This is a genomic window from Flammeovirga aprica JL-4 (genome assembly GCF_012844305.1).
GTDB lineage: Bacteria > Bacteroidota > Bacteroidia > Cytophagales > Flammeovirgaceae > Flammeovirga > Flammeovirga aprica.
In genome coordinates this window covers 1-57,671 of the sequence record NZ_JABANE010000054.1, presented here as the reverse complement: position 1 = coordinate 57,671, position 57,671 = coordinate 1, and the positions used below count along the sequence as shown (strand labels likewise).

Here is a 57,671-nt window from a genome sequence, read left to right as displayed (position 1 = left end):
TTATAAGGAGTCTGTGGACCTTTTTTCTTATTATAATGTCTCAAGAGATCATATTTGTCGTAGGCTTTTTGTGCAGAACCTTTGTATTGAGGCATCATTTCCTCCAATTCTTTTGAAACATAGATTTTGTCGCCATTATCATCCACAAAGAACTCTAAGTTTTTAATAGGCTTTTCTAATTTTTCTCCTTCAATATTATTCGCCCATGATTTACCATAGTCTGTAAAGCCATCCTTATGCAGTTGTTTGAAGTCGATGTCCGTATCATAGATTTTATGGCCTTTTGTCTTGCCATTCTTCATCAATTCCTTAATTCTAACTCCAAGTTTACCGATATGTACCGTTTGATACCCTAAAGCTTTCATCTGCTCCGGCAAAGTAGGTTTAAAATGTTCCAATGAATTATTATAGTATTCAAATTCATAAACCCCCGTACGGAAAGGATACCTTCCCAAGTGCATTGAGGTTCTAGAAGGAGCACAGCCCGCCGCCTGACAGTACGTATTAATAAAGGTAGTACCCGTAGAGGCTAAACGGTCCACATTTGGAGATTCCACATAACCTAATTTACTGTTTTTCTTCCCAGTCAGCATCTTATTAAATGCCTGTACGGAATCATGTCTCTGATCATCCGTTAAAAGCCAAAGGACGTTTGGCTTGCTTTGCGCGATAGCCCATTGGCTAAAACACATCATAAAAATCACGCAAGAGTAAAAAGTTGTCTTTTTCATTTCATGTAAAATTTAAAAAGTTTGTCGAGCACCTTTTTTTGAGGGAAGAGTTATGAGTTAAGAATTAAGAGGGTAGAAAAGTAAGGCCATATCCTGTACCTTCCTTTTAGAGCAGTTCACTAAGGTATTGTAATATAATGCACCTACGAACCACCTTAACTCTTAACTCTCCCTAAATCGGTGCTTTCAAATTAGTAGTCATAATTTGTGGCGGTAAGTTATACTTCTTCTCCAAAATGCTTAGCTAAAAATAAGGCCTAAGTAGTGGGGGATTTCAAAAGTGTTAATAATAATGTTACAGAATCTTAAAAAAATCACACCAAATAAATGTTTTTTTTACAAATAAAGCCTTAGATTTGATAAAGATAATGGGGGTGCTCCTTTTTCAATTTACCATTTTTTAAGTTAACAATATCTCCCCCCTATTTTTTAAACGTAAAATCGTCACTTTTATATGAAAATGATTACTATCTATCTAAAATTAAAGAGTACTACCATCCGTCAGCCTTTGTTTAATAAGTTATTCTCAAAAGGGTGTTTTTTGTTATAATACTCCCCTCATTGCTATTCGACCTCTTTAAAGCAGTTTTATTTATCCCCCTATTTATGAACAATTTGTTTTAAAGAATTTTAAAAGTCGAAACTAATTTTGGGATATGAAATGAATGTTCAACTTATTCACAAATGCAGACTATGTGGAAATGTGTTAAACTGTCGTTTAGTCTCCATAAGATATTAATATTGTTTCTTATGGTTGGTACTATGCTTTCAGTAGAGGCTTATGGCCAGAAAAAACAAAATGTTATTACAGGTAAAGTTGTCGATGAGAACGGTTATCCTTTGCCTGGAGTAAATGTCGTAATTGAGGGAACTACTAAAGGAAGCGTAACGGACTTTGAAGGAGTTTATAAACTAATGGTCCCAAATAAACAGACTATTTTAAAATACTCTTCAATTGGTTACCGTGACCAATCTATTAAAGTTGGTGAGCGCATTGTAATTAATGTAAACATGGAATTGGATGTGAAAGCATTGGATGAAATTGTTGTAATTGGTTATGGTGAGCAGAAAAAGAAAGAAGTAACTGGAGCCGTAGGTAGAATGGACGGTGAAGAACTTCTTAAAAATGCCACTTCTGATATGGCAAGCGCACTGCAAGGTCAGATTGCAGGTGTAAACGTTCAGGCTTCATCAGGTCAGCCAGGTGCGGCGGCCAACATTATGATTCGTGGTCTGAGTTCAGTAACAGGGTCTAGTACTCCTTTATATGTTGTGGATGGTGTTCCGTTTGACGGCGATCCGGGATTATCACCCAATGAAATTGCAACAATTGACGTATTGAAGGATGCGGCATCAGCAGCTATTTATGGTACAAGAGGTGCTGCAGGTGTAATCTTAATCACTACAAAACAAGGTGATGAGGGTGAAATGAAAATCAACTTCGATGGTTACTATGGTATTCAGAAAATTACTTCAGGTGTAAATACAATGAACTTTGAAGAGTACATGTATGCTGAAAACGTGAGAGCTCGTCACCTAGATGCGAATGCAAGTAAAGAGAACTTCTGGACACCAATCCAAGAGAATCCTGCTGGTTTTACACGTAATACCAACATGACAGATGTAATCATGATTGATAATGCTCCTGTTCAAAACTACTCATTAACTGCTTCAGGTGGTAAAAATGGTTTGAGATACAGTCTTACAGGTAACTACTTCTCTCAAGATGGTTCAGTAATCAACTCAGGTTTTGAACGTTTGAGTGTTCGTTCTAACTCAATGTACAGAAAGAAGAAATTTACTTTCTCTACAAACTTTGCTTTAAAAAGAGAGCAAAGACAATACACTCCTGTTACATTGTTGACGGATGCTTACAGATATAAGCCTTACCAACAAGAGATTGATCCGAATGCAACGGAGACAGCAACAGATGATGAAAATACTAATAACGTACAAAATTTAGCGTATATACAAACAAAATTACAACGTAACGATCAAAGTGTTACTAATCAAGCGAACTACAACTTCAAGCTAGATTATGATGTAGTAAAAGGACTAAAGTTATCCACTCGTTTTGGTGGTAGTGTTACTGAAGATACTCGTACGCTTATCGAGCCAATCATTCAGACGTACAATGGTGCTGGTGAATTAGTTTCAGTAAACGGTTACAGATCTGGTGTGAGACAAACTAGTGGCAGCAGAGATAACTGGTCTTGGGAAAGTACAGCAAATTTCACTAAGAAAATCAAAGGTCACTCAATTAAATTATTAGGTGTATTCTCTTTAGAGAGCTATCATTATAATTCATTCTTCGGTCAGAGAAAAGACCTGATCAGTAATGATATCACAGTAATTAATGGTGCTACTTCTGATAACTTAGCGGGTAACCAAACAGGTTATCTACAAAATAGAACGAACAACTTAGTAGGTATGTTGGGTAGATTGCAATATAACTACAAAGGTCGTTACTTATTGAGTGCCAGTGTAAGAAGAGATGGATCTTCTAGATTTGCAGAGGATTACCGTTGGGGACTTTTCCCTTCAGTATCGGTAGGTTGGAACGTTGCAGAAGAAACTTTCTGGAAAAACAACTTAGGAGAAAAAGTAAATACATTCAAGTTTAGAGGTAGTTACGGTACTACTGGTAACCAAAACTTTTTGGATTACAGTAATGTAGCGAATATTGCTTTATACAAAGATTATGCATTTGGTACAGGTGGATCTGAAGCTTTAAGTTCTGGTGCAGCTCAAGGAAGTTATGCAAACGCTAATGTACAATGGGAAACTACAATCCAAACTAACTTAGGTGTTGATTTAGGGTTCTTTGATAATAAATTAACAGTGACTGCAGATGTTTACAATACTGTGAAACAAGACATGTTATTCCCTGTATTGATTCCTTCTTCTACAGGTGGAGGTATGACACCACAAGTAATCTTGAACGTGGGTAATATGGATAACAGAGGTATGGAATTCTCGGCTAACTACAAGCATGTAGGAAAGGGTGATTTCAGCTGGAATGTTGGTGCTACTTATTCAAGAAACGAGAATAAGATTACTAAAATGGCTGGTACAAACAAAGAGTCTTACATGAAAGGTTCTGAGGCTGTAACAATCGGCGGTAATGCTCAAGATAAGTTGTCAGTATTGAAAGAAGGTTATGAAGCAGGTGCTTTCTTCTTGATCAAGTCAGACGGTATCTTAAGAACACAGCAAGAAGTGGATGAATACAATGAGATTTTTAACGTTGGTGCTAAATTGGGTGATTTAAGATTAGTAGATCAGCCAACTGTTGACACTACTGGCGATGGTATTCCTGATTCTGGTGATGGTGTGATTGACGACCAAGATAGAGTATATATGGGTAGTGGTATGCCTGACTATGAATTAGGTTTGAACTTAGGAGCTTCTTATAAAGGATTTGACTTATCAGTTCAATTCTATGCGGCTATCGGTGGTGAAGTGATCAACGGTAACAAGGCTTATGCATACCAGCAAGGTGTTCACAAAGACATGGTTTACCAGTGGTCAGATGCAAATGTTAATTCTAATATCCCTGCAAACAGAGGTGGTGGACATGAGAATTATAGAGGTCGTAATGACATCTATATCGAAGACGGATCTTTTGCTCGTTTACGTAACGTGACTTTAGGTTATGCGCTTCCAAGCAACGTGACAAAGAAGATGGGAATCAGTAAATTAAGATTCTATGCAACAGCAATTAACCCATTGACATTTACAAACTATACAGGTTATGACCCAGAAGTAGGTAACAATGGATTGAGTACTAGAGGTATTGACAAAGGTACTTACCCTGTAACAGCTTCTTACCGTTTTGGTTTACAATTTGGCTTCTAATCAGTATTAAGACAATGAAAAATAAATTATATAAAATTATCTTAGGTGGCTTATTGGCAACTTCGGTTTTGTCATGTAATAGCTTCTTGGAAGAAAAAAATCCTAACTCACTCAATTCAGATGACTTCGGCAGCACGCCTGAGCAATTGAATTCAAGCTTAACGGCGGTTTACAGTACATTCAAAGAAAAGTCTCTTTTGAATATTGTAAACGAGTCAAGACGTGATGACATGTGTTTTCCAGGAACACAACAATTCCCTTTGATTAACGATCAATTTTACCATAAAACATTTAACTCAGCAACTTCAACAATTGCTGACAAGTGGTCTCGTTTGTATAAAGGTATCTTCAGAGCAAATCAAGCAATTATCAACTATTATAAGGTGTATCCTGAAGAGGAAGAGTTAGATCTTTTAGGAGAAGAAGTAGTTTTAGAAGAAGATGATACGCATCGTGCGATCTTAGCACAAGCACGTTTCTTCAGAGGATTATTCCACTTCTATGCTTACAATACTTTCAACGAAGGAAAAGTAGTGAAATTTGATTTTGTTCCTACAGCAGAGCAAGATTTCTATCAGCCACCAACTGATCCAGCTGAAATGAGAGAGTTCTTCAGAGCAGATTTTGAGTTCGCGAAGAAAAACTTACCAATTGAATGGGAATCAAAAGACGTTGGTAGAGTGACAGCAGGTGCGGCAGCAGCAGTTTTAGGAAAAAGTTACTTGTATGAAGGTGATTACATCACTGCAGGAGAGTATTTTAAAGATGTAATTGAAAACTACGGTTATGATTTAACTTCTGATTTCCTTGATAACTTTAGAGAGGATACTGAATTCAACTCAGAAACAATTCTTGAGATCAATTACTCAAGTAATTTCAACACAGAGTTTAATGTAAATGATGATGCTTCTACTTCAAATGATATTGTAAGAGGTTTCGTTACTCAAAACTTTGGTGGATGGGGCACTATTCAACCTGCATTCTGGTTAACAATGGCATATAGAAATGACCCATTGGACCCTACAGACAACAGAAACTATTATATCGATGAGGATGGTAATTCTCAATTAAGACCTTTCTCTTTGAGAACTTCAAATTCGATTGTGATGATTGATAATGATATTGATGATTACTATCAAAATGCTCCTTGGTCTTATGGAAATAAACTTTTCAACCAGAAACAAGCTTATTTCAAAAAGTATTCTAGATTCGAAACACGTACTACTGAACTTGGTGATGATAACATTGCTCGTTCAGGATTAAATGTTACAGTGATTCGTTTAGCAGATGTTTACTTAATGTATGCTGAAACGTTGATCAAAGGTGGCGCTGATGAGGCTGGCGTAAATGAAGCATTAAAGTATATCAACAAAGTACGTTACCGTTCGGCATTAGAACTTATTGGTCCTTCTTCTACAAGTGAATACGCGGCATCTCAACACAATGAGAAATCTTACACAGCAAGAGAATTAATGGATCATTTAATGTACATCGAACGTCCATTAGAACTATCAGTGGAAGGACACTCAATCCGTTGGATGGATTTAAGAAGATGGGGTATTATTGGAGACCGTTTCAAAGAACTTGCTGACCGTATGTATCACGTAGACAAGTTTGTAACACCTGAGAACAAAACAGTTTGGGCTTCGGTATTGTATAATGGTGATATTGGAGATGACAGAGTTCATTTGAATAGAAGCGAATTTGAAACTTCAGTTCAGAACTACGTTCCAAGCTTGCATGACTATATGCCAATTCCAAGTGTGGAAACTGCAGCAAACCCATATTTTAATTAATAGAAATAAGTACACAGATATTGCTTCCGGGCGGTCTGTGTACTCATTCACTATCAACTTTTGAAATAAATGAAAACATTACAATATATATTTAGTGCGCTTACTTTATTGCTCTGCTTAAATGCATGTAACAATAAAGAGTATGAAGTACCAAATGAGTTCTCGGATGCAATGTGGTATACGAGTAAGTCAAACACAAACTTCAATTATGGTGATACAATGAAAGTAGGTTTAAATACTTTTGTTGCATTTTCAGATTTATCACAAGGAACTGTGGATCATGGCTGGACGATTCCAACAAATGCCAATTTCTTAGGAGGAACGATTGAGAATACTGTAAAAGATTATGCTCCATTTATTATTAATGAAGGAGAGACATTTTCTGCAGATAAAACGGTAAAAGTTCTATTCAATGAAGCATCAGGATTAACTGAAGCAGGTGAAGATTCTATTTTTATTGTAAACCTTTACAACACATTTAGAGATTCTGTATCTTTTGCAGGTCTTGATACAATGGAATCAGTATACGAAAATGGTTTATGGGTGATGGATAGAGATTTCTACATTAAAGTATATGATACGATTACCGTAGAAATGGAAATCTATAGAGAGAATGGTGAAAAGTTAGAGAACATATTGGACTCTACAGTGACTCATGAAATTGAATTTGGTGAGAAATTGAGATTCGTTGATATCACAACAAAAGGTGAGCCTGATGCTCGTTTATGGAAAATCGGAGGTGAAGAATACATCGACCAAGAAGTATTATACACTACAAGCAAGTTGGGTAACTTGACGGTGAACCTTACTTCTAAGAGAGAGGATCCAAACTTGCCTCAAACTTCTAAGTTCTTCAATTTACCTTCAAAAATTGTTGTAACTCCTTCCACAAAACCATTTGAGATATCAGGTGATGTAGAGGAATTAGAAGATCAAACGATCAAGTTAGCGTTTAACGGATTCTTTAATTCATTTACAGCAGCAGCTGGTAAAGATGCCTTCACTGTAACATTAAACGGTTCTCCAGCAACAATTTCATCTGTCTTAAGAAATGCAGATAACTTTGCTGAAATCGATATCAAATTAGCTGAAACTATTTACAGTAACGACGAAGTTATTGTGACATACGCAGGAGGTTTAGAAGCAACAGACGGAAGAGCAAGTGCAGGTTTTACAAAAACAGTAAAAATGCATACTAAAGTACTTTTAGAAGCACACGTACCTTCAGTTGAAACAGGTGGCGGATATGTGATTGATCAAAATACTTTGAATAACAACTCAGAAAATATCACTGTAGAGTTAAGAGCAAACCCTGACGGTTCAAGTGACCAAGTAATTTATTTGAAGAAAACAGAGGGACCGCTTCAATTGAATGGTATCGACAGCCGATTTGCAACAGCAAAAGGTAAAAAGTATAAAGTTAAGTTTAAGCTTTGGTCAGAAGAAGCAACAGCAGGTTTTAAACTAATTGCTTTTGAACCACAATGGTGGAATATCCCAGAAACTACTTTCTATAGTGCTGGTGTATCAGGGAAAGTAATAAATCAATGGGAGAGTTATGAATTTGTCTATGACAAAACAACAGACGATAACCTTGTTTCTTATTTCATTATTCAATTAGGTGCAGTGGGATCACATTACCTGAAGGACTTAAGTATTGAAGAGTATGATGACAGACCTGAATAAGGTTTAGATATAAGTAGAGGAAAGTTAAGAAGGGTGCAGTAATCGACTGTCTATCCTCTGAAAATTGGAAGATAGCCTTCTTAGCCTTTAAATCCATAAAAGTGAACAGCTGATTTGTATTGGTTGTTCACTTTTTTTTTTTCAATAATTTTTGGGAATGATGAATTAAGAGTGATGAAAGACAAAAAGTTCGTGTTGTGGTTCATGTGCACATTTTAAAATGGTATCAATACAAAAGATAGGCTTAGAAAGTTTTTTACCCAAAACTTTGAAGGTGCGTAATATTGCAACATACAAGCAACTACCATAAAACCACTTTATTGAGTACAGTGTGAATTATTTTTCTTATCAAAATAAAAATATAGAACTTTAGAAGTGTTATTCTACCGTCCATTGTGGATTGACTAAATAAACGAAGTCTCCAATTCTTAATTCTTTATGATGATTAAATCGTTGTAAAGTTTCAAGTTCGATTTCATAATTTTTCGATAAACTGAAGTAAGTGTCACCTTTCTGAATAATGTGAAATCTTGAAGGTAATTTGATGCCTTTACCAAGTTTAACTTCTTTTACTTTGTCATAAATGGCATCATCACTGCTGATGTCATAGTTTGCTATTTTAATTTTATTCTTTCCAATAGAAAGAAGGAAAGGATCATCAACAGGGATTCCTTCAGCTTTGTCGGGGTGGGAATAAAAATTAAATAAGGGATGTATTCTAAAAGAATAAAGCTCTTCCCATCTACCATTTTTGTAGGAAATGACATAATATCTGTTGATAACAGAAGCTTGAAACCAATCAATCACATAACCTACTTCATCACCTCCATCACCATCAAGATCTCCTAGATTTCGAAAATGAAAAAGACCATTTTGACGTTCCCCTCTTTTTAACTCAGCTTGTCCAATATTTTCATTTGAGCCATATATATAGAGTAATACATCTTTATGATCGATACGTAATGTATCATTACCCTTTATTGCTAGATCTTTGAATTGCTGTTGCTTATCTAGATCATATACCTCATAAGTTAAAGAGTCTTTCTGTTGATTTCCGTCAAAATCACCTGTGATAGTATATTTTAAAGTAGAGATTTCTTCATAATCTTGAGGTACATCAAAAGAAGAAATAAAAGTAACTCCAAAACCTATATCATATCTACCCCCACTTTTATCATCATTAACAGAATTCTTTTTTGGAGTAGTTTTAATTTCTGAGTTGTTTTTTGTTTTTAATGTTGAGAAAACAAACTCACCTTGTAAGTTATGGTTTCCAAAGTAACTGTAATAAGGGTTGAGTTGTTTGTCCGATTTTCCAATAGCACTGAACAAATCTTTACTACTAATCCAAGGATCTTTTTTGGTAGAAAAGTCAATCAATGTTTTGATAAAAGCTTTTGCAAAAGGTGAATGTTGTCCTGCTACACCATCGCTAACTTCTTCCATACGACCTGAAGTGATTACTACTCTTGAAACATATTGTTTTTGTTTAGCTAGAAAGTACTTTGCATCTAAGTTGTGCTCACTAATTTTACCTTTAAGCTTAGGCAGTTTTTGATCAAATGAACCACCAAAACAAACATCTAGAATTACCATAATTTGTTTGGTAGGTAAAGTATTGATATTTCTACTTAGTGTTGCATAGGGAATGTAATTATTTCTATTGGGATCTAATGCTTTTGGTTTAGAGTCTGTTGTAACTAAAAAGCCATCATCAAATTCATTAGGATCATAATCTCCATGCCCGGCTATATAAATTAATAATCGACTTAAAGAATCAGAATCTGAAAATGTTTTTCTGTATTTCCTGATCTCATTTAAGATATCATCCTTTGAAGGGTTTTTTAATATATTGGTTTGATAATCATACTTATCTTTTAGAATTTTTCCAATTTCGTTGACATCATTTATTGGGTTATTTAGGTTAATCCATTCATTTCCTCCATTTGGGTATTTATCAGTACCAATTAGAAGTGCATACTTTTTACTTTTCAAAGAATGAGATTTTACATTTAATGCTCTAGATAATGTGTTTTCGTTGCTTGAAGGTTTTTCTCCACCACAACTACTTAAAAAAGAAATGCTTAATATTATCAGATGGATAAGGGTAAACTGTAATTTACTCATGTTATATATTATAGTTTTTCGATGCAACAAAGTTGGACAATTTTCAATTTGAAACAATAATTAATAATCTATTTTAAACTATGTTATCAAAAACAGAACGATTTTAAATAAAAAATATGTAACACAAATATTGAATATGATATTCGTAAAATCACTTTTTAATAGTTACACGTAACCTTTTTATGTTCACCTTTCAATTTTGATAGAATCCGATTTACCTATAGTTGTAGGGATGTTGCATTGCAACGTCCGCTGAACCACAACACACAACCACATACTTTTTAGAATAACAATGCAACATTTCCCATTTGTTGCATTGATTTTTTTACTCGAAGCCTCAAAATAGAAAAACAGCTCCTTTTTATTTGTGCAATGCAATAAGTTAAATTGAAATAATTAAGGTTTAAAATAAAGTAAATCAGTATTTTATGTATTTTGTTTGTATAGTGAAACACTGCTTTAGTAACTAAAAAATACCTAATCCCTAGTTTTCAATAATCTATTTCCTTACTAAAATAACCACTTACTCTTATTGCATTTCTGAAAATTATTAATGCAAACGCTTGCATAATTAAAATGTACCTTCTACATTTACTTCAACTTCAGTAAATAAATATTAAATATTCTCTATTCAAATGAACAAAAAGCTATACTCAGTATATAGCGGAAAATGGAATGAAACAAGAAAAGACGTACTCACTTCAACTTGTGCATTTTTATTTTTGCTGCTATATCTTCCTGCGCAATCTTTTGCGCAAAACAGAATCATTTCAGGAAAAGTAACAGATCAACAAACTAAAGCCCCTCTTCCTGGCGTCAATGTGGTTATTGACGGCACCAGAAATGGTACAATCACAAACATCGACGGCGTTTTTAAAATTGAAATTGCCGGAGAAAACACTAACCTTAAGTTTACTTATGTAGGTTATGAGGAGGTTGTAATTCCCGTGGGTAGCTCAAATACCCTGGATGTCACTTTGCAAGAAGACTTAGAACAACTAGACGAAGTGGTTGTGATTGGTTACGGTTACCAGAAGAAAACCGATGTAACAGGTGCTGTTTCTACAGTAGAAGCGGACGAACTAGTGAAAAGAGATGTGGCCACAGTGGGGCAGGCATTGCAAGGACAGATGGCTGGTGTCACTGTTACGCAAGGGTCCGGTACTCCAGGTTCTTCTCCCAATATCTCCATCCGAGGTTTAGGCTCTCTCAACAATACCTCTCCTTTGTATGTGGTGGACGGAATGATGCTGGATGATATTTCACATATTAACTCAAAGGATATTGAGTCCCTTCAAGTATTAAAAGATGCCTCAGCTTCTGCTATTTATGGTTCGAGAGGTGCCAATGGTGTTGTTATTATTACTACCAAAAAAGGCGAAGACGGACACAAAAGCATCAATTTTGGGGTGTATACAGGTTTTCAGAATTTTGGTAACACGCCTCGCCTGACGAATGCTAGTGAGTGGGCCATGCTGAATAATGAAGCTATGCTGGCATCGGGAAAAGCGCCTCTTTATCCTAATCCGGAAGCTTTGGGAGAAGGAACAGATTGGTTGAGTGAAATCTCTAGGACAAATGCTCCTATTCAGAATTATGACCTTTCTTTTACCAGTGGCAACGATGTCAGTACTTTCTTTATCAGTGGTCAGTACTTCTCTCAAGAAGGGGTCATCAAGAAAACCAATTATGACAGACTTTCATTGAGAGTAAACTCTGAACACAAAATGACCAAGTTCTTGAAAGTAGGAGAAAACATCACACTTACCCGCTCTAATCAGTCTACTATATTGGAAGGAGATGAGTGGAACAACTTACTGATCACACCGTTGAATATGGAACCTACAACACCTGTTTATAATGAAGATGGAACATACGCCGCTTCAAATAATCAAGTGAGAAACCCGGTGGCAGCTGTGGATAATACTTTTGATACAGGCGAGTCTTTCAGAGTTTTAGCCAATGTGTATGCAGATCTTTCGTTACTGAAAGGATTAACTTTCAAAACGAACTTGGGAACGAATTTCTCATTTGATGAAGACCAGGATTACAATCCTATTTATTTTGTTTCCAACACCGATAGAAATGACATCAATAGTTTATTCAAAGGGAATAACCGAGCACAAACGGTGGTTTGGTCCAATACATTGAACTATAATCACAAAATCGGAAATCATAGTTTTGATGCATTGGCAGGTACTGAATATTATGATGAGAAACAAGAATGGTACGGTTTGACAACTTCTGATTTTCCTTCAGACAATGAAGACAACAGAGTGGTGGACAATTCAAGAAATAGTCACCAAGCACAAACGTACGGTTCTTTCTTTGAAAATAGACAGATTTCTTATTTAGGTAGATTGAATTATTCTTATGGAGAGAAATACCTTCTGACTGCAAACTTCAGAGCAGACGGTTCTTCTAAATTCGGTTCGAAACACAAATGGGGATATTTCCCTTCGTTCTCCGCAGGTTGGAGATTGAATGAAGAGAACTTCTTGAAGTCGACTGATTGGCTAAGTCATTTAAAGTTGAGAGCTGGTTGGGGACAAATTGGTAATCAAGCAGCGATCCCTGCTTACACTCAGTCCACAGTGGCAACAGCAGGTTTGAATTATGTATTGGGTTACCCGAGTTCTGTAGTCAGTGGTTCAGCATTCCAAGGCTTAGGCAATGATGAGGTGAAATGGGAAACAGTAGAATCAACAAACGTTGGTGTGGAGTTCGGAATTTTGGAAGGAAGATTATCAGGTAGTGCTGAATACTACATCAAGAATACAACGGATATGTTGCTGACTCCTCCGGTTCCAGGGCAGACAGGACTTGAAAATGCACCTTGGCAAAATACTGGTGAGATGGAAAACAAAGGTATTGAGATTGTATTGAAATGGGAAGACTATATAAACGACAATCTTAAATATTCAATTGGCGGTAACTTCACTACAATCCAAAACAGAGTGGTGAGTTTAGGTTCAGCTTCTCAGATTGATGATGGTGAGTTTAGAAGTTCAGGATTTGTGAATAGAACTGTGGTAGGCAGACCGATCTCTAACTTCTACGGTTTGGTAGCAGAAGGTTTATTCCAAAATCAAGCAGAAATTGATGCTTATTATGCCAACTTCGAAAGTGTGCCGGCCAATGTGAAGCCAGGGGATATTCGCTATAGAGATGCAGATGGCAATGGAGAGTATGATTATGACTTTATAGGAAGCCCAATACCTGAAATCACTTACGCAATCCATGGTGGTGTTTCTTATAAAGGGATTGATTTCAGCTTCTTGCTTAATGGTGTATATGGTATTGAGGTCTACAATGGTCCTGGCTATTACCAATTAAGTTCAAGAGCATACTGGAACACGGCCAAAGAAAGACTAAACCGTTGGACAGGTGAAGGATCTACAAATGACCCAAGAAATGCAAGAATGGTAGATGATGATTCACAGAATACTCGTATTTCAAGCCGATATGTAGAGGATGCCTCTTTCTTGAGAATTTCAAATGTACAAATTGGTTACAGCTTCCCTCAAAGTATTTTGGAGCGTGCAAAAATCAACTCATTGAGAGTTTATGCAAGTGGTCAGAACCTTTACACTTTCACAAAATACACAGGCTATGATCCTGAAGTGGGTGGATACGGTACTTCAATCGGTCTGGACAGAGCCACTTACCCTGTTCCAAGAACCATTACATTCGGTTTAAACTTAGGCTTCTAATTCAAGATCTATACATACAATGAAAAATATAAATAGAATAGTTGTAGCAATTGTTTCCTTGTTTTTGGGAGCATGTTCCAACAGTTTACTCGAAACACCTGCACCTAATATTTCAGATAAATCATTTTTTACTTCAGATCAGGCGGCGTATGATATTTTAGTAGGTGCATACGAACCCCTCACACGATACAATTACACACAGATTCATGAATGGATGATTGGTGATATTGTTTCTGATGATGCTGAAAAAGGTGGAGAAGGCCATGGTGACTGGGCAGAATGTCAAGACTTAAAGAACTTCAGAGCCAATCCTGAAAATTCAATTTTAGTGAGCAGATGGAGAGAACCTTATGTGGGGATCAACAGAGCGAATAAATTGATAGAGGGCATTCAAGATAATGAGAATATTTCTGCAGAGGTACAGACACGCTACATCGCGGAAGCAAAGTTCTTAAGAGCTTGGTATCACTTCCATTTATTAAAAGTATTTGGTGGGATTCCGATTGTCAACAAAGTATTGCAACCGTCAGAATTTTTCGGAGGACGTAATACAGAGCAAGAAGTATATGCACAAATCGAGCAGGACTTAAAAGATGCAGCAAGCGGTTTGCCTTCTAAAGAGGAACTTGCCGATAGTGAAATGGGCAGAGCTACAAAAGGAGCAGCTGAAGCGTTTTTGGTAAAAATGTATGTGTTCCAAGAAAAATGGTCTGAAGCAGCGTCATTATCACAAAACTTCATCGACAATTATAAATGGTATGACCTGGAAGCCAATTATGAGGATGTATTTACATCAAAAGCAGAAAATGGTGTAGAGTCGATTTTCGAAATCCAACATTTGGGAATTACTGGCGATACCAACTGGGGAGATGACAACAGTGGTTCAGTGACAGCCATTTACCAAGGAAGCCGTCAGCTGTACAATGCTAAAGGTGAAATTGAGAATGGATGGGGATGGGGTTTCAATTTGCCCACTCAAAACCTTTATGATGAATACGAAGACGGTGATGTAAGAAGAGGAGCAACGCTGATTGATGATGGAGATGTACTTTGGGCAGGTACTGCTGATGAGGAAACAATTTGTACTCAGCATGTCAATAGCATTGGTTATGCTCAAAAAGTATATCACAATAAGAAATACTATATTCCAGCAAGTGAGAGAATTGATATGTCAAACTCATCGAACAACTGGAGAGCAATCCGTTTTGCAGATCTATTATTATGGAATGCTGAAGCCAATGCGCATCTAGGCGGAGATTGGAAATACGGGGTCAACAGAGTAAGACAAAGAGCGGGTTTGACAGCGACAACTACAAGTGATGCACTGACGGCTGTATATCATGAGCGAAGAGTGGAATTAGCCATGGAAGGGCACAGATACTGGGACCTTGTGCGTACTGGAAGAGGTAACTTGATGGAAGGCTACTCAGAAAGCAAACGCTACCTCCCTATTCCACAATCTGAAATGGGTTTGAACCCGAGCTTAGAACAAAACCCTTATTGATTTAAACCACAAACGCAATGAAAAATATAGTATATATATACACACTATTGATGGGCTGTTTCATGCTGTCATGTTCCCCAGAAGTAGAGTTAAGAGAACAGCCGAGTCAGTTGCCTTCACTATCGTATTCTATTGATGCCACTGATCCCAATCAACCTATTTTATCCATTGATGATCCATCCGTTTTTAATGCCAATTGGTATTTTGAAGATGGAACAATGCTGCAAGGTAAAAGTGTACAATGCTTTTATCCTCTAGAAGGAAACTACAAGTTTACAATGACGGCCGCCAATGGTTTAGGGATGGCCAATGGAGAAGGTGAGGTGACAGTTGCAGAGAGTAATCCAGGCATGGTTTACGGTATTCCGGAGTATATTGCACTTTGTGGAAAAGAAGGAGAAGGCGGTAAGTATTGGGTATGGGATCAGGATGCACCGGGTGGAAATGTGTCTTATATGACGGCAGATTACAACTGGGAAGAATTCTGGTGGAACCCATATGCAGGTGATGCAGGAGCAACTTTATCCGATTTGTTGAATGAAATCAAGTTCGATTTAGAAGGCGGTTTTAACTTCACAAGGTTTGAATCAAAAGGAGTTGAGCTTGAAAAAGGAAGTTTCTCATTGAACATTGATGAGATGACGATTCAGATCAACAATGCAAGTATTCCAAATCAATACGATGGGAATTTAGACGAAAACGTGGCGGCAACAGGAAAATACCACATCAAAGTAATCAGTGATTATGAATTGTTATTATGGCAAGACCAAGGACCCAATGGAGGCGGATCAAATGATTATGGTTGGGCATGGAAGTTCAAAGCAAGAGACTTAGTGCCAACAGATGATCCGGTTTATAAACTGTGTTTTGATGGAAATGGAGCACCGAAACAATGGAAGTTTGACTTGGAGGCATCAAGTGGAGGAAGTTATATGACAGATCCTGGTAATTATGATGTTTTTTGGTGGAACCCTTATGCCGGTGATGCTTCAACATTACAGGATTATGACAATACCATCCAATTCCATAAGGATGGAACATATCAAAGATTTGCAAGCGATGGTAGTGAGATCGAAGCAGGGTCCTACACTTATGACAGAAGTGTTGATGCCATTACTTTCGAAGGTGCAACGATACCAAATTACAATGAACCTAATTTGGACCCTGATGTAGCAGCTACTCAAATTTATGAGGTGAAGGTAGTTGACACAGACGAGTTATTACTATGGCAAGATGGAAGTGCTTTGAATCCAAATGATTACGATTACGGATGGGCATGGAAATTTGTTCCTAGTGAATAACATTCTTGATGATGGACTGGCCTTAGGTCAGTCCTTTTAAAAAATGTAGTTGTAGTTCGCATTTTTATGTTTATTTTTCTGAAAATTTTGGTTTGAAAAAGATGACAAATAAACAGAAGAAGGAATCGGTAACGATTAGCGACATAGCGAAAAAATTAAATATAGCTACATCTACAGTTTCTAGAGCATTAAATAATAATGAAAAAATTAGTGAAGCTACTAAGAAAAAAGTACAGGACGTAGCACTTGAATTAGGTTATGAAATCAGTTTAGCCGCTTCTAGTTTAGTAAAAAAGTCGACAAATTTAATCGGTGTAATTGTACCAAAAGTAGGCTCCGAATTTTATGCAGATGTGATCAATGGTATTCAGGAGAAAGCACAGGAAAAAGGATACAAAGTAATCATATGTCAATCTGATGAAAATGTAAAGCAGGAGATTGAAATGACGAAAGTATTAAATGCAACAAGAGTGGACGGCGTGATAGCATGCTTGTCTATGGAAACAAAATCTGTGGAGCATTTCAAGGCTTTTGAAAAGAACAATATTCCCATCGTCATGTTTGATAGAGTGAGTTATGATATCAACGGACCAAAAGTAGTGATTGATGACTATGAGGCAGGGTATGTTGCCGCCAATCATTTAATAAAAATTGGACGTGAAAACATAGCACATTTGTCGGGGAATACTCAGGTGAAAGCTTTTGAAGATAGAACACACGGTTTTAAAGATGCATTGAAAGAGCATAAACTGCCTTTGCATCCTCAATTTTTATTGTCATGTGATTTATCCGAAAAGGACATCAGAACAGCCTTGAAAATGTGGATGAACGGTGCTCAAAAGCCCGATGCAATCATCACTTCTTCTGCTCAGTCAGGTTTGATTTTAACGACAGTATTGAAATCAATGGGCTATAATATACCAGAAGATTTGTCCATTATTACATTAGGCAATACAGCATCAAATGAGTTTATTACGCCAACATTATCGGCCATTAATATCCCAGGAAAAGAAATAGGGAGAGCCTCTTTTGATGAAATTTTTACTTGTATCAAAGAAGGAAAAAGCAGTAATAACATTTCAGTAAAACCTATTCAGCTATTAATTAGAAATTCTTCTTTTAAAGCATAGAGAAATGAAGAATTAAGAATGTAGAATGAAGAAAAATGGACCGTGTTGTGGTCTGTACAGTGGTTGTTTAGCGTTTGTGATAACGTAATATTTATCACCAACCACCTTCATTCTTAATTCTACATTCTTCATCCAAAAAGTAGCATCACTGCTTTCATTTATTATTTTGAAAAAGGTAATGTATGAAAACAGAGAAAGAAATAATTGGTGTAGACCTCGGTGGCACCAATATGAGGGCAGGACTGGTAAAAAATGGGGAGATTATCGATTTAGCCAACGGGCTGGTGCCAAAAGTAGAAGACCCTCAAATTGTAATTGATATTCTGATGGACACGATCAGAAAAGTGATGACCCCACAAGTGGAAGGGATTGGAATTGGTGTGCCAGGATTGGTAGAAAGTCAGACGGGTGTAGTCTATGACATTCAGAATATTCCGTCATGGAAAGAGGTGCCTTTAAAAGCAATTCTTACCGAAGAATTTCAAGTGCCTGTCTTTGTTCATAATGATGCGAGCTGTTTTGCAAGCGGAGAAAGGTATTTTGGAGAAGGACAGCATTACGATGATTTTGTTGGTTTGATTACCGGTACAGGCTGTGGGTCTGGAATTATTAAAAATGGTCATTTAATGCAGGATCAAAATTGTGGAGCAGGAGAGTTTGGAATGATTCCTTATCTCCATCACAATTACGAATATTATTGCAGCGGTCAGTTTTTTAGAAGAGAATACAATATCTCAGGCCAAAAACTAGCAGCGCTCGCCATGGAAAAAGATCAGAAAGCATTAGAAATATTTGAAGAATACGGAAAGCATTTAGCCAAAGTGATCATGGCAATTCTGTTTTCGGTAGACCCCAAAGCAATAATCATTGGAGGGTCTGTAGCACATTCGTATGAATACTATCAAAAAGCTATGCATGATGAAATAAAAACCTTTCCTTATCAATTTGTATTAAAAAAACTCGTCATAAAGCCTTCAAGAATGAAAGAAATTGCTATACTTGGAGCTGCAGCGTTATATTTTAATGCATTAAATGAAAATACTCAAGTATCAGAATTGAACTATTAAGCAAATGATTCAAGATTTAACATCACAAAATAAAAGTGCCATCGGAGTTTACTTAGGTGGTAAAGTACTGAAAGTAGGTAGAGTAAAAAAGAACGTAGTGGAAGCTTCTCTGACACTTCGCATTGATAATAATGCGGAAGAAGAAGTAGTACTGAAACAAATTTTTGATGCTATCGACCAAGTATTTACAAGTGATGTTGGAGGTATAGGAATCGGCGTGCCAAGTCTTGTGGATGTTGACAGAGGTGTAGTATATGATGTGGAGTATATTCCCTCATGGAAGGAAGTTCACCTGAAAGATCTGCTTTTTGAGAAATACAAAGTCAATATTTATGTCAATAACGATGCAAATTGTTTTGTGATCGGTGAAAAGTACTTCGGTAAAGCAACCAACTATAGAAACGTGGTAGGTGTCATTGCAGGCGTAGGATTAGGGTGTGGTGTAGTTACCAATAACAATCTCTACTCTGGTGCCAATTGCGGTGCTGGTGAAATTGGTTGTATCTCTTACCGTGATCATAACTATGAATATTATTGTACAACAAAATATTTCCAAACTAAATATGGTCTAAAGGCAGACGCTTTACTTACTAGGGCAAAGAAAAAAGATAAAATTGCCCTGGCTATATTAGAGCAATTTGGTTTAGACTTCGCACAAGCCGTAAAAACAATCCTATACGTTTATGATCCTGAATGTATTGTGGTAGGAGGAGACCTTACGGATTTCTTCCCCTATTTTGAGAAATTTGTATGGAAATCATTACGTAAATTTCCATACTCCAAAACCATAGATAAACTTAAACTAGAGGTAAGTGAAGAACCTAATATTGCAGTTCTCGGTGCCGCCGCACTTTATTATGATGACTTGCAATAACAGTTTTTGAGTTAAGAATTAAGAGTTAAGAATGAAGAAAAACAATAAAACTACTACCTAGCGCAAGTGTTCAGGGAAGCGTCACTTGTGCTTGCAATTGTTATAAGTCTGAAGACTTATAGCAAAACAAAACAGAGCTAAAAGTCTTCAGACTTTTTTCAAGTAAAGGTCCAAGTCACGCTTTCAGCTTAAGACTTGAACCAGTTAAAGTTTTATGAAAACATTTGTAATGAAGAAGGACAGTGGAATTAATTTCCAAACTACGAACCATCTTCACTCTTAATTCTTAATTCTTCATTCTTAACTCTTAACTCACCGCCTTTAGTGATAACGCAATAAAATAATGAGAAACTATCAACTAATTTTCGGAGCATTCCTATCATTATTATTTTTTAGTAATACAATAATAGGAGCGGAGAAATCCATTTTCTTGATTAATCATTTAGGCTATCAGCAAAACGAATATAAGTCGGCCGTTTTACAAACCTCATCGAGTAGCATTCCAATAGAATTTTTCATCAAAGATACCAAAGGGAATGTAGTATTTAAGGGAGCGTTGAAAGAAGGCGGTCAAGTGGACAATTGGCACACAGGCAAAGCGTATAAAGCCGATTTTACCTCATTTAATGAAGTGGGTAAATTCATCTTAAATGCAACAATTGGAGAAGAGAAAGTGCAGTCTTATTCATTCTCCATCTATGAAAATTCAATTGCTTCAGATGTTTTGCCACTTTTAGTAAAAGCTTTCAAGCATGAACGTTCTGATACTGTTTATGAAGAAAAAGACAGTAAGATGTCTTTCTTTGGAGACAGAGATGATATAGTTGATGCAAGTGGTGGGTGGTACGATGCCTCTGGCGAAAAAGGAAAGTATCTAAGTCATTTAAGTTTTTCCAATTACATGACCCCGCAACAACTTCCAATGAACATCTGGAATATGCTGGAATCTGCTTCAAAATTGGAAGAGGTAAAGATGGATAACCAGAAGGATATCATTAAAAGCTTAAAAGAAGAAGCCGCTTTCGGAGCTGATTATCTAGTGAGAATTCAAGATGCAGAAGGCTATTTTTACGCCACTATTTTTGCAGGTTGGACCAAAGATCCTAACCAACGTGAAATCTGTGCTTATTCTGGTCAAGATGGAAAAAGAAATACGAACTATCAGGCCGCATTCCGTGAAGGAGGAGGAGTTGCTATTGCCGATTTGGCACGTTGTGCATCAATGAAAGTAGAAGGGAAATATTCGTCAGAAAAGTACCTTGAAGTAGCAGAAAAAGGGTATACTCACTTAAAAGAGCATAATACCGAGTATTGTGATGATGGTAAAGAAAACATTATCGATGATTATACGGCATTATTAGCAACAATAGAGCTGTATAAAGCAACGGCAAAAGAAACTTACCTAGCAGATGCTAGACAAAGAGCAACTTCATTGCAAAACAGAATGATGTCCTCAGCATATGGGATGTTCAATTGGTTAAGAGCGGACGAGAAGGGAGAAAGACCTTTCTTCCATGGTGCCGAAGCAGGATTGCCGATTATTGCCATGACGCATTACCTTTCGATAGAAAAGAAAGCTTCAGCAAAAAAGAAAGCACTGGCATTTATTAATAAATCTGTCAACTTTGAATTGGCAATTACAGCACAGACTACCAATCCATTCGGGTTGTCCCGTCAGTTTGTGAAAGCGACCAATGAAGATAAACCAAGAGCAGCCTTTTTCATCCCACATCAAAACGAAACAAAATATTGGTGGCAGGGTGAAAACGCAAGATTGGCTTCTTTAGCAACTGCTATGTATAAAGCCATACCCTATTTGTCAGACAAAAAAGTAAAACAGTCGGCCAAGCAATTTGCATCAAACCAAACCAACTGGATTTTGGGGCTTAACCCTTACAATGTTTGCATGTTGCAAGGTGTAGGTTTCAATAATCCTGATTATATAGAACAAGGCGTTTCTTATAATTATGACGGAGGCGTTTGTAACGGTATCACAGCAGGTTTTAAAGATGAATCAGACATTGCATTCAGACCTATGCCTTACGAAAATGACCCCGCTCAACGTTGGAGATGGTCAGAACAATGGTTACAGCATGGCGGATGGATGATTCCTGCAGTAGCTTATGCAGCATATATACAGACCTTACAATTGAACTAATTATAATGGGGTGGTTGTATTGTGACCACCCTATTCAATTCTTTATCTTATGATAAAGTAAGGTTTTTTTTATGGTGGTCCTCAAGGGCGTTGTATTGCAACGTCCACTCGATCCACAACAAGAACCATTATTTTCTTCATTTATTAAAGGGACAAATAGCGTGCACCACGAGAGAAGTCATGGGCAAGTGATATTGACTCCACCAACACTGAAGTGTTGCCTCAGTAACCAACCCTCAACACTTCATTATTGATGAGGTTGCGGTATCACCTACCCATAGTTTTAACTATGGTGTGCGAAACATCATTGTACCTTTAGCACTTCTACGTATAAATAAAATAGTTAGTACAGTATCAATTACTACTGTTCCCGACTATACATCAAAATTAAATCTCATTTGCACTACTATTCTTCAAAATTTTAGTAGAGAATCGGCCTGCCCTGTAGCTACGTAACCTGCTACGTTTTGCCAGGGAAACCTTCTTACAACACCCCTTAAAATACAGTTTATTTATAGCAAAATCAGTCTATTAAGAAAAACATATGTGCACGTTAGTAGCAACGTAGCCTGCTACGTTTAAGCCAAGTTTAGCGTCACAGACCAGTAATGTAATTAAAATCCATCAACCCCTTTAACAGAAGGAGTTAGAAAGCGGGTTACACTTTTACAATCCCATAAAAAATACATTGCAATAAATTGCATTTGAATGAAAATAAAATGCAAACGCTTGCATTAATAAATCGAAGTGTATACTTTTACAATGCAATCGGTTTATAATTACTCTTACATCTATAAATTAATTTTAAACTAGCTAAGTTATGAAAAGTAAGTTTTCTTTAAATTTTAGTATTGCATGTTGCATGCTTTTTTTGATTGGTTTCATTGGAACGAACCAAAATGTACTAGCGCAACAAACTAGAGCAAGGTATAACCTTGCAGGATACGCACCCTCTGCCAGCAAAAGAATTGTGGTCGTATCAGACGTAAATTATCAAGGGCAACCATGGTCCATCAAAGACCAAAACAACAACACAGTACTCACCGGAACAGTGGGTGCAAGCACAACAGGTGCTGGTGTTCATACACCAAAGGCTTTTAATCACATTGTAGATATAAGCGCTCTCACATCTTTAGGTACTTATTCAGTGGTGATAGGAACGGTTGCTCCATTCTCTATAGAAGTGAAAAATGCACCTTACAAAGTGATGACACATGAAGTATTGAGCAGTTTAAGGGCTAGACGTAGTGGTTCAAATGATGCCGTGGTTCATGGTTTTTCACATGGAGAAGATGCCACAGCTCCAGTTTACAATCATGACGGTTCGTCTTCTTTTAAGATCAATAATTGGTCAGCCAACGGGCAGACGGTGGATATGTTGGGCGGATGGTATGATGCAGGTGATTATATTAAATTCACGCAGACCATTGCATACACTGCATACAATCTTTTGTTGGCTTATGTGGTCAGTCCAGCTACTTTTGATGGAGTGAAAAACTACTCCCAAACAGGTTATGAAGACATGCTTGATGAAATAAAGTTCGGGTTAGATTACTTGTCTAAGACCATGCCTGATAACAATACTTTTATCATTCAAGTAGCGGATGAAGAGGATCATAATGTAGGTTTGAGAATGCCTGAAAATGACACCAATACTCCACGTCCAGCTTTAAACATCAAATCAAAATATCAGTTAGCACATACAGCTGCGGCTTTAGCTTTAGGCTATACCGTTTTCAAGGACATTGATCCTGTATTGGCTAACGGTTATCTCTCTAAAGCCCAATCAATGTATGCAGAAGCGAAAGCAACGTCTATTGATGCAGGGTATTTAGATGCTAATACGAATCCTTTTTACAAAGATAATCTTCCAGGAGATCAAATGTGTTTAGCCGCCACAGAGTTATATATCGCAACGGGGCAGGCCAATTATTTGACAGATGCTGAAAGTTATATTGCAACTGATTATTGGGCATCGTGGGCTAATGTTACCTTAAAAGCGAATTATCGTTTAGCTCCTTATTCTGTTCAAGCCGTACAAGCATTGGATACGGAATTAAGTAGTTTTAAAACAAAAGCACAAGAAACGGACAATGTATGGAATATTCCTCACAGCTATGTTTGGGGATCATTGTACAGTCAGTTTGGAGTGGGAGCTGCCGCATTTTCTTATAAACTTTTAAACCCGTCCGATTCAAAATATGATGACATGGCCATGGGGGTTTTGGATTACACATTTGGGATTAATAACTGGGGCGTAGGTTTTGTAGCATCCCAATCATATCCAGGAGCAATTGCCACAAGCTATGCACAGATTTTCAGGTTACAGCCTCAAATTTTCCCTACAGGAGAAATTGCAGAAGGCCCAGCGCCAGCCGATGCACATCAGCCTATGAGACAATATTTCAGTCACAACGATAACCTTTTGATTTCGGGTACGAATGATAAATTTTCCGATTTTAATACCTCATCCATTGTGTATTTTGAAAACGAAAATGATTTTGTCTGCTCAGAAACCACAATTGCAGGTTTAAGTGACGGCGTTTTATTATTGGCTATGGCTTCATCAGTTTTGAATGATGGAGGAGCGGGGAATATAGCACCATCAGCTTCACCGGGTACAAATCAAACCCTTCCTCAAGGATCTACGGGTACCACTTTAGACGGTTCGGGAAGTAATGATCCTGATAATGGCCCTTCTCCCTTGACGTATAGCTGGTCACAAATTGGTGGCCAGACGGTTACAATTACGAATGCAAACAGTGCAATAACGGCTGTCAATGGTTTAAGTGATGGAGCAACGTATACTTTTAGGTTAACGGTTAGCGATGGAGAGCTTAATGATTCAAAGGTGGTGCAAGTAACAGTGGGAAGTGCAGCAGTAAATATCGCCCCAGTATCAGATGCAGGTAGTAAACAAACTTTAGCACAAGGCACTACAAGTACCGTTTTAGATGGCAGTAAAAGTAACGACCCTGACAACGGTCCTTCACCTCTGACTTACTCATGGAGTCAAGTTACAGGCCCAACGGTCAATATACAAGGAGCAAATACGGTCAATCCAACAATAACAGGACTGGTTGATGGTACTACTTATTCGTTTCAGTTGATAGTTAATGATGGTTCAGACGATAGCGCAGCTTCATCAGTAGAAGTGGAAGTGAACTTAATTACTGGTGGATCTTGCCTGTTGTCAACTTTTAATGTGCCAAGAACTTCTCCAATCTCAGATCAAAATACCTCTGGTTGGAACAGCACTTACATATTAGGAGACAACCCTGCGGCAGATGCCTTAAGAAGTCATGGATTTAGCTCCACTTCAATTTCCTATAGTTATGGAGCAGGAGCGATTTACTATTTCGGTATCGGTGGAAATGGTCAGACTGTAGGTTATTGGACCAACCTCACACCATCTGTTAGTAATACTTTGAAAACCAATGAGCCAACAATTACATTCAGCAACTCCAATATTGCAGGATTGGATGGTACCTATTATGTCAATGAGTATGCCGGAGGCGGATGGGTACTTGTGCATAATTCGGGAGGACATGCCATTGTTTTGACAAGTGGAAATGCTCCTTCTGATTGCGGTAGTCCTAATGCAAGAATTAAAAATGATGCTTCAGTTACCTTGGCTGATGAACTATCTGTTTATCCCAATCCGGCACTGAATAGCATCACTATTCAATCGAATTTCAATATCAGCAAGGTGCGTGTACTAAACCTTAACGGTGCAGTATTGCAAACTGTTGAACATAGAAATATAAAGCTTTTAGATCTGTCAGGTTTACAGCAAGGAATATACTTCCTTCAATTAACCAGTGATAAAGGCACTTTAATTAAAAGAATAATAAAAAAGTGATGTATTAGATAGGATATAATGGTTCGTATTGTGGTTCCTGATTCACAATGCGGACTATTATCATTAAGTACAGGACAAAAGAAAAGGGGTGAAACGTAGACCCATAATTGAAATTATGGGCTTTTGGGAAGATAACGCATTGATCAACTTTTGGTTATAAAGTTTACTTTATCCATACTTAATACATTGTAAATAAAGTATCGTATTTAGAAATCAGGAGATTTCTGATGATCAGCAGGACACGAATGACGCTTACGCTTAACATTCGCGCCAGTGGGCCTTCTACTCTATTCATTGGGTAGTGCTCCCCCGGCCTTGAAGGAAAAAGCGTAAAGAATTTCATGTAATGAGCCGTTAAAAATGATTTTCTTGTTTGAGCGCAGCGAGTTTAAAATCATTTAGGCGAGAGGAATGAAATTTAGCTTTTGCCTTCAAAGCCTTGACTTTTTTGCTTCGTTTTTGTGTTAAGACAAAAATGAAGAAGAAGGTAGCTTGGAAGTAAAACATAAAAAGTTTGCAGAAAAATCGATTGAAAGTTTACAATGTATTTAAATGGATGTAAAAGCCGTAAATATTTGATACATAACAAGTTTGTTATGAAAGTTGAAAAATTGGAAGCTTCCTATAAGCCCATGACTTCAGCTATGGTACACGGTATTTAAACCTATTTCTTTTGTTCTTATCAGCTCTTACCTCTTTCATCTCTTTTTCTATTTGTGACACTTATACTACTAAGATTTTTTTTAATCTATTTAATCGTAAAAATTATGAATCGTAATTATGGTATGATATCCCTAGTGATATTAGTCTTTTTTGTCATCTCATTTCTAACTAACATCATCGGACCATTGATTCCCGATATCATTCAAAGCTTTCAACTTAGCCGTGCAATGACCGGTTTATTACCCTTTGCCTTTTTTATCGCCTATGGTGTAACATCAATTCCGGCCGGAATGGTACTCGAAAAATACAGAGAGAAAAAAGTAATGCTGTTTGCCTTTGTGATGGCTTTTAGTGGAGCATTATTATTTTCCATTTTCCCAAGTTATACCGTTGTCCTCTTTTCCTTATTTATGATTGGTGTAGGCATGGCCATACTTCAAGTAGCCATCAATCCATTACTTAGAGTATCAGGAGGAGAAGAACACTTTGCATTTTACTCTATTCTTGCACAATTAGCCTTTGGTTTGGCCTCTTTCCTCAGTCCTCAAGTCTATTCTTATTTAGTTTCAGAAATTGATGGAGGGAAAACAGAAAATGCTATGATTACGCTATTCAGTTCCATTGTGCCAGAAGGTCTTTCATGGGTAAGCTTGTACTGGGTGTTTTCTGTAGTTTGTGTAGCAATGATCGTAGTAATTGCCTTTGTGAAATTCCCTAAAGTAGAACTGAAAGAAGACGAGAAATCAGGAGGAGTGGATACTTACAAAACACTATTCTCCAACAAAACAGTATGGTTGTTTTTTGTCGCTATATTTTGTTATGTAGGATTAGAGCAGGGGATTGCCAATTGGATCTCAGAATTCTTGCAGACGTACCATGGCGTAGACCCAAGAGTAGGAGGAGCCAATGCCGTTTCGTCATTTTGGGGATTACTTACCGTAGGGTGTTTGTTAGGTTTGTTTTTAGTGAAAATCATAGACAGTAGAAGAGTGTTGATATTATTTTCTACCCTGTGTTTTATCAGTTTAGGGTTAGCCTTTTTCGGGTCGAAATCCATAGCCTTATTTGCCTTTCCAGCTTGTGGCTTTTTCGCTTCAGTAATGTGGTCCATAATTTTCTCATTGGCTTTAAATTCAATGAAAGAACATCACGGTTCTTTTTCAGGAATCCTTTGCTCAGGAATTATTGGAGGTGCGATTATGCCACTCATTGTAGGTATTCTTGCTGATGCATTTGGGTTAAAAGGAGGGATGCTCTTTTTATTCTTTCCGCTAGGATATATTCTTAGTATTGGTTTTTGGGCAAGGCCATTAGTACAAAATGCAACAATAAGCAGAAAGAGTAAAGATGAACATACTGCACCAATAGAAAATGACGCCATTTCAATAAATTGATCCATAAAAAAATCCCACTTTACACAAGTGGGATTTTATTTTGATGATAATGGGTCAATGTTAAAGCAAACTATTGTATATATATAACTAATGTTATAAAGTCAGGGTGTATAAATATTTTTTAGTTCAATTTTTAAAATTGAAACACTGATTTCTTTTTCAATTTCAACCGCTTTCCGATTGACTACATTACAAACATACAACAAGATTTAACAGATGTAAAATCGATTGTTTTTATGTCGGTATAGATTAATCTTATAAATGCTTTGTACGGGGATAATTGACTGACTTTTTTTTCTTTATAACCTATTTTGAAGATTAAATTTTGATTTATAAATTGTAAGACGCTAATTTGAGCTCAGGTAAACTATTTTGATGATAAACAACAAAAACAATGCTTTCGAAAAGACTGAATTTTCTCAAAAACAAGATTACCCAAGGTCATACTATAGATAACCTTATAACAATGAGATGTTTTACACATGCTCTAAATAATAACATTTAATTTTTTCAATAATGATAACTTCTAAAAAGCTAAAAGTTTCTCAAAGTGAGGATTCCATTACCATTACTTTCAAGTGGTTTTCTTCACAAGCGTATTTACTATTTTTCGTTATGACGATCTGGAATAGTTTCTTATTTATTTGGTATGACATAAGTTTCAATTCGCTATTTGAAGGAGATACAGTTGTTAGTTATGGAAAGTTGGTATTTCCAATAGGCCATGTGGCTATTGGAATTCTAGGTACTTATTATACATTATGTCTTTTTCTCAACAAGACAGAAGTGAGTGTGGAAGACGACACCTTAAAAGTAAGACACTCACCACTTCCTTGGGGAGGACAATTAACTTTAGATGCGGAAGATATTGAACAGCTTTATGTAAAGGAATTCGTGCACAATACAAAAAATGGATCTTCGAGTAATTACCCTCTTTACCTCAAAAAGACCAATGGTGAAAATATTATACTAATTGGTGGAAACTTTTTTATGGATGAATTCAAGGAGGTAAAACAAATCGAAAAATTGCTTGAAAGGCACCTTCATATTGAGGACTATGCCATGCCAGAAGAATTCGATTCGCAAAGCTAAATCAGCAAAAAGGAAATGAAGTAACGCAGGAGTTTTATGTCAACAATGATACAACCCAAAGTATTAGGGTGTTATGGCTTTCTGATGAAAATTACTCTATTTACTTAGGAAATAAGAAAGAAGAGCGGGAGTTTGAAAATATTCTTCATAGCGCCAGAAATTAATAAATCATCGTAACGAAAGTTGAATTCAAAAAAATCCCACCCTTATAAAATAAAAGGTGGGATCTGATTGATGTGTATTTAAGAAGCTATTGAAGTTGTACTTATCTCAAATTCAACCCTTCCGTCAACTAGTAATTTGAAAGTAATTCCTGACGTTTCTTATTATACTCTTCTTCAGTAATTAATCCTTTTTCATAAAAGGATTTCAATTGAATTAATTTATCTTCTAAGCTCTTAGAATCAGCATTATTAGATGAAGCAGTGTTTTTTGTAGTTGGAGTAGAAGAGGTGGCAGACTTCTTTAAATTATTATTCACAATGCCTTCAAAGTCTTGTTGGGTTTGTAAAACCAGCAATCCTTCTTCTTTTCCTTTACCTGAAAGTGCATTTGCTCCGATTACATAATAATCATTAGTATAATCTCCATGAGCAGTTTTAGCTTTAACAGCTATTCCATAGTTGCCATTAATTTTTATGTACTCAGCACTTGAAATATTCAAATAGGTTGTTGTATTTTTAATGTATTCTTCGCAAGTCAAATCAGGAAAGTGATAAACAAATAATGTTTTAGAAGGATCACCTTTTTGTTTTAAAACATACTTTACCTTTTCATCTTTAACCATTTTCATAACAAGTTTATCAACTTTCCAAGTTTTTGGTTTAAGGTAAAAACCATAATTAGTACCTTCCACAGGAAAATATTCTGTCATTTCTGGTTTTTTATCAAACGAAAGGCAGTTAGAGTTTTCACACTTTTTTATGGTGTAATTTTGAGGTGTTGTATTAATGAACTCAGTATCAATTGATGAAAAACTATATTTTATTAAAGATTGATCTACATTTTTTGAAACGTAAAATAATTTCTCACTCTTCGTTTTTGACTTACCGCCTTGGATATTTCCTGCAGCTATTTTGATGCGAAATTCTTTTTCATCCAATTTTACAACAAGAAAACGGGGCTCTTTACAAGCTATTTTTGAGGCCGTATTATTTGTGATATTTACTTTTGCAACCAATAACTTCATTCCATCATCTTTAGAAGTAGTCCCAGCACAATATCCTGTCATTGCATTTTTATCGTATGTTCTTTGTTCCCAGCTCAAACCTAACGATAATTCACATACTGATTCCAATGCAGTTGATCCGCTAGTATTGATTGCATTAAAGTCTTTTGTTGATCGGTTTAAAACCTCCACAGGCAATTTCTCAATCAGTTCCACTTGTTCAATAGAGGTCCACGAATAGGATTTACTCATCGATTTTGATTCAGTCGATAATTCTACCCAATCTCTTGAGGCAATTAAGATATTTTCTTTGAACTGTACATTGTAGGTTTTTGTCACCTTATCTCCCTTTTCAAGGTGAGTTCCTTTTACTTTGAACCTCAGTGTAATCTCCTCTATAAATTTGGCTTGAGAAGTCATATTTCTGAAAGCTACTGAGGCTTTCAATGTTCTTCCATTAATTGTGGCTCTTACCAAAGCATTGTAGGGCATGTTCGTTGGTTTGTAACAGTCCGAAAATGCTAGAAAAGAATGTAAAAGCAAAAAAGTTAACACTACTATTCTCATAGTGTTTCGATTAAAATTTGAAAATTTCATTGTCTAATGTAAATGGGTGATTTGGGTACAATCAATTATATAGAATATGTTTTTAAATAGAGGCAACACACATGCATTGAAAAAATGGAATTCAGAAAATAGATTATCCAGTAGAAAAGTGGCAGACCTGTTACCTAATTTATAAGCATAGCGAACAATTCATGGTATTTTAGTCAGAAATATTAGAATTATTACGAGGTCAAATTAGTGATTATTTACTTTTTTTCAAATAAACAAAAAGAGAAAGAACGGTGAGTGTATAATTTGATTCAAATCTTAGTTCATTAATATTCTAACATAAATTAATTGGGGAGAAAGAAGGCCTTGTTGTATCTTCATGTTTGAACAAAACAACGATGAGATGAATATTTACGATAAAGCACCTGTTGCTCCTTATTTTCCTAATGAAGGAAGATACGAAAGCATGCAATATCAAAGATGTGGCAAAAGCGGTATACTTTTACCCCGTATTTCACTGGGTCTTTGGCATAACTTCGGTTTCAATGATCATTTTGGCAATGCAAGAAATATCCTGCGTAAAGCATTTGATTTAGGAATCACACACCTTGATTTAGCAAATAATTATGGACCTCCATACGGTTCTGCTGAGGAGAATTTTGGCAGAATTCTGAAGAAAGACTTTTTACCGTATCGTGATGAGCTTTTTATTGCTTCAAAAGCAGGGTACGATATGTGGCCGGGACCTTATGGGAATAATGGCTCTAAAAAATCCTTGATTGCCAGTTTGGATCAAAGCTTGAAACGTATGGGTCTTGATTATGTTGATGTCTTTTATCAACATAGACCTGATCCAGAAACACCAATGGAAGAAACTATGGGAGCTTTGGCGCAAATGGTAAAACAAGGGAAGGCATTGTATATCGGTTTATCAAGATATAGTGCAGAAGAGACGCAGAAAGCCTCTGAATTACTCAAAGAAATGGGAGTGCCGTTGCTAATACATCAATCTAAATATTCAATGTTTGAAAGAGATATGGAAGCAGAGGTTTTACCAAAACTGCAAGAATTAAATGTAGGATCAATCGTCTTCTCTCCATTGGCACAAGGTATGTTGACCAATAAATATGTCAACGGTATTCCAGAAAATTCTAGAGCTAAAAAAGACAACACTTATCTTAATTTAGAAGCAGTGGAGGCAAAGCTAGATCAGATCAAAGCGTTGCATGAAATTGCTCAACAAAGAGGACAAAAATTATCACAAATGGCCATTGCTTGGTTATTGGATAACCCTGCTGTCACAACAGTTCTAGTGGGAGCAAGTTCACCGGAGCAGTTAGAAGAAAATGTAAAAGCATTAGATCAATTACAGTTTTCGGAAGAAGAGAAAAGTGCTATACAAAAAGTGTTGAAGTAATTTAATACACTTGTTGAAGAAAGGTGGCTACTGTTGTAGGGATGTTGCATTGCAACGTCCGCTGAACCACCATAAAAAACACTTTGCGATTCACTTCCTTTATTCTTAACTCTTCATTATAAATGTCCATAATTTCGGTTGTGGACTTTTTTTATGCACAATTTTGTATTTATCAAAGTCATACTTTCCTCAGAAAAACAGAAAAAATGTATGTGATGTTATTCATTATTCTTTTGAATAACTACTTGAGAAATCCCATTTGATTCTTCAGTGAAATTTTATAAGTAACCCATTTTTCTTCAAAAAAGTAGCAAAAAAGATCTATAAATGATCTACTTTTTTTAAATATCTAAAACTGTTTAAATGATTGTTGTTCAGTTATTTAATATTTATATAAATCTACTATTTTACTACTAAGTGTAGGAGTTACATTTTTTATCATTCAACTTTGTATTGTTCAGTAGGCATCAGCTGACTATGTAATACATTACTGCTTACGTGAACTTGGAATGAAACATTATCTATTTATTTTGACTTTAAGTTGTACTAAAATGACAAAAGTTTTTACTGCTTATTTTTTGGAGCGAAGTAGTGTATTTATACTCTTACTTACTTTGATACTCTTTGGTTCAGCCGAAGTGTCAGCACAGAATACAATAAAAGGATCAGTTACAGATCAAGACGGAGAGGGAATACCGGGTGTAACAATTCAGATTAAGAATACAGTTACGGGCACAACAACAGATTTTAGTGGTGAATATAGACTTACTACTAAAAGTGAGGAGGACATTCTATTGTTTAGTTACATTGGAATGATCACAGAAGAGGTTCCTGTGGGTGGCAGAAGTGTTATCAATATCACACTAAAAGAAGATATGATTCGTTTGGATGAGTTGGTAGTGATTGGTTATGGTACACAAAACAAGAAAGACGTTACGGGTTCGGTGAGTGTTGTAGGGAGTGAGGATATGGAATCACGTCCGAATACACAGGTTGGTTCGCTGATACAAGGAAAAGTGGCTGGTGTTCAGGTGCAATCTTCATCAGGGAAACCTTCTCAAGGTATTTCGATGCGTATTCGTGGTACCAACTCTATTAATGCAGGTTCTGAACCATTGTATGTAGTGGATGGAGTACCCACTGCTGATACAAGATCTTTAAGCCCGTCAGACATTGAAAGTGTTTCAGTATTGAAAGATGCTTCGGCTGCCGCAATTTATGGTGCTCAAGGTGCAAATGGTGTAGTATTAATTACAACCAAAAAAGGTACTTCTACTAAACCTTCTGTTTCATTAGATGTGTATGGAGGTGTGAATGAAGTATGGAGAACTCAAGAGGTATTAAATGGTGAACAGTATAGAGACCTGATGACAGAGATGGGTTATAATACGGATTGGGACCAATATCAAAACAATACGGATTGGCAAAATGAGGTGTTCCAAACGGGATATACTCAAAACTATCAGCTAGCGATCTCTGGAAAATCGGATAATACCAACTATTATATCTCAGGTGGTTTTACGGGTTCTCAAGGAGCAGTGAGAAGTGCTGAAATGAACAGAGCTAACTTTAAAGTAAATCTTGATCAGGAGGTCAACGACTGGTTGAAGTTAGGTACAAGGGTGTCTTATGTGGATTACAATGATGTGGATGTGAAAGACAATCAGGCAGTAAATCAAGGTGGTGTGCTGTTGGGCGCATTGACAACTCCTCCAGTGATCGGAATTTATAACCAAGATGGAACATTTACTTCTAATCCTTTCCAAGATTGGGAAAACCCTCTAGCAAGTACAGATGGTTCAACGAGAGGATTCAACAACAAAAGGTTTTTAGGAAATCTATATGCTGAAGTAACCATTTTGAAAGACTTCAAATTCAAGACGAATTTAGGTATTGATAATAACGCTGATAAGTATAATTACTTTTTAGACCCTTATAGAACTTCCTATGGTAGAGCGTTGAACGGTCAGTCTATTGTATCACAAAATAATAACACGTATTACATTTTCGATAATACATTGCAATACAATAAAGAGGTCAACAATCATAAAATTCAAGTTTTAGCCGGTTCAGTAATCCAAAAGTACCACTGGCAGAGCAGTAATATTGAAAGAAGAAATTTTGCATCAGATGCTATATCAACACCAAATGGCGGATCAGAAATAGCAGCGGCGACAGCTACTGAAGCAGAAAAAGCAAATACCTCATTTATTGGCCGTTTAAATTATGCTTTTAATAATAAATATTTGATCACAGCAAATGTTCGTGTGGATGGATCAAGCGTTTTCGGCCCACAAAATAGATGGGGTGTTTTCCCTTCTTTCTCCGCAGGTTGGAGAATTTCAGAGGAAGCCTTTTTGAAAAGTGTAGATGTTATTTCAGACTTAAAACTAAGAGCAGGTTATGGTATAGTAGGTAATGATAACATTGGTACTTATGCTTATATGGGAAAAGTTGGGACAGGTGCTAATTACCCTATTGGAGGTATAACACTGCCAGGTTCTTACCCTGCTTCTATCGAAAATCAGAAATTGAAATGGGAGGAATCAGAGCAGACAAATATCGGTATTGATTTGGGTTTGATGCAAGATAGAATAGAATTAACTGCAGATGCCTACATCAAACGAACAAGTGATTTGTTATTAAATGCTCCTCTGCCAAGATCGACAGGTTACGATAATGCCATTCAGAATATTGGTGCATTAGAAAACAGAGGTATTGAGTTCAATTTGAATACAGTAAACTATGATAAAGCAATAAAATGGACTTCTAATTTTAATATTTCTTTCAATAAAAACGAGGTGATCAACTTGGTAGGCCAAGAGATTTACACAGGAAGTATTGCCGGCCGTGGAGAGGCGATTCAGATTAAAGAAGGGCAGTCTTTAGGGGCAATTTATGGCTATGAGTTTTTAGGCGTAGATCCTCGCACAGGTAATGCTTATTATATGGGAGGAGACGGTAATTCTACTTTCAACCCAACGCCAGAAGACCGTAAAGTGATAGGTAATGCCAATCCAGATTTTATTTATGGTTTTACTAATACAGTGTCATGGAAAAACTTCACGTTGAATATTTTCTTCCAAGGTGCTCAAGGCAATGATATGTTGAATGCCACTAGAATTGATACTGAAGGAATGACGGATGCTAAGAACCAATCATCTGCAGTGTTGAATAGATGGAAAAGGCCTGGTGATCAAACGGATATTCCAAAGTCAAGTCCTGGTAATACGGATAATTCAAGAATTTCTACACGATTTGTAGAGGACGCCTCTTACTTGAGATTAAAGGCATTAACAGTAAGTTACACACTGCCACAGAATGTGACGGAGAAGTTGAGTATGAGTGCAGCAAGGTTTTATGTAACGGGAGAAAACCTATGGACATTGACCAACTATACCGGATTTGACCCTGAGGTTAATCAAGGCGGGAATTCAAACACTGTTTTGGGTATTGATTACGGTACTTACCCTCAGACGAGAAGTATCATTGTTGGTGCAAATATCACATTCTAATTTTAGCCGAAAGAATCATGAATATCAAAAAATATATAGTTGTAGCAGGCATTGCATTAGGAACAATGTCATGTGATAATTTTTTAGACTTAAAACCAATCTCTGAAGAAACCTCAGATAATGCATACAACAAGGCCTCTCAAATGGAGAGTGCTTTGGTGGGTGCTTATGAAACTTTTCAGTCTGCCGAATATTATGTGTGGGATCATGTCGTCTTCTCAGATGTCCGTTCAGACAATGCTTACGCAGGTGGTGATAATCCAGAGGTTTTTGAAGCAGATTTATTGAGGGTAACTCCTATTAACTCAAGGGTCTTCAAAAATTGGTCACAAATCTATAATGGCATTTTAAAGGCCAATACTGTAATTGAAAAAGTAGATTTAGTTACTGATCCTCAACTCTCTGATACGCGAAAAGGACAAATAAAAGGAGAAGCACTTTTCTTACGAGCGTATCATTATTTTACGCTGGTAAAATTACACGGTGGAGTACCCTTAATTCTTGCCCCTACAAAATCTACAGATCCTAATGATGTGAGAGTACCAAGAAGCAGTGTAGCAGAGGTGTATCAGCAAATTATTACGGATTTAACGGATGCAGCAAATCTTCTTCCTGATTATTATACAGATGAAAATGGAAATGATTTAGGCGGTTCAACGAATAAGGCAAGAGCTACGGCAGGTGCGGCCAATGCATTGCTGGCGAAAGTTTATGCTCAAAATAAAGATTGGTCAAGTGCGTTAGCAGCGATTGAAAAGGTAGAAAAATCTTCAGCAGGTTATACACTCTTAGCCAATTATGATCACTTATTTGATGGCGAACATTACAATAATGAAGAGTCCATTTTAGAGGTACAATATTTAGGTACTGATGAAGGAAACTTTGGTCCTCAGTTATTACTTCCTCCTTCAATTTCAGGTGATACATGGAGAAAGTTTGTGACTCCATCTCAAGACTTAATTGCTGCCTATGATGCAGAAGGAGATGTGAAAAGAAAAGGAGCATCTGTTCTTTTTGAAGAAGTAAGCTGGGTAGATGAATATTGGGGAAATGCTGCAGGAACAAGTATCCCATTCTCTTATAAATGGAAAAAAGCCATGGGATGGGCTTCTACAGATAGACCTTATTTAATTCGTTTTGGTGATATCGTTTTATTGAAAGCTGAAGCATTAAATGAGACAGGACAAAGCGGAACAGCATTGGTAGAATTGAATAAGATTCGATCAAGAGCCAATTTGGAAGCAGTGAGTGGTGGTTTATCAAAAGAAGCGCTTAGAGCTAAAATTCTTTTAGAAAGACGTTTAGAACTTGCACAGGAAGGGCATCGTTGGGATGATTTGGTTAGGCATAATTTAGCGGTTTCAACTATGAATGACCTTGTTGAGATTGATTTAAGAACCGGTCAAGCGGTCAATTACAATATGACAGAAGCTAAAATGTTATTGCCTATTCCACAGCAGGAACTGGACCGTAACCCTGCATTAGAACAGAATCCATTATAAACGCTAGACTTACAAGGAAATGAATAAAAATACTTTAACTGTAGTACTTTCTTTTCTGTTGGCTTTGGCTTTCGGATGTACTACAAAATCAAATATGCAACCTGAGGGGAATTGGAAACTTTCGGCACCAAAACCCATTTCAATACAGGAAAATGAGCCGATTGAACTGAATGAAATTTTCCCTTCGGAAACGGTAGATTTTGAATGGGAGGAAGCCATAAATACGGCCGATTATATTATTACTTATTCTGTGGTATTAGTGATGGACACGGCTTCATCTTATGATAATCCATTGATTGAAGTAACTGCAAACGGTAATGCAAAAGATGTAACAGCGAGTATCTCACATGAAGATATAGACAGAGTATTGGCACAGGCATGTTTCCCAGCTGGAGAAGTAGCGAGCATCAAATGGGGTGTGAAAGCAAATTCATTATCAAGAATTTCTTATGCTTCTTCACCGGTTCAATTCAAACGTTTTTCAGTAAATCCAATCCCTTCTCAAATGTATCTGTACGGTACAGCAACGGAAGCTGGAGATACGATGAGTGAAGGCATTCCAATGAAAGCATTCAGAGATATTGATGGTCAGATGACATTCTTCGAAACCATTACATCGTTGACAAAAGATGAAACTTACGCGTTTGTCAGTGCACTAGAAGAACCTGCTTTTCATTATGGTGTAAATGATGGAACAGTGACAGCTTGTGGTAATGCCATTACTGCAACAGAAAGTGGTGTTTTCAGAGTGGCTTTAGACCTGAAAAATGAAGTGCTTTCACTTGAAAAAATCAATCATTTAGGGATTGTAGGAACGCCAATTGAAGGTGAATGGGGAGGTGATGTAGCACTTCCATATCAAGGAAATGGCTTGTTCCAGGATACTGTTGCTTTATTAAAAGAGGGTGGTTTTGTATTAAGAATTGATGGTGATTGGGGCCGTATGTACAAGCAAACACCGGGCACTACCAACCTGCTTTATGAGCCTTATGCAGATGCAGTTGGATTAGAGAAAGAAGACCTTCAAAATACAAATGTGGGAGATTATATTGTTTCAGTAGATTTCTTAGGCAACGCTTATACTTACAGTGTAGAGGAAGTGGAAACAGATGAGGCACCGCCAGCACCTATTGAAGCACCAGCTACTTTATTCTTAATTCCTTCGGATGGTTCAGAAGTGATCGAATTGATAAAAGACGGAAATATATTTACGAGTCCTTATTATTTGGCATTGCAATCGGGTATCACTTATACATTAAATGTTATGGCTGATGGCACTGGTACTGCTTATTCGGTAATGGGTAGCATAGGGGAAACAGAAAATCCTGATGGAGACAATGTAAAAGGTGCGCCTTATTTCAAAGCTGAAGAAGGTGAAATTAATGTGGCTAGAGATCAAGCATATCAATTGAAAATAGATTTTGATGCACCAAAAGTAGAGTGGCAATATTACAACATCAAGTTGTTCCATTGGTTAGATGGTACTGGTGAAGGATGGGATGCCCGTGCGGAAATTCCAATGACATATGAACATCCTTACACTTTCAAAATAACAGATCAAAACCTTACTGGCGGACATGATTCTAAATTCAATTCACCTTGGGAAGTAGAGTTTGGCGTTTCAGATGCATCAGGTTCTACGGACGATGCAACAGCAACATCGGGTACCGCTACTAATAAAGCTTTTGTTGAAGAGGGAGTGAATGTCTCCAACTTCAAGTTTGTCACCGCAGACGGTACTTACTCTATCGAGCTGCAAATTTCAAGAGATTACAAAACTGCAACGTACTCTTTCAATTAGATCCCTGAAAGCATCCATTGCTTTAAGTCTGCTGCTAGGCAATGGTGCTTTCTTAACTTTTCAAAATTATGATTAAAGACAAAATGAATACAATATTAGGACTGCTTTTAACGATAGCAACGGCATACGGAAATATATCTTGTACAGATGAATCAAAACGACCTCATGTTCCGCCTCCACCTTTGGAAGACATTTCAAACATACAACTTTATGTCACTACTAAAGATGATGTGAGAGGACAGCAGAACCAAGGGTTACGTTTAGTGGAAGACGCCGTTTCTTTTGGAGAAGATAATAGTTTGGCTACGCTAAGAATAGACAAAGAGCAAACGTATCAGGAAATTGATGGATTTGGATACACTTTAACAGGTGGTAGTGCGATGCATATCAACAATATGGCTGCAGGTGCAAGAACACAATTATTGAAGGAGTTATTTGGAAATGAAGAGGATGAAATTGGCGTGAGTTATTTAAGAATAAGTATTGGTGCTTCCGATTTGGATGAGGCTCCTTTCTCGTATTCAGAATCAGAAGATGAAAACTTGGGTAACTTCACGATCGCAAAAGACAAAGAATATTTGATTCCTGTTTTGAAGGAAATTTTAGCCATCAATCCTTCTATCAAACTTTTAGGAACACCTTGGTCGCCTCCAAAATGGATGAAAACTAATCAAGACTACAAAGGTGGTTCTTTGAAGCTAACACACTATAGTGTTTACGCCGACTATTTTGTAAAATATATCGAGGCCTATGCCACTGAAGGAATTACTATTGATGCTATTACTGTACAAAATGAGCCATTACATCCAGGAAACGTTCCAAGTTTATTAATGGAAGCTGAAGACATGGCGGAGTTTATTGCAGATCATTTAGGACCGAAATTCCAGGAAGCAGGCATCAAAACAAAGATCATCACTTATGATCATAACTGCGACCGTCCTGATTATCCTATCAGCATCATCAATTCATCAGCCAATCAATACATCAACGGTTCTGCTTTCCACTTGTATGCCGGCAATATTTCAGCCCTTTCTACAGTAAAAACAGCAGATCCAACGAAGGAGGTTTATTTTACAGAACAATGGGTAGGAGCGAATGAAGATGACTTTGGAGGTACTTTGATGTGGCACTTTGAAAACATGTTTATTGGAGCGACAAGAAACTGGAGTAGAACGGTATTGGAATGGAACTTAGCCGCTAATTCCAGTCTTCAACCTCACACTGATGGAGGATGTACTGAATGCCTTGGAGCATTGACAATTGATGGAAATACAGTGAATAGAAATGTGGCCTATTATACAGTGGCACAAGCTTCAAAGTTTATTCCATCAGGTTCACATAGAATCAAGTCGAACAATATGGGAGATTTACCCAACTCCTCTTTCCTAACACCGGAAGGAAAAGTGATCACTCTCCTTATGAATAATTCTGATGCTCAAAAGAAAATCAACTTTACAATGAATGGCGAGGATAAATCATATATCCTAAGCATTCCTGCCAACAGCGTAGGAACGATGGTTTATGATCCAAAAGCCAGTCTGTAAGTACTAGGACAGATGTAAACGAGTGTTCCGTGCACCATAGTTTTAACTATGGTGCAAGAAACATTAGTTTACATTTCTTCTTTTCTAGTTTACCACGCTGATAATGTTCTAAAAATAGACAATTGAAATACCGACACCACGAACATTATCAGCTCAGGCTTTCTCTTTTGATAGTACAGTAATCTCTCTTTTTTATTTTTTGATGAAGGAGCAACATCTTCTTCAAACTATCTCACAAAAGGTCCTTTGATCTTATGTATTACTCTAAGCTATAACGAAATGAAATACCTTATTACTTTTTTATTCCTTATAGGAACACTTCAATCTTTCGCCACCAATGTCACATTCTCTGTAGATATGAGCAATGAAGACGTGGTAGGCAAGACCGTTTACATTGCAGGCAGTTTTAATAGCTGGTCCTTCACTGCACTTTCTGATGATAATGCAGACAACATTTATGAACTAACACTAGATGTCACAGAAGGAGACCATGAGTATAAATTCTTGATTGACAGTTGGGACAATGAAGAAAATATGTCAGCCAAAGGGTGCTCTAATAACTCCAATAGATTGCTATCTGTAACAGGAACTGATGCAGTAGTTTTGGAAACAGAAATCTTCAATCAATGTGGATCACCAACGTATGTAGGCGTTACTTTTAAGGTAGATATGTCTGCTGAAACAGTCACTGACGGCGTGTACATGACGGGTTTGAATGGATCTTGGAACCACAATGAAATCCAACTTTTTGATGAAAATGCAGACCAAGTGTATGAAGTGACTCAATACTTAAAAATGGGTTCTGAACATACATACAATTATATCAATGGCAATTGGGAAGACAGCAGAGATGGATGTGATGAAGGAAAAAACAGAAGGTTGAAAGTCTACAATGAAGACATCGTATTAGATGCTTTGACTTTTGGTGCTTGTAGTGATAAAGTAGAAGTGAAGTTTTCAGTAAATATGGGAGACGATCAACCTGCCGATGATGCGGTGTATATGACAGGGCTAAACGGATGGAATCACAATGATATCAAGCTGTATGATTTAGACGGCGATAATATTTGGGAAACAACCGTATTGTTAAGCAAAAACACTTCTTATACTTATAATTTTATCAGTGGAAACTGGGAAGACGCTAGAGAAAATTGCCCAGAAGGAAAGAATAGAAGCGTAGAGGTGGGTACTTCACATATGGAAGTGGCAGTGGTGAATTTCGGTGAGTGTGACCAAGATGTGGTGACCGTAAGTACTACTTTTCAAGTGGATATGAATGCAGAGGAATTGGTAGATGGAAAAGTATTTATTGTGGAGTTGAATGGAAAATGGGAACAGCAGGATTGGGTGGAAATGACTGATGAAAACGATGATGGTATTTTCACAGCAACGGTTGATTTAGTAGAAGGAACTCAAAACTTTAGATATAACAACGGTGCAGATTGGAATGATGAAGGGATGCAAGGAACGGCTTGTGGCAATGATACGAATAATAACAGATCTGTAGAAATTGTGTCCGATGGTTCAGAAACCCCTGCTCAGTTATTGGACGTTGTGGCTTTTAATTCTTGTACTGCTGAAGCTCCAACTTATAACATAACTTTCACTGTGGATTTAGGAAATGAAACAGCAGATGTTCCTGGTATTCTTTACCGTAAAGCAGGTGAAGATACATGGAATGATGAGGTGGCACTTACTCAAAATACAGAAGAGACGACAGTTTGGGAAGTAACACTTTCTTTAACTCAAGGACAAAACTATGAGTATTTATTTACGAATGGAGAGGATGAGGAAAGCAGTAGATCAGACTGCAGTGATGGGTACTTGAGAACGCATAAGGTGAGTGGAAAAGAGGAGTTGCTGAAAGTGACTTATGGTGAATGTGATACGCCAAGAGAAAATGTAGCGGTGACTTTTCAAGTTGATATGAATGCAGAGGAGTTGGTAGATGGAAAAGTATTTATTGTAGAGTTGGATGGAAAATGGGAACAACAAGACTGGGTAGAAATGATGGATGAAGACGGTGACGGTATTTTTACTGCAACGGTGGAACTGTTAGAAGGGACCCAGAAATTTAGATATAATAATGGTAGCGATTGGAATGATGAAGATTTATCAGGTGGAGCATGTGCTGTTGACGGTGATAGAAACAGAAGCTTGACAGTGGTGAGTGATGGTACAGAGAATCCGGTTCAAATTTTGGATGTATTGGCCTTCAATTCCTGTACGTCAGAAGCCCTTGTCTATAACGTAACTTTTTCTGTTGATTTAGCCGATCAAACAGCAAGTTCCCCTGGTATCCTTCACCGCATAGAAGGTGAAGACATATGGATGGACGAAGTACCTCTTACTCAAAATGCAGAAGAGCCTTCTATTTGGGAAATCACGCTTTCGCTTACGCAAGGACAAACCTACAGCTACTTATTTACGAATGGAGACGATCAAGAAAGTAATAGAGCGGAGTGTGGCGACGGTTATCTAAGAACGCTAAAAGTCAATGGCAATGAAGAACTTTTGACTGTAAAATATGGTGAGTGTGATACACCTCCTCAAAACGTAGGAGTGACTTTCCAAGTAGATATGAATGCTGAGGATTTGGTAGATGGAAAAGTATTTATTGTAGAATTGAATGGGAAATGGGAGCCGAAAGACTGGGTAGAAATGACCGATGAAGATAACGATGGGATCTTTACAGCGACCGTTAATTTATTAGAAGGCCTGCAAGTTTATCGTTATAATAATGGTACAGATTGGAATGATGAAAACTTATCAGGAACTGCTTGTGGCATTGCAGATAGCAGAAATAGAAGCTTGAAAGTAGTGGGTGATGGATCAGAAAACCCAACTCAAGTTGTTGATGTTGTAGCCTTTAATTCTTGTTCCGCTGAAACACCTTCACATGAAATTACCTTCTCTGTAAATCTAGGAACACTAGAAGCAGATACACCTGGTTTACTATTCAAAGCAACAGGAGAGGAAGCATGGAATGAGAAAGTTCTATTGGTGAAAAATGAAGCTTTTGATAACGTTTGGGAAGCAAAAGTAGCCTTAAATCAAGGTGTCACTTACGATTATCAATTTACAAATGGTGAGGATGCTGAAAGTGGAAGAGCAGACTGTGAAGAAGGTCAAATCAGAACGCATAAAGTAACAGGAGCTGAAAGTTTAGTAACAGTGAAATACGGCAGATGTGATGCTGAACCTGAAGAGGTAGCGGTGACTTTCCAAGTGGATATGAATGCTGAAGAGTTGGTTGATGGAAAAGTATTTATTGTAGAATTGAATGGAAAATGGGAGCCGAAAGATTGGATAGAAATGACCGATGAAAACAATGATGGTATTTTTACAGCAACAGTAACTTTATTAGAAGGCCCTCAAAAATTCAGATACAATAACGGTGCAGATTGGAATGATGAGGATTTGTCTGATAACCCTTGTGCTGTGGATGGTGATAAAAACAGAAGTTTGAATGTAGTCAGTGACGGTACTGAAAACCCTACTCAAGTGTTGGATGTGGTAGCTTACAATTCATGTTCAAGCGAACCTGTCGTTTACGCTTCAGTGACTTTCAGTATTGATGTTTCTCAAATGGAAGGAGAGGAAAAGCCTTATATCTTGGGGTCATGGGACAATATAAAAACGGAAATGACTTCAATTGGTGCAGGAGTTTATACTCAAACTATTGAATTATTGGACAAGGAAGCCTTTACTTACCTTTACTATTACGGGAATACTGTTGAAGCTTTCGAAGGCGACTGTTTAAATGCTGAAGGACAAAGAAGTATTACAGTAGATGGAGATTCACTTTTACCTATTCTACTTTTCAATTCATGTGAAGAAAGCACTCCAGTGTTTGAAACCGTTGAAGTAACTTTCAAAGTAAATCTAGCCAATCAAAGACCACCGGAAGAAGGCGTATTTATAGCAGGATCATGGCTTTCAAACAACTGGACACCAGAAAATTTTGATGAATTGACAGACGAAGACAATGACGGAATTTGGGAAGTCACCATCACTTTGAATGCCAATTTTAGCTATGAATATCAATTTACAATGGGTAGAAACTGGGACAACACAGAGAACATGGAAGAAAGTGGCTGTGAAGTGGCAGGGACTAAAAACAGAGGAGTAACTACAGGTTCAGAAGATCTGATTTTAGAAGTGGTTTGTTTCAATGAATGCTCCATTTGTGTAATCGATGTAGTCAATATTACAGTAAGCGGTGAAAATATCACAGAAAAAGGAGGCACATCACAAATGACGGCAACAGTAATGCCTCTTAATGCAGACGTAAAAGAGGTGAAGTGGTCGATCAGTGACACAAGCATTGCCACAATTGATGAAAACGGCTTAGTGACAGCATTAAAAGACGGAATGGTAACAATCACTGCTACAACAATGCAGGAAGGATCGACTGTTTCAGGAACGAAAGAAATAACAATTACTGGACATATAATCAATAGCTTAGAGAATGATCTAGAAAGAAAGATCAGTGTGTTTCCAAATCCTTCTCAAGGAATATTTAGCATTGAATCCGATATCAACCTCGATGAAATCAGCATTTATGATTTAAGAGGGCAATTGATCTACAGGGTACAACCTTCTGAATTAGGACAGCAGAAGATAAAAGTAGAGCAGTTGCAAAAAGGAATCTATCTTTTAAATATTTCAATCAGTGAAAATACGGTCAAGAAGAAGGTGATAATCCAATAAATTTTCTGTTTTTATTAATAACGGAGATAAGGCTCATTAGTATTAATGGGTCTTATTTTTTGGTTTAATTTTTTTAAAAAGACGATGTTCTAGCAAAGAGGAATAGTAATAAATTCAAATTTCCAAGACTAATACCCCTCAATTACGTATAACTATTGTATAAAGTAATTGAAAATGGAAAGTAACATACAAAAATCCTTTCAGAATGGCCCTTTTTCAGATACCGTTTCATATAAGTCTGATAAAGGTGAAATTTCATTAGTTTATCCTTGTTATGTGAAACATGGAAAATATGAGATCTATGATTTAAAAGGAAATCTATTCAGAAAGTCAGAAACGTATTCTTCAGTGGAACAAGCAGAGCAAAGAATCAAAGCCCTGCTCAGTTAACTGAGCTTGAACAATAAATGACAAACAGCTAAATCCCGCATTTTATGTGGGATTTTTTATGTACTATGACAGAAGAAAAGGGATATTTCGTAGACCCATAATTGAAATTATGGTCTTTTGGGAAGACACTTCAATGTTCAACTTTTAATTATAATATTCGACCTGAGTGTCTTAAAAATAAAGGTCAGATCTAATTAATTATTGAAGTATACCAAGTCTATAATGAAAGTCGGAAAGAAGGATAGCTCCCCAAAAGCCCATGACTTCAAGTCATGGAGCACGATATTTTGTTCTATTTCTTCTCTCCTTGCACTTATCTAAAAAAGAGAAAAGGAGGGGCATCATTTCTTTTCATTATTTTTGCCGGTCATTCCAAAAATCTCTATCAAAATCGTTTTATCCCCCCCTTGTATTATCAAAAAATCTTCTTTTCCTAATTCAATAGAAAAATGGTTTTAGCTATTTTTTTAAAAGGGAAAATGCAGTCTTGAAGCCATTCAAAATTGAATCAACACAAAATTGCATTGCCCCTGATATACCTTACTTGTAAACCAAAATTATCTTTACAAATGTACTTTAGAAAAGGCTTAATTTTTATTACAGATCTATCATAATAAGCGTACAAATCTATAATCATGAATTGAAAATTGTTATTTTTTTTACTCGTATTTATTAAATGATGTTGACTCAAAAATAGTATTATCAATAGGAGGGGATTTAACTTTTTGTATTATAACTCACCATATCAATAGTCAATAGTTAAAATGATGATACGTGTAAGGTGTTGTGATATAGGTGTTTACTGATAATTACAAATTGATCTAAACTTTACCTGAATATTCTGTTATAAGAAATGAAAGATTAAAGCATTTTTAAAAAATAGGCTATTTCTACCTTTAGGTGTGATTCAAAACAATTTGATTAACAGAATTAGTGAAGCAACAGACTAATTCAATTATGATATTTTTTTATTAAAAGAGAGATTTGAAATGAACGTTCAAAAGAAATTATTAGCATTAGGAGCTCTTCTTATTCTTAATGCAGGAGCATACGCACAAACCGAAACTCAAACTCCTGAAGTGGAAATCATGAAAGGAAAGAAAGTCCACTTAAGAAGTAAAGACGCTTTGACAAATAGCTCTTCTTACTGGAAAGTAAACGAAGATAAAGCGGTAAGTGGTGAGAAGTTGACAATGAAAGGAGTGCAATATTCAAAAGGTCTTGGAGTTCACGCACCTTCTAACATGACTTTTAAAGTACCTCCAAAAGCACAATATTTTTATGTAGTTCCAGGTCCCGATGATGCCCATAATGGTTTGATAAAGATGTCGATCAAAGTGGACAATGAGGAAGTATTTAATTCTGGAGTAATTTCAAGCAAGAAGGGGTATAAACCAAAAATGCATGCCATTGATGTTACTGGAGCAACAATCATCACATTGGTTGTAGATGAGTTGGAAGACAAAGGTGGTGACCATGCAGACTGGGCTGAAGCATTTTTTGTAGAAGGAAAAAAAGCCAACAAACCTAAGAATCCAGATCTGATGTCAAAATTAGAATCTGAATTGGCAGATGACGAGTTGGCAGGTGAAAAAGTACATTTAACAAAAGAATTGGCATCAACTGTAGATTCTTACTGGAGAGTGATGAACAACGAAGGTATTGAAGGTGGCAAAATCAGCTTGAAAGGAAAAAAATACAACAAAGGTTTAGGTGTTCACGCTCCATCCACTTTAGTTTTCCCAGTAGAAGCAAATTACAAGCAGTTTGTAGTAACTCCTGGTGCGAATGATTCAAACGGTGGTATTATCAGAATGCGTATTCTTATTGATGGTCAAGAAGCATACAATAGCGGAGCGATCAAGTCAACAAAGCAAAAACCAGAAAGATTAGTATTGGATGTTGCGGGTAAAAAGCAAGTAACATTAATCGTTGATGAAGAAGATGGAGAAAGAGGCGGTGACCACGCAAGCTGGGCCAGTGCTTACTTCATGCTTTCAGGTGGAACAAAATAGTATTTTTTTAATGAAGAATTAAGAATGTAGAATGAAGGTGGTTCGAGAGGTTGGAGCTTATTTGTAAGAACCACAACAAGTGCTACCATCATTCTACATTATTCATCCTTAATTCTTAACTCATTCCCCAATCTTCATCACATATTCTTCAAAACGCTCCCGATCTACCACTGCTTTATTCTTGATTTTCACCCTATAATTATAGATTGTAGTCACCGAATTACCCAATAGCTTAGAGATTTTGGCACTATCTGAAATTCCCAATCTCACCAATGCAAAAATTCTTAATTCTGTATTCAATAAGTCTTTTGCTTTCAATTTAATAGGGTCTTCAGGATCTAATAATCGATTCATTTCCTCCACAAAGTCAGGGTAGATATTCAAGAAAGTGGTATCAAAGTTTTTATAAAACTGCTTCATTTCCACCTTTCTGACATCTTGATTTTTGATTTCATCGAGTAAAACACCATACTTTCTTCCAATCAGCATTTTCTGTGTATGCATTGCCTGATTTTCTAGCTTGTCGATATAATCAGAACAGATTTTTAAAAATTCACCAATATAAACTTCCTTCACGTGATTGGTTTTGTAAAGGTCAGAATGAAGTTTTTTCAACTGTTCATTGGCAGTAATTAACTCAGCATTCGAAGTCTTCAACTGATCGTTTACTTCCACTGATTTATTTCTAGCTTTTCGTACAATATTCACCTGCCTTCTGATGTAGAAAAAGGCAAAAATTAGAACAAAAGAGAGTAAAGAAGTGACGATTGTAAAAACCTGTAAACTAAGCTTTTGCTCTATTAATTGATCCTCGTAAGATTTTGAAATTAAAGGGAGAATATCGGCAATTTGAATTTTTCTAAGATCAGAATTATAGAAATGAGCATCTTCATAAGAGATATTGATGTACTTGTAGGCTCTTTCCAAGTCACCACTTTTGTACAGTTGATTAGCTAAAACTGCTAATGAGGCATTATCTTTAATGGAGCCCTTTACATCAGAAATAGCGGAGAGCACAAGGTATTTTTTCTGATTCTCAAGGTCTTTTTCAAACTCATAAGTAATAGAATGCAAGAAAGTAATTTTGGAATATTCTCTCTGTCCTACTTGAGTTCTTGACAACCTTAAGGCATTGATTCTTCTGGCTTCTTGTACATTTTTCTGATCTAAAGCTTGCACTTCTTTAATGGCTAGATATTCATCTGAATGCTCAGGTAGAAGCTCTAAAAGTATTTTTGAATAATGCTGATATTTTTCTTGGTAACTCTTTTTCAGGTGTTTTACACGAGTGTAAAATGAGAGCTGATAATAAAGTTCTTTATAAATAAGGTTATAAAAAATCAACTGACTATTGCTCAATGTACTCTGATCAATACCTTCGAGGATCTCTTCAGATTCAAGATAAATTCCAGACCTGATTAAAAGATTAGCCAGGTTGATATAGGTATCATTGATTAGCTTTTCTTCTCCCAGCTCTTTTGAAAATTTGATAGCTTCATTGATAAAGTGAAGGGCACCATAAAACTCAAAAACTTCATACAGCTTGAAGATTTCCATGGCCAAAAAATATTTCTCTCTTAAGGCTGTGGTATCGCTTTCCATCACATACCTGAACTTGTCAATTTCTTTATTCTTTTGAAGCTCCAATTGAGGTCGCTGTGCAATCAACAAATCTAGTTCTTTGTAAAGTGAATCCAGCTCATTGTTGCCCAATGACGTGAGTGATGTTAAAAGAAGTAGTAATAAAGGAGTAAAAAATTTATACATTCAGTTAAAAAAATGGTTTAGATAATTATGTAGTTGGTACATTGTAAATTAAACTTTCGTCAACTTCAAATTCATATTTCTACAAGCGTTCTAGGATCTATTTTCAAGCTTCCTACTTCTTCATTTTTGTCTTAAAACAAAAACGAAGCAAAAAATTCAAGGCTTAGAAGTCAAAAGCTAAATTTCATTCCTCTCGCCTAAATGATTTTAAACTCGCTAAAGCTCAAACAAGAAAATCATTTTTAACGGCTCATTTCATGAAATTCTTAACGCTTTTCCCTTCAAGGCCAGGGGTAGTACTACCAAACTAATGTGCTAGTAAGCTTAATGGTGCGAATGTTAAGCGGTAGCGTCATTCGTGTCCTACAGATCATCAGAAATCTCCTGATTTCTAATTACAATGAGTCTTCGAAACTTAATTTACATTACAGTGTGTGTCAAATCTATAAAAAAAAAGAACGTTTTAAAATGAATTATCTCATCATTATAGCGTCGTCGAATACCCCAATAGTTACTACACTAAATTTTCATTTTCAAAAGCACAAAAAAATCCCGCCTTCAAACCAAATATGAAAGCGGGATTGATTATTTATATTAAAAGGTGTTTACTGATAAACTACCTTTTTATTGGCTTTATCACCCATTGGAATATTTTCCCAAACGAAGTGTCCGTTTACGATAGGGTATCCGGCTCTTACAATATCACTGTTACCATTACTTTGGATTGTATCTACTGTAAAGAAACCTAATTTCTTAGCGAAAAGGATATTGAACTCTTCCACTTGACCTAGCGGTTTGAACGTTCTGTCTTTGATTTCTAATTGCTTCCACTCCAAGTATTTTGGTAAAGTATAATCATGGAATACTGTGCATTCTCTAACAATACTTGGGTTTAAGTTTTTGACCTTTTGTGTATAAGCCAAAACTTGCGTCATGATATCACCATAATCCTCCAAGTTGTCACCCAATTCCATTGACTGAAGCAAGTTGAGCGTTAAAGTATTTTTATACGTTCTTTCTTTTGGCAACCAGCTTACGTTGAAGATCAAGAAAAGAATATCAGCAGTCAATCGCTTCTTATAAGCCACTAACTTTTCTGCTAATTCCTTTTCCTCATAAGAGATGACATTATTATTAGCCATTACTAAAAACTTACCGACTGTTTTAGCCAAGAAGTTTTTCACTCCAAAAGGTTTCTGGTCAATTTTACCGTCTAAGAATACTTTCTTGTAGATCTCAATATCCTCATCATATTCTTCAAGGTCATAGTTGATCAATAACGATTCCATTAAAACAATCAAGTTGGTCATATCCTTGATATCAACCTTACGTTCTTGTTCACTGGTAATTGATCTTTTCTTGAAATAAGGATTTAGAACAAGATCAAACTGTTTATTGATTCTATCTGATATTTTCTGCAATGAAGGTAGAAGACTATTTTCAAAATCTCTATACCCTTTTCCATAATCAAGTTGAGCATCTATTGACGAAAGGAAACCCAAAATTTGGTCGTTTGGTGTTTCTGAATTTTCCAAAATACTAGAAGCCTCTAGACTTTGAATGTCATTCCAGCTGGATACTACGAATTCAAGCAAGGCATCTAAACCTTCTCTTGTTTCAAACTCTTCAGTTAAGTATTTTGATAAATTAATATTCTTTCCCATTGAATTTTTTTGGAGCTATATTTTAATTAAAGCTATTCTTTAATCTATTTCTCAATAAAATAAATTTGAAAGCGCAATATAATCAGATTGTCTCCAATTTTAGGCATTCAAGCACATCATTATGTATAATGATTTGTAATTAATGCTGATGAAAGATTAACAATTGGATGTAATCAGTGTTTTAAGTCTTTGTACATAAGAAAAATTCATTGATAAAAAAGAGACTTTAGCAGTTTTTATTTTTTTTAATTTTAATCTTCTAAAAAAATATTCACATTTTTTTAGTTTTTGAGTAATGGTGAACTTTGTTGTGAGTTGTGGTGGTGTAATTTTCATTAACAAATTAATACATTGATTAATAGTGTTTTATGTTTTAAAATTATTGTCGTTTTAATTGTGTTATTAACATTTTATCAATTCTTATGGAAAATTTATGAATGAATACTCACTGTTAATGAAAGATTTTTTATTCTGTAAGATTGAATTCATTTTAGCTTTTGTTGTTCATAAAAGGTTCATTGATTTTAAAAATTTCGTAATCTCTTTTGTGGTTACAGTTCGATTTCAGTTTCTCACTTTTGCACCGTAATCAATCTAAACTAGACAAATGTATAAGTCTTTACTGCTGATGATAATTTTTCATCTGACGACTTTTTTAGCATCAGCACAAGTAATTAAAGGGACTATAACAGACAAAAATGGAGAAGCCTTAATTGGGGCGTCTGTTGTAGTGGAAGGCACCACTAATGGTGCAATTGTAGGTCTTGATGGTACTTACATTATTAAAGGGACAAACAATAGTTCTCTCAATCTTAAAGCATCTTTTGTAGGCTTTAAAACACAAATAAAATCAGTGACTGTAAGTGGAGAGACAGTAGTTGATTTTGTGTTGAAAGAAGATCATCAAGAGTTAGCCGAAGTGGAAGTTAGAGCTTCGAGAGAATTAGACACGGATGCAAGTGCAAGAGCTACAGAACAGCATTCACCTATGGTATTGAATGTGGTTTCAGCGAGTACTATTGAACTTTCACCCGACCTGAACGTTGCTGATGTAATGCAAAGAGTATCAGGTGTTTCTTTGGAACAAAATAATTCTGGTGTAGGAAGTTTCGCCATTGTAAGAGGTATGCCTAAAAGATATTCTTACACTTTAGTAAATGGTGTGAAAATTCCATCTCCTGATAATAAAAACAGATATGTTCCTTTGGATATGTTTCCTTCTGAATTGCTTGACCGTGTGGAGGTTACTAAGGCTTTAACACCAAGTATGGAAGGTGATGCGGTAGGTGGTGCTATGAACTTGATCATGAAAAATGCGAAAGATCGTTTTAGCTTTAAGATCAATGCTTCTGGTGGTATGAACACCTTATTCTTAAAAGATGGAGGACAGCCTTTCCTTACGTATGATCAGTCTCTGACCAATAAAATTGCTCCGCATGATAGAGCCGTTGAAGGATATAGTGCGACATTTAATGACTTTACAACGGACAATTTAGTGCCTAAAGAAACTTACAATCCAATTGATTTTAATTTAGGTGCATCGGTTAGTAATCGTTTCTTAGATGGTAAATTAGGTGTTGTATTGGCAGGTAGTTTACAAAAATTGCATAGAGGTTCTGATACACATGTATATGATGTGGGTTATAACCAAATTACAAATTTAGTTGACCTTGAAACCTATGAATACAGACAGTATTCTTCTGCCATGACAAGGGGAGGTGTTCATAATAAAATTGATTATGTTTTCAATAACAAACACAGTATCAGTTTGTACAATGCCTTGATTTATGAAAGAGAAGATCAGGTAAGAGAGACTGTAAGGTATAGACTTTGGGACGGAGAGTATGATCCAGAAAGTCAGAGTGGTACGGCTACTTTTGTGACTAGAATAAGAACTACTGAACAGAAGATCCAGAACTCAACACTGCAAGGTAAACATCAAATATTACCTGCTTGGAAATTGGATTGGTCTGCCGTGTATTCATTAGCCACTAGAAACCGTCCTGACCAAACCATTTTTACAAGAAATGCCGCTTTTGTAAATGGAGTGCCCAATCAGGTGCGTGTAGAGGACTTTGGTTCTCAATACAGAATTTGGGAAGATAACTCAGATAGAGATTATTCTGCTTATATCAACAACACGGTCGATTTGGATCGCTTTGGAGAGTTGAAAGTAGGTGGAATGTACAGAAATAAAGAAAGAACTAACAATTACATCCGTTACAACTTTAAACCCCTTAACAATGAAACCAAAACGGGTGAAGACTGGAAATACAATGAAGTAGACTGGTCACTATCAAACCCAAAAGGAGGAAGAACAAACCCTCTGAATTATGATGCACATGAAAACATTTTAGCTTACTATGTTGAGTATAAATATGAGCCTTCTCAACGCACAGAAATAGTAGGTGGTGTACGTGTGGAACATACAGATCAAGGGTATACTTTAAGACATCCTCCTTATGAAATGGATCCTGAAGGAGGACAGGAGTATGTGGATTACTTACCGAGTTTACATTTTCGTTATAAGCTAAATGAAAACTCAAACTTAAGAGCCTCATACTTCCGTTCTGTGATCCGTCCAGGCTTCTTCGAAATTGTTCCTTATTCAATAGGAGAAGAAGTAACTGATACAGGAATTGATGAAAAAGGAAACCCAGATTTGAAGCGAACAATAGCGGATAATATTGATCTGCGTTACGAAGTTTTCCCAGGTGTAAGAGATAATTTATTTATTGGGTTATTCTATAAAAACATCCAAGATCCAATTGAAAGCGGAGTAAAAAGAGACGAAAGAGGCAGAACTTATTTACAGCCTGATAACTTTGGTTCTGCTGTCAACTACGGTTTGGAAATTGACGCCACAAAGTACTTTAGAAACTTTGGTATCAAAGCCAATTATACTTACACACAATCAAGTATTACAACAACCAAGATATTATACGTAAGAGATGATCCTAATGATCCTTCTTCCAATAATAAACCTGTAGATGTTGATCAAACACGTCCACTACAAGGACAGTCTGCACATATCGGTAATGTTTCATTGCTGTACAAAAACCAGAAAATGGGCCTTGACATTCAACTAGCCAATGTATTTACAGGCAAAAGAATTGATCAGGTAGTAAGATATTATGAAAAGGACTTCTGGCAGGAAGCAAGATGGCAAATGGACTTTTCAATGGAAAAACACTTTGATTTTGGGCTAACATTTTTCGTGAAAGCTAGAAATCTTCTTGACACACCACTTGTACTTTACGTGGATCAAGAACTTAATGAAAGACAATCTAAATACCCTAAACAAGGTAATCCTGGTGATCCCCTTAAGGTGAGGGATGAACGTTACGGACGTAATTTCCAATTGGGTATTAAGTACAAATTATAATCTATTCAAAACAATTTTTTTAAGTTTAAAATGAAAACTTTTAACTCTTTTCTTGTAAAAGGTCTTTTGGTCCTTTCTACACTATTCGTTGTGGTATCATGTAGCGAAGACACTGAAATTTTAGGAGATGATAATGACACTCCTGATGTGGACAACCCTATCACTCCGGAAGAAGCTGAAGACATCACAATTACAGAGGTATATAACATTACTGAAGATGAAACTTGGGCTTCAGGTATCACTGTAAACTTCGGAAATCACGTAGTAATTAAAGAAGGTGTTACATTAACAATCGAGCCAGGTGTAAAAGTTTTAGCAGATAAAGATGTTGCTCCTGAATTTATCATCGACGGTAACTTACATGCGTTAGGTACTGCTGAGGACCCTATCTACTTTACTGTTCCTGATGCTGACAGAACTGAAGCAAACATCTTCAACTTACAAGCTTGGGCTGGTTTTGTCTGTACTGCTACAGCGAAGTCTTTCGTATTGGACCACGTAGTAATGGAATTTGCTAACGGTATCTTAACAGATGAGCATTTTTCTATTCAAAGAGAATTAGGTTTTGAAGTAGGTGAACCTTCTTATGGTTTCTACTCTGAAAGCTCTGAAACAAAAATAGTGGTTCACAACTCAACAATCGCTTATATGGTAGATGATGCATTCCGTCCTGAAGGTGGTCAAATCTCATTCTACAATAACGTATTCGCATTTATCGGTGCTACAGGTGGAGAAGCATTAAACATCAAAGCAGGCACTACTGGTGATATCGCTTACAACCTTTTTTACCACATCGCTACAAACGGTCCTAAATGGTCAAACAAAAACGGTGATGCTGTACAAACTAACATCAACGCTTACAACAACACTATCGTTTCTGGCGGATGGAGAAGATCAAAGTCAGGTCGTGGTGGTTCTGTAAACATCGAAGATGGTGCAAGAGGTAAAGTTTTCAATAACATTATCGTAAACTGCCGTTATGGTGTACGTATCGTTGGAGATCATGCAACAGGTGACACTAACGTAGATATGGAAAACACTACTATCGGAAACCAATTCTACTATGGTTACAATGACATCATCCAAAATGAGTTTGCTCCAAGTAATGGTGTATTAAAAAATGTATCTGAGTCTTCAATTACTACAGGTAAGCCTGGTTTCGTAAACTTTAATGTTGAGGCATTCAAAATCGAAGCAATCGACGGTGAAGAGGCTTTCTATACGCCAATCGAAACAGTGAAATTCGAGGATTGGGCACAGTACGACTTCCACTTATCTTCAACTTCATCTGCTAAAGATGCAGGTTCTGATCAAGTAGTTCCTATGTACAAGTCAATCTCTGTAGCTGGAAAAACTTTCGCAGTTCCAAACTCAGCCTCTTACATTGGTGCATACGGTACTAAATAATTAGTAGACGAACGTCAATAATAAAAGGAATAAAGTGCTTTACCTGAAATCCAAAGTACTTTATTCCTTTCTTTTTATCTCAAAAAAAACCGTTTCCTGTTATTGAAATAAATTGTAAACTAAGTTTTTCGAATGCTTATAGTATTCATTCGAGCAAGTATTTTTTACCCAATTCGTCTGGTAATGCTTTCCTGGCCTTGAAGGGAAAAGCGTAAAGAATTTCATGAATTGAGCCGTAAAGAATGATTTTCTTGTTTGAGCTTTAGAGAGTTTAAAATCATTTAGGCGAAAGTAATGGAATTTAGCTTTTGACTTCTAAGCCTTGAATTTTTTGCTTCGTTTTTGTTTCAAGACAAAAAATGAAGAAGAAGGAAGTTTGGAAGTAGAACCAAGCCATTTAAGATAAACTTTTTTTGTAGCGGACGAAAACTACGGGTAGACAAGAAAATAACGGGTATATAAAATCAATTCTTTCTAAACTAATGAAACACCTTTTCCTACTCTTCCTTCCTCTCTTTTTCTTTTCATGTGAAGTAGCAGATACGATCACTTCTGATGTTCCTGCACATACTTTCACCTTCGATGAAGAATTCCCTATTACAGTCTTACCCACAGATGAAGACTTGAAAAACTCCTCCACTATATATTATGAAAATGTAAATAACATCATTGATGCCACCCCAAGTGGTGAAACGATCCATGTCAATCTTTTTAAGTTTTCTACCGGTACTATTAGAGACCGTTTATTAGAAGCAATGCGAAGAGGAGTAGAGGTGCATGTAATGTTGGATATCGATGAGGTCAATAATTACACGGCCAAAATCTTACAAGATAGTGTGACTACTTTTTTAAGATACAACAACTACCTTTCTTCAAAATCTATCAATCACAATAAATACCTATTGAGTTCAGGAATTGCAACATCAGATTCTATAAGAAGAAATATTGTATTACAGACGAGCTATAATTTTACAGCCAAGGACAACTCCAAATACCAAGATATGGTAATGCTGGCGGATGAGGCACTTTACAATGTTTTTGTATCTAACTACGAAGATATGGAAGTAGCCTATAATGAAAAGAAGTTAAGAGAGTGGTCTTTTGAGTGGCAACAACACGGACAAGCTACGGTAGGCTTCTTACCAAAACTCACAGGCGGAGATATTGCTGTTGATATTTTTTCAGGAGTAAGCAATACAGCTGTTGTTACTATTATGAATTCCAAGTGGGAAGATGACCGCCCTACACTAAAATCTACATTACAAGGATTATTGGATCAAGGAACAACTTTACACATCATGGCACCTCCATTAAGGACAGATAACTTGGATAAAAGATGGGAAGACCAACTGAATGAGTGGAATACCAACTATGATAATTGCATTGTAAAATGGATCAGTGCTAGATCAATTCATAACAAAACAATCTTAATTGAAGACGGTGAAAACAGTGCAGTCTGGACGGGTGCTCATAATTTCAGAGCAAGGTCACTGAGATATAATAATGAGGCGATTTTGAAGTTAGAACATTCAAGTATTGTGGCTGATTATAAAGTGTGGTTGGAGACTGTTTTTGGGATGTAGAGTGTGATCAATAATAAATAGGGGAGAAAAAAGGGATGTTTCGTGACCCCATGAGTTCAGTCATGGGGCACGTTTTAGTAATGATACATCGACTATTCCTTTTTAAATTTATAGGTATATAAACTTACGTCGCCCAATCACAAAGCTGTTTTTGGGTGACATGAATTGAAGAAACCATCCGTGCCAATAATTTTTTGAAAATTGTTTTCCGATATACCCTTCTATTAAATCGAAAATGAAATTCATCTAAATATCGTTGGATATATTGATCACTGACATGGTGATGAAT

Annotated in this window: 29 protein-coding genes (1 of these 29 running past the window's edge); 24 read left to right on the top strand and 5 right to left on the bottom strand. The window is 36.5% G+C overall.

Annotated features, from left to right (window positions below):
• Positions 1–731, bottom strand: partial view of a sulfatase-like hydrolase/transferase gene (locus HHU12_RS18995; RefSeq protein ID WP_169658320.1) — the start only. Its footprint begins 1,111 nt before the window's first position; the window shows 731 of its 1,842 coding nt (coding positions 1–731); the start codon lies at positions 729–731; its stop codon lies beyond the left edge, outside the window.
• A gap of 762 nt (positions 732–1,493) precedes the next feature.
• Between HHU12_RS18995 and HHU12_RS18990 the strand changes: the two genes are divergently transcribed.
• The 3 genes from HHU12_RS18990 to HHU12_RS18980 all read left to right on the top strand — a co-directional run bounded on the left by HHU12_RS18990 (position 1,494) and on the right by HHU12_RS18980 (position 8,071).
• Positions 1,494–4,589, top strand: coding sequence for a SusC/RagA family TonB-linked outer membrane protein (locus tag HHU12_RS18990; protein ID WP_169658319.1), 3,096 nt, complete (start codon positions 1,494–1,496; stop codon positions 4,587–4,589).
• Between the two features lie 14 nt (positions 4,590–4,603).
• Positions 4,604–6,385: a RagB/SusD family nutrient uptake outer membrane protein gene (locus HHU12_RS18985; protein WP_169658318.1), complete on the top strand. Its 1,782-nt coding sequence runs from the start codon at positions 4,604–4,606 to the stop codon at positions 6,383–6,385.
• Between the two features lie 69 nt (positions 6,386–6,454).
• Positions 6,455–8,071 carry a hypothetical protein gene (locus tag HHU12_RS18980; RefSeq protein ID WP_169658317.1) on the top strand — a complete coding sequence of 539 codons (1,617 nt, stop codon included), beginning with the start codon at positions 6,455–6,457 and terminating at the stop codon, positions 8,069–8,071.
• Positions 8,072–8,449: 378 nt separating this feature from the next.
• Here HHU12_RS18980 and HHU12_RS18975 read toward each other — a convergent pair whose 3' ends face one another.
• A complete protein-coding gene (locus HHU12_RS18975; protein ID WP_169658316.1) occupies positions 8,450–10,198 on the bottom strand; it encodes a caspase family protein in 1,749 nt (582 codons plus the stop codon).
• 635 nt (positions 10,199–10,833) lie between these two features.
• Here HHU12_RS18975 and HHU12_RS18970 point away from each other — a divergent pair.
• From HHU12_RS18970 to HHU12_RS18925, 10 genes are all read left to right on the top strand, one after another.
• Positions 10,834–13,911 (top strand): SusC/RagA family TonB-linked outer membrane protein, encoded by a 3,078-nt coding sequence (locus HHU12_RS18970; protein WP_169658315.1) that lies wholly within the window; start codon positions 10,834–10,836, stop codon positions 13,909–13,911.
• A gap of 19 nt (positions 13,912–13,930) precedes the next feature.
• Entirely contained in the window at positions 13,931–15,415 is a 1,485-nt protein-coding gene (locus tag HHU12_RS18965; RefSeq protein WP_169658314.1) for a RagB/SusD family nutrient uptake outer membrane protein, read from the top strand.
• A 17-nt stretch (positions 15,416–15,432) separates the two neighbouring features.
• Positions 15,433–16,716: a PKD domain-containing protein gene (locus HHU12_RS18960; protein ID WP_169658313.1), complete on the top strand. Its 1,284-nt coding sequence runs from the start codon at positions 15,433–15,435 to the stop codon at positions 16,714–16,716.
• 101 nt (positions 16,717–16,817) lie between these two features.
• A complete protein-coding gene (locus HHU12_RS18955) occupies positions 16,818–17,846 on the top strand; it encodes a LacI family DNA-binding transcriptional regulator (RefSeq protein ID WP_169658312.1) in 1,029 nt (342 codons plus the stop codon).
• 182 nt (positions 17,847–18,028) lie between these two features.
• Positions 18,029–18,913, top strand: a complete 885-nt coding sequence (locus tag HHU12_RS18950; protein ID WP_169658311.1) for an ROK family protein — start codon at positions 18,029–18,031, stop codon at positions 18,911–18,913.
• A gap of 4 nt (positions 18,914–18,917) precedes the next feature.
• Positions 18,918–19,787, top strand: coding sequence for an ROK family protein (locus HHU12_RS18945; RefSeq protein WP_169658310.1), 870 nt, complete (start codon positions 18,918–18,920; stop codon positions 19,785–19,787).
• 343 nt (positions 19,788–20,130) lie between these two features.
• Positions 20,131–21,945: a glycoside hydrolase family 9 protein gene (locus tag HHU12_RS18940; protein ID WP_169658309.1), complete on the top strand. Its 1,815-nt coding sequence runs from the start codon at positions 20,131–20,133 to the stop codon at positions 21,943–21,945.
• 820 nt (positions 21,946–22,765) lie between these two features.
• Positions 22,766–25,807: a glycoside hydrolase family 9 protein gene (locus HHU12_RS18935; protein ID WP_169658308.1), complete on the top strand. Its 3,042-nt coding sequence runs from the start codon at positions 22,766–22,768 to the stop codon at positions 25,805–25,807.
• A gap of 767 nt (positions 25,808–26,574) precedes the next feature.
• Positions 26,575–27,864 (top strand): sugar MFS transporter, encoded by a 1,290-nt coding sequence (locus tag HHU12_RS18930; RefSeq protein WP_169658307.1) that lies wholly within the window; start codon positions 26,575–26,577, stop codon positions 27,862–27,864.
• 516 nt (positions 27,865–28,380) lie between these two features.
• Positions 28,381–28,956, top strand: coding sequence for a hypothetical protein (locus HHU12_RS18925; protein ID WP_169658306.1), 576 nt, complete (start codon positions 28,381–28,383; stop codon positions 28,954–28,956).
• A 292-nt stretch (positions 28,957–29,248) separates the two neighbouring features.
• Here HHU12_RS18925 and HHU12_RS18920 read toward each other — a convergent pair whose 3' ends face one another.
• On the bottom strand, positions 29,249–30,616 hold the full coding sequence (locus HHU12_RS18920; protein WP_169658305.1) for an SHOCT domain-containing protein: 1,368 nt from the start codon (positions 30,614–30,616) through the stop codon (positions 29,249–29,251).
• Positions 30,617–31,082: 466 nt separating this feature from the next.
• On the opposite strand from HHU12_RS18920, the gene mgrA reads away from it, so the two are divergent.
• The 8 genes from mgrA to HHU12_RS18880 all read left to right on the top strand — a co-directional run bounded on the left by mgrA (position 31,083) and on the right by HHU12_RS18880 (position 47,576).
• Positions 31,083–32,096, top strand: coding sequence for an L-glyceraldehyde 3-phosphate reductase (gene mgrA, locus HHU12_RS18915; RefSeq protein ID WP_169658304.1), 1,014 nt, complete (start codon positions 31,083–31,085; stop codon positions 32,094–32,096).
• A gap of 551 nt (positions 32,097–32,647) precedes the next feature.
• Positions 32,648–35,611, top strand: coding sequence for a SusC/RagA family TonB-linked outer membrane protein (locus tag HHU12_RS18910; RefSeq protein ID WP_169658303.1), 2,964 nt, complete (start codon positions 32,648–32,650; stop codon positions 35,609–35,611).
• Positions 35,612–35,628: 17 nt separating this feature from the next.
• Positions 35,629–37,113, top strand: a complete 1,485-nt coding sequence (locus HHU12_RS18905) for a RagB/SusD family nutrient uptake outer membrane protein (RefSeq protein WP_169658302.1) — start codon at positions 35,629–35,631, stop codon at positions 37,111–37,113.
• 19 nt (positions 37,114–37,132) lie between these two features.
• Positions 37,133–38,914 (top strand): SusE domain-containing protein, encoded by a 1,782-nt coding sequence (locus HHU12_RS18900; RefSeq protein ID WP_169658301.1) that lies wholly within the window; start codon positions 37,133–37,135, stop codon positions 38,912–38,914.
• Between the two features lie 83 nt (positions 38,915–38,997).
• Complete coding sequence (locus HHU12_RS18895; RefSeq protein ID WP_169658300.1) at positions 38,998–40,458, top strand: glycoside hydrolase family 30 protein; 1,461 nt, start codon at positions 38,998–39,000, stop codon at positions 40,456–40,458.
• A gap of 279 nt (positions 40,459–40,737) precedes the next feature.
• Entirely contained in the window at positions 40,738–45,171 is a 4,434-nt protein-coding gene (locus HHU12_RS18890) for a T9SS type A sorting domain-containing protein (RefSeq protein ID WP_169658299.1), read from the top strand.
• A gap of 174 nt (positions 45,172–45,345) precedes the next feature.
• Positions 45,346–45,561: a hypothetical protein gene (locus HHU12_RS18885; RefSeq protein WP_169658298.1), complete on the top strand. Its 216-nt coding sequence runs from the start codon at positions 45,346–45,348 to the stop codon at positions 45,559–45,561.
• A 989-nt stretch (positions 45,562–46,550) separates the two neighbouring features.
• Entirely contained in the window at positions 46,551–47,576 is a 1,026-nt protein-coding gene (locus tag HHU12_RS18880; RefSeq protein WP_169658297.1) for an NPCBM/NEW2 domain-containing protein, read from the top strand.
• A 120-nt stretch (positions 47,577–47,696) separates the two neighbouring features.
• Here the strand turns inward: HHU12_RS18880 and HHU12_RS18875 are convergent, their stop codons facing one another.
• Together HHU12_RS18875 and HHU12_RS18870 are read right to left on the bottom strand one after the other, a co-directional pair.
• On the bottom strand, positions 47,697–49,343 hold the full coding sequence (locus HHU12_RS18875; protein WP_169658296.1) for a DUF6377 domain-containing protein: 1,647 nt from the start codon (positions 49,341–49,343) through the stop codon (positions 47,697–47,699).
• Between the two features lie 605 nt (positions 49,344–49,948).
• Entirely contained in the window at positions 49,949–51,007 is a 1,059-nt protein-coding gene (locus HHU12_RS18870) for a hypothetical protein (protein WP_169658295.1), read from the bottom strand.
• Between the two features lie 607 nt (positions 51,008–51,614).
• On the opposite strand from HHU12_RS18870, the gene HHU12_RS18865 reads away from it, so the two are divergent.
• The 3 genes from HHU12_RS18865 to HHU12_RS18855 all read left to right on the top strand — a co-directional run bounded on the left by HHU12_RS18865 (position 51,615) and on the right by HHU12_RS18855 (position 57,382).
• Positions 51,615–54,392 carry a TonB-dependent receptor gene (locus tag HHU12_RS18865; protein WP_169658294.1) on the top strand — a complete coding sequence of 926 codons (2,778 nt, stop codon included), beginning with the start codon at positions 51,615–51,617 and terminating at the stop codon, positions 54,390–54,392.
• Positions 54,393–54,422: 30 nt separating this feature from the next.
• Entirely contained in the window at positions 54,423–55,799 is a 1,377-nt protein-coding gene (locus HHU12_RS18860; protein ID WP_169658293.1) for a hypothetical protein, read from the top strand.
• 482 nt (positions 55,800–56,281) lie between these two features.
• On the top strand, positions 56,282–57,382 hold the full coding sequence (locus HHU12_RS18855) for a phospholipase D-like domain-containing protein (protein WP_169658292.1): 1,101 nt from the start codon (positions 56,282–56,284) through the stop codon (positions 57,380–57,382).
• Positions 57,383–57,671 lie beyond the last annotated feature (289 nt).

Coding starts and splice junctions, on each gene's coding strand:
- HHU12_RS18990 (WP_169658319.1), top strand. CDS start 1,494: ATGCTTTCAGTAGAGGCTTATGGCCAGAAAAAACAAAATGTTATTACA.
- HHU12_RS18985 (WP_169658318.1), top strand. CDS start 4,604: ATGAAAAATAAATTATATAAAATTATCTTAGGTGGCTTATTGGCAACT.
- HHU12_RS18980 (WP_169658317.1), top strand. CDS start 6,455: ATGAAAACATTACAATATATATTTAGTGCGCTTACTTTATTGCTCTGC.
- HHU12_RS18975 (WP_169658316.1), bottom strand. CDS start 10,198: ATGAGTAAATTACAGTTTACCCTTATCCATCTGATAATATTAAGCATT.
- HHU12_RS18970 (WP_169658315.1), top strand. CDS start 10,834: ATGAACAAAAAGCTATACTCAGTATATAGCGGAAAATGGAATGAAACA.
- HHU12_RS18965 (WP_169658314.1), top strand. CDS start 13,931: ATGAAAAATATAAATAGAATAGTTGTAGCAATTGTTTCCTTGTTTTTG.
- HHU12_RS18960 (WP_169658313.1), top strand. CDS start 15,433: ATGAAAAATATAGTATATATATACACACTATTGATGGGCTGTTTCATG.
- HHU12_RS18955 (WP_169658312.1), top strand. CDS start 16,818: ATGACAAATAAACAGAAGAAGGAATCGGTAACGATTAGCGACATAGCG.
- HHU12_RS18950 (WP_169658311.1), top strand. CDS start 18,029: ATGAAAACAGAGAAAGAAATAATTGGTGTAGACCTCGGTGGCACCAAT.
- HHU12_RS18945 (WP_169658310.1), top strand. CDS start 18,918: ATGATTCAAGATTTAACATCACAAAATAAAAGTGCCATCGGAGTTTAC.
- HHU12_RS18940 (WP_169658309.1), top strand. CDS start 20,131: ATGAGAAACTATCAACTAATTTTCGGAGCATTCCTATCATTATTATTT.
- HHU12_RS18935 (WP_169658308.1), top strand. CDS start 22,766: ATGAAAAGTAAGTTTTCTTTAAATTTTAGTATTGCATGTTGCATGCTT.
- HHU12_RS18930 (WP_169658307.1), top strand. CDS start 26,575: ATGAATCGTAATTATGGTATGATATCCCTAGTGATATTAGTCTTTTTT.
- HHU12_RS18925 (WP_169658306.1), top strand. CDS start 28,381: ATGATAACTTCTAAAAAGCTAAAAGTTTCTCAAAGTGAGGATTCCATT.
- HHU12_RS18920 (WP_169658305.1), bottom strand. CDS start 30,616: ATGCCCTACAATGCTTTGGTAAGAGCCACAATTAATGGAAGAACATTG.
- mgrA (WP_169658304.1), top strand. CDS start 31,083: ATGAATATTTACGATAAAGCACCTGTTGCTCCTTATTTTCCTAATGAA.
- HHU12_RS18910 (WP_169658303.1), top strand. CDS start 32,648: ATGACAAAAGTTTTTACTGCTTATTTTTTGGAGCGAAGTAGTGTATTT.
- HHU12_RS18905 (WP_169658302.1), top strand. CDS start 35,629: ATGAATATCAAAAAATATATAGTTGTAGCAGGCATTGCATTAGGAACA.
- HHU12_RS18900 (WP_169658301.1), top strand. CDS start 37,133: ATGAATAAAAATACTTTAACTGTAGTACTTTCTTTTCTGTTGGCTTTG.
- HHU12_RS18895 (WP_169658300.1), top strand. CDS start 38,998: ATGAATACAATATTAGGACTGCTTTTAACGATAGCAACGGCATACGGA.
- HHU12_RS18890 (WP_169658299.1), top strand. CDS start 40,738: ATGAAATACCTTATTACTTTTTTATTCCTTATAGGAACACTTCAATCT.
- HHU12_RS18885 (WP_169658298.1), top strand. CDS start 45,346: ATGGAAAGTAACATACAAAAATCCTTTCAGAATGGCCCTTTTTCAGAT.
- HHU12_RS18880 (WP_169658297.1), top strand. CDS start 46,551: ATGAACGTTCAAAAGAAATTATTAGCATTAGGAGCTCTTCTTATTCTT.
- HHU12_RS18875 (WP_169658296.1), bottom strand. CDS start 49,343: ATGTATAAATTTTTTACTCCTTTATTACTACTTCTTTTAACATCACTC.
- HHU12_RS18870 (WP_169658295.1), bottom strand. CDS start 51,007: ATGGGAAAGAATATTAATTTATCAAAATACTTAACTGAAGAGTTTGAA.
- HHU12_RS18865 (WP_169658294.1), top strand. CDS start 51,615: ATGTATAAGTCTTTACTGCTGATGATAATTTTTCATCTGACGACTTTT.
- HHU12_RS18860 (WP_169658293.1), top strand. CDS start 54,423: ATGAAAACTTTTAACTCTTTTCTTGTAAAAGGTCTTTTGGTCCTTTCT.
- HHU12_RS18855 (WP_169658292.1), top strand. CDS start 56,282: ATGAAACACCTTTTCCTACTCTTCCTTCCTCTCTTTTTCTTTTCATGT.